We start from the raw sequence: 56,466 nt of genomic DNA on the forward strand, positions 1-56,466 counted from the left end.
CAGGCGCAGGACCAATTCGCCGGCTCTTGCCGGCTGCCGCGATCGGCTGGTGGTTCGGTTTCGGATATTTCGTCTTTGGGCTCTGGTGGATCGGCAACGCGCTGCTGGTCGATGCGGAAAATTTTGCTTGGGCCATACCCTTTGCCATCTTCGGCCTGCCCGCATTCCTTGCTTTTTTCTACGCTCTGGCGACAGCGCTCGCACGCCTGTTCTGGAGTGACGGGATTGGCCGTGTCCTGGCTCTTGCCTTCGGTTTTGGCATTGCCGAATGGCTGCGTTCCTTTGTCCTGACCGGGTTCCCCTGGAACGCCATCGGGTATGCCGCCATGCCTGTACCCGTATTGATGCAGTCGTCTGTGATAACCGGACTGTTGGCCATGAACGTACTTGCCGTGATCGTGTTTGCCATGCCGGCGCTGCTGGTGGATCGTCGGGATATAAAGACAGGTCTTGCCCTGGTCATCCTCTTGGTTTCTGCCCATGTTGGCTACGGTGTCTACCGGCTCAGTACGGCACCCATCGAAGCCAAGGGGCCGCAAGTGCGCATCGTACAGCCGTCGATCGCGCAGGATCTCAAGTGGGAGGCTACGGCACGCAAGGATATCTTCGCCAAGTATCTTGCAATGACCAGCGAGGCACCGAAGGACGGCAAGCCGAGGCCCCAGGTGATCATCTGGCCGGAGACCTCGGTCCCGTACATTCTGACCAAGGCGCCGGAAGCGCTGAAGGGCATTGCCGACACCTTGCAGGACGGGCAGGTCCTGCTTGCCGGCGCTATTCGTGTTGAAGAGCCAGGCGGTGGAGAGGAACCTCTCTACTACAATTCAATATTCGCAATCGATAGCAACGGCGAGATCACTGGTGCAGCGGACAAGGTTCATCTGGTGCCATTCGGTGAATATCTGCCGTTTGAAAAGATGCTGCGTCGGTTCGGGGTCAACGAGGTAGTCGAGATGCCTGGCGGATTTACCGCTGCCGCGTCACGGCGTTCCCTTCCGGTCACCGATGCATTCAACGTACTTCCGCTGATCTGCTATGAGGCAATCTTCCCGGCGGAAATGAGTTATCAGGGTCCGCCGGCAGCCGCGATAGTCAACGTCACCAACGACGCCTGGTATGGAGACACGCCCGGTCCGTACCAGCATTTCCGTCAAGCGCAGTTACGGGCGGTCGAGCAGGGTCTTCCTCTGGTGCGCGCCGCCAATAATGGCCTTTCCGGCGTGGTCGATCCCTATGGTCGAATCATCGATGCGCTCGCCTTGAATGCCGTTGGGGTGGTCGATGCGGCGGTTCCAGCGAAGGCGCAGCTACCCTTGGGTGAGGCTGCCCGTCGATATCAATTCTGGGTTGTAATTTGCCTCGTTCTGATTGCATCACTGGCGTATTTTTTGCGCCGAAGGACAAGGGTTGGTTGACATTTCAGGTGCCGACCTATCGAATAATGCTATATTTGGCCGCTAAATATATTAGTGATAAAATTCATTTTCAGCCCCATTTCATACGAATGAGATTTTCATGTCTGATAATAAAAAGAGACCTAATCCAGTAGACGTGCACGTCGGAGCACGCATAAGACTGCGACGCAACATGATCGGTTTGAGCCAGGAGAAACTTGGTGAAAGCCTGGGAATTACTTTTCAGCAAATACAGAAATATGAAAAAGGCATGAATCGCGTCGGTGCCAGCCGGCTGCAGGCCATTGGCAACATCCTCAATGTGCCGGTTACATTTTTCTTTGACGATATGCCCGGTCAATCCGACAAGCCGAAGGGCTTCGACGAAGAGAGTGAAACCACCTATGTCGTGGGCTTCCTGAACAGCTCGGAGGGAATTCAGCTCGCCCGTGCGTTCGCCAAGATCACCGATGCGAAAGTCAGGCGGAAAATTCTCGACCTGGTCCGGACATTGGGGGACGAGGAAGAATAATCGTTTGAGACGACCGGCGCCGTCCAGGTGGTTCCCCGGTTTTGGAAAAAAATTCTCAAACTGTCGATTGTTTGAAAATGAAAGCAATTGACTGATCCCTTCGTCCTTGGCAAACACTACGCAGCCCCGCCCGGGCTTTCTCGGGCGGGAGTTCTTTCGCTTTCAAGAGGGGTTCCCCGTGACACGCAGTTCATATCTTTTTACCAGTGAGTCCGTATCGGAAGGTCATCCAGACAAGGTCTGCGACCGTATTTCCGATGAAATCGTCGACATGATCTACAAAGAGGCAAAGAAGACGGGCGTTGATCCGTGGACTGTGCGTATTGCATGCGAAACGCTGGCAACCACCAACCGCGTCGTTATCGCGGGTGAAGTGCGCGTGCCGGACACTCTATTGAAGAAAGACAAGAACGGCGTGGTGGTCAAGGATGCCAAGGGTCATCCTGTCATCAATCCATCGAGGTTCCGGGCGGCCGCCCGCCGCGCTATCCGCGACATCGGATACGAGCAGGACGGCTTCAACTGGAGGACAGCAAAGATCGACGTGCTGCTGCATCCGCAGTCAGCTGACATCGCCCAGGGTGTGGACAATGCAGCCGACCGCCAGGGCGAGGAAGGTGCCGGAGACCAGGGCATCATGTTCGGATATGCTTGCCGGGAGACGCCGGATCTCATGCCCGCTCCGATCTATTACTCCCACAAAATTCTCGAGCTCCTGGCCGGTGCCCGCCACAAGGGCGAGGGTGATGCCGGGAAGCTTGGGCCTGACGCCAAGAGCCAGGTGACCGTGCGTTATGTGGACGGTGTAGCGGCGGAAGCGACACAGATCGTGCTTTCGACGCAGCATCTCGATTCGAGCTGGGATTCCAAGAAGGTTCGCAAGGTTGTCGAACCCTATATCCGCGAAGCACTCGGCGATCTGAAGATTGCCGATGATTGCGTATGGTACATCAACCCGACCGGCAAGTTCGTCATTGGCGGGCCAGATGGCGATGCCGGACTGACCGGCCGCAAGATCATCGTTGATACTTACGGCGGCGCTGCTCCCCATGGCGGCGGTGCATTCTCGGGCAAGGACACCACCAAGGTCGACCGTTCAGCCGCCTATGCAGCTCGGTATCTGGCGAAGAACGTGGTTGCCGCGGGCTTTGCAGATCGCTGCACCATCCAGCTTTCCTATGCGATTGGCGTTGCGCAGCCGCTTTCGGTTTACGTCGACCTGCATGGAACTGGCAGTGTGAAGGAAGATGCTGTGGAAGCGGCGCTGCGCAAGGTGATGGACCTTTCACCTTCCGGCATTCGCAAGCATCTCGACCTCAACAAGCCGATCTACGCGAAGACCTCAGCCTATGGCCATTTTGGCCGCAAGCCGGGCCGCGACGGTTCCTTCTCGTGGGAGAAGACTGATCTGGCAAAGCAGCTGAAGACAGCCCTGGCCGCCTGAGCGGCCGTGGCGGAACATGCCGATGGATGAGCCAAGGCGCGAGCGTTCGACGGAAGCATTCTTCGGCAGACGAAGCGGAAAGGCGTTGCGCCCTTTGCAGCGCTCGATTCGCGATGAGTTGCTGCCGCTGCTCAAACTCGATCTGACAAGCCCACCGCCAGCCGACCTTCGCAGTCTGTTTTCTGCGGAGGTGGGCACGGTGAGAATGGAGATCGGCTTTGGCGGCGGCGAACACTTGCTGCACGAAGCTGCGCGCTGCCCGACGGCAGGGTTCATTGGCATCGAACCATTCGTCAACAGCATGGCGAAACTGGTTGTCGACCTCCATGACAACCCGCTTCAGAACATCCGGCTCTATGACGACGATGCGACCCAGGTCCTCGATTGGTTGCCAGAGGCCTCGCTGAACGGCATCGATCTGTTCTATCCCGATCCGTGGCCGAAAAAGAAGCACTGGAAACGTCGTTTCGTCAGTCAGAAGAATCTTGACCGTTTTGCGCGGGTGCTGAAGCACGGCAGCCTGTTCCGGTTTGCCTCTGACATTGACACCTATGTGAACTGGACGCTGCAGCATTGCCGCGACCACGACGATTTCGATTGGCAAGCGACAACCTCTGCCGACTGGCATACGCCTTACGAAGCGTGGCCCGGCACGCGTTATGAACAGAAGGCGCATCGCGAAGGCCGGACGGGCGCCTACCTGACCTTCCTGCGGCGGTAGATGCGCTGAACCCTTGCACGCATTTCACGTGACAGCTTCCTGACAGTTTTCTAGTATCATTCTAATGGTGAGGAGACTGCTGGGAGGCTGTCAGTTTTTTGTCGTTGATCCCATGAATTTGTTCCGTCGCGAATTCATGATTCCTGCGTCGGCATCTTTCCCGCTTTTTCCCTAAGCTATTTAAAATCAATGGCCGATGGCCAGCATGGGAGGATTTCCACAATGCGTAAGATGTTGCTTGCTTTCGTTGCCGCCGGGGCAATGGTACTGTCTGGACAGGCTTTTGCCGCGGACTACAAGATCATGGCTCCAGCCGCTCCTGGTGGTGGTTGGGATCAGACCGCACGTACGCTCCAGACAGCCCTCCAGGATGAGAAGATCTCAGGCAGCGTTCAGGTTGTGAACGTTCCTGGTGCCGGTGGCACGATTGGCCTCGCGCAGTTTGCAAATTCCGCCAAAGGTGATCCCTCTCAGCTGATCGTTGGCGGTTATGTCATGGTCGGTGCCATCCTGACCAATGCATCTCCGGTAACTCTGGATCAGGTCACGCCAATTGCCCGTCTGACCGGCGAATACGAAGCGCTGGTCGTCCCCGCAGATTCCCCCATCAAGACGATGGCTGATCTTGTTGAAAAACTGAAGGCAGATCCCGGCGCTGTGTCGTGGGGTGGTGGTTCGGCAGGCGGTACGGACCACATTACTGCTGGTCTGATTGCAAAAGCAGCAGGTGTTGATCCGACAAAGGTCAACTACATTGCGTTCTCCGGTGGTGGTGAAGCGCTGGCAGCCATTCTTGGCGGTCAGGTTACCGTCGGGATTTCCGGATATGGAGAGTTCGAATCGCAGATCAAGGCGGGTGCGCTGCGCATCATCGGCATTTCCAGCGACGCCAAGGTAGCAGGTATCGATGCACCGACCTTCAAGGAAGGCGGCGTGGATGTTTCGATCCAGAATTGGCGCATGGTTGCCGCGGCTCCAGGCATTTCCGCCGAACAGGAAGCTGCAATCGGTGCTGATGTTGAAAAGCTGGTGAAGTCGAAGAGCTGGCAGGACCAGCTCAAGGCCAAGGGCTGGGCCGACACCTATCTTGCTGGCGACGCGTTCAAGGCACAGCTGGCAAAGGATACTGAAGCAACGTCTGCAATCCTGAAAGACATTGGCCTCGTAAAATGACGCAAGAGTCGCCGAGTTCCGAAACGCGCCGCCCTGATTGGGCGGCGCTGGTTATCGCAGCAGCCATCGCGATTCTGGCTGCTGTCATCGTTTATAGTACGGCGACGGCCAAGGGCGGCAGCGCGACGAGGATCGGACCATCGGCATTTCCCTACGCCATCGCGGGGTGCCTGTTCCTGCTGTCGATCTGGACCGTATTCGAAGCGATGCGCGGAGACTTTCCGGAGCGGGAAAAACAGGAAATTCAGCCTGTCATCTGGATTGTCGGCGGATTGGCGGCGCAGATGCTGCTCTTGCACATAACCGGCTTTGCAATAGCGACAGGATTGCTGTTTGCAGCCACTGCGCGGGCATTCGGCAAGGGGCCGTTGTGGATGACAATCCCGATCGGCATCGTTCTATCATTCATCGTCTGGGTCATCTTTGCCAAGGGATTGCAGTTGACGCTCCCGGCAGGACCGCTCGAACGTCTTATTTAGGTCAGAGCCATTATGGATAGTTTCACACTGTTGGCGCATGGGTTTGCGGTTGCGATGCAGCCGCTCAATCTGCTCTATGCCCTGATTGGCGTAACCTTGGGCACCGCCGTGGGCGTGTTGCCGGGCATAGGACCGGCGCTGACGGTCGCGTTGCTTCTCCCGGTCACCTATAAGCTGGACCCGGCCGGATCGTTGATCATGTTTGCCGGCATTTATTATGGCGGCATGTATGGCGGTTCGACGACGTCAATCCTCTTGAATACGCCGGGTGAGAGCTCCTCCATTGTTACCGCCCTGGAAGGCAACAAGATGGCGCGGGCCGGGCGGGGCGGCCCCGCGCTTGCAACCGCTGCCATAGGGTCTTTTGTTGCCGGCCTGATTGCAACGATGGCACTTGCCCTGATTGCGCCGACGATCGTAAAATTTGCCCTTTCGTTCGGCCCTGCGGAATATTTCGCGTTGATGGTTCTCGCCTTCATGACCGTTTCCGCGGCCTTTGGCGACTCAACGCTCCGTGGATTGACGGCGCTGTTTCTTGGGCTCGCGCTCGGTCTGATCGGCATCGATCTGCAAACCGGACAGGCGAGGCTGGCTTTCGGTATTCCCGATCTGCTCGACGGTGTGGAGGTAACGACACTCGCGGTCGCACTCTTCGCGGTCGGCGAAAGTCTGAGCGTCGCTGCCGCCCATCGCTATGGCGAAGAAAAGATCGAAGCGATCAAGGGCTCCGTCTGGATGAACCGGGAAGACTGGTCGAGATCGTGGAAGCCCTGGCTGCGCGGCACGTTCATCGGTTTCCCGATCGGCGCCATGCCAGCCGGCGGCGCAGAAATCGGCACATTCCTGTCCTATTCGGTAGAGAAGCAGCTTTCAAAGAAACCGGAAGAGTTCGGTAAAGGCGCCATTGAGGGGGTTGCCGGCCCTGAGGCGGCGAACAATGCATCGGCTGCCGGTACGCTTGTCCCGCTGCTGACGCTTGGACTGCCGACAAGTGCGACAGCTGCCATCATGCTTGCTGGATTCCAGCAGTTCGGCCTTCAGCCCGGCCCATTGCTGTTTGCCAACAATCCGCAAATCGTCTGGGGTTTGATCGCCAGCCTGCTCGTCGCCAATTTCATGCTGCTGGTTCTGAATTTGCCGCTGGTGGGCCTGTGGGTACGGCTGTTGTCGATCCCCAGACATTGGCTCTATGCCGGCATTCTGGTGTTTGCCACGCTTGGCACCATCGGAGCCAATCCGTCGACGTTCGAGCTTGGCATGCTGCTGGCGTTCGGCGTGCTTGGATACATACTGCGCCGCTTCGGGTACCCGATCGCACCCGTTGTGGTTGGTTTGATTCTCGGCCCCATGGCAGAGCAGCAGTTGCGCCGCGCGCTGGCAATTAGCCAGGGTGACCCCACAGTGCTCGTTCATTCACCCATTGCGGTGATTCTGCTGATACTGGCAGTCTGCGCCGTGGTGGTGCCATTGATCATGCGCGCGCGCGGCAAAGGCAAAGTGCTCTCATCACTGGCAGCGAGCGAAGACTGACCACTAGCCAGCCTGGAATCCACCGGAAGAGTTTAGTTCCGGTGGATGGTGCGGAACTGAACCGGGTCGATGCCGAGAGCACGCAGATCAGAAGCTGCCGGCTGTTCGCCGAGCCGCGTTGCCGATGCTACTGCGACCGCACTGCCGAGCATGGTGAAAAACTGGCCTATCCTGGAATGGATGTGTCTCTTGGTCATTGTTCTATCCTTTTTCGCATGATGTTGCGATGCAGCATAGATAGGAGAGATGGCTGGGGATGATTAGCCCTCAGAGTGCAGAGCAGCTATGCGAAAATGCATGCCAGAATCGTCAATTCGGAGGGAGTTGCGAGAAATTCTTCTCCAAGCTTGAAAACAGCAAGCCGTTTCGGTATATAGAAGTCATATTCTTGGTCGATAGAACAGGAGTGGGTCCAGACCGGTCCCGCTCTTTTTTGTTTCTTAAGGCCGAAACAGGGAAAAAATTTGCGTGACAGACAGCGCTGAATCAGAACACGGAACGGTCTCCGCCAAGGAGCGTGAAGAACGCATCATCACTGAAACAGGTGTCGATGCGCGCGTTGCCGGTATCATTGAGCCGGTACTGGAGTCCATAGGCTTCCGCCTGGTTCGAGTACGTCTTTCCGGCCTCAATGGACTGACATTGCAGATCATGACAGAGCGCAACGATGGCACGATGACCGTCGAAGATTGCGAGCTGGTCAGCCGCACACTATCGCCGGTTCTGGATGTCGAGGATCCGATCGATCGGCACTACCATCTGGAGGTCTCGTCGCCTGGCATCGATCGTCCGTTGGTTCGCAAGTCGGACTTCGCCACCTGGTCCGGTCACATCGTCAAGGTCGACACGTCAGCCGTTCTTGAAGGCCGCAAGAAGTTTCGTGGCCGCATCGCTGCTGTATCGGCCGATGCCGTAACAGTCGAAAGCGACCAGGCGAGTTATGGCGACAAGCCCGTTATTGAGGTGCCCTTCGAGATGATCTCGGATGCACGGTTGGTTTTGACGGATGACCTCATCCGCGATGCATTGCGCCGCGACAAGGACTTGCGCGAAGGCCGGATACCCGAAGAGGGCGCGGTCTCCCCGGACGACGCAGAAGCTGCGTCGACACAAACAGATCAGGATTGATATTTCATACGCCCGCGGGAGAAGCGGTGCGGTGAACCCAAGGAGAAGAACATGGCAGTCAGTGCAAACAGGCTAGAACTTCTGCAGATCGCCGATGCGGTCGCACGCGAGAAGTCGATTGACCGCGAGATCGTTATTGCGGCGATGGCCGATGCCATTCAGAAGGCCGCACGCTCGCGTTATGGGCAGGAGACCAACATCCGCGCCGATATCAATGCCAAGACCGGTGAGATCAAGCTTCAGCGCCTGCTCGAGGTAGTAGATGACGTGGAGGATCCGGTCACCCAGATCGGTATGGATGCGGCGCGTGACCGTAATCCTGATGCGCAGCCTGGCGATTTTCTGGCCGACCAGCTGCCTCCGATGGATTTCGGGCGCATTGCTGCCCAGTCCGCCAAGCAGGTCATCGTGCAGAAGGTCCGTGAAGCCGAGCGTGATCGCCAGTATGACGAATACAAGGATCGTGTTGGTGAAATCATCAACGGCAGCGTCAAACGCGTCGAATATGGCAATGTGATCGTCGACCTCGGCCGCGGTGAAGCCATTGTCCGCCGCGACGAACTGATCCCGCGTGAAACCTTCCGCTATGGTGATCGCGTCCGCGCCTATGTCTACGACGTCCGCCGGGAACAGCGCGGTCCGCAGATATTCCTGAGCCGCACGCATCCGCAGTTCATGGCAAAGCTCTTCACAATGGAAGTGCCGGAAATCTATGACGGGATCATCGAGATCAAGTCGGTAGCTCGTGATCCGGGCTCGCGCGCCAAGATCGCCGTCATTTCGCGCGACTCCTCGATTGATCCGGTCGGCGCCTGCGTTGGTATGCGCGGTTCGCGCGTGCAGGCAGTTGTCGGTGAACTCCAGGGCGAAAAAATCGACATTATTCCGTGGTCACCGGAACCGGCCTCCTTCATCGTCAATGCGCTTCAGCCAGCTGAAGTTGCCAAGGTTGTTCTCGATGAAGACGCCGAACGTATTGAAGTTGTGGTCCCGGATGACCAATTGTCACTAGCGATCGGCCGTCGCGGTCAGAATGTCCGCCTGGCTTCGCAGTTGACCGGCTGGGACATTGACATCCTCACCGAGCAGGAAGAGTCCGAGCGCAGGCAGAAGGAATTCGTCGAACGCTCGAACCTGTTCATGGAAGCGCTCGATGTTGATGAGATGGTTGGACAGGTGCTTGCGTCGGAAGGCTTTGCGAGCGTAGAGGAAATCGCCTACGTCGATAGCGATGACATTTCCTCCATCGATGGTTTCGATGAGGAGACCGCGACCGAAATCCAGCAGCGTGCTCAGGAATATTTGAGCCGTATCGAGGAAGAGCGGGATGTCCGCCGCAAGGAATTGGGTGTTTCCGATGAACTGCGCGATCTGCCCGGCATGACCAATGCAATTCTCGTTGCGGTCGGCGAAGATGGCGTCAAGACCGTTGAAGATTTCGCCGGCTATGCCGTTGATGAATTGACGGGCTGGCGTGAACGCAAGGATGGTGAGACAATCAACTATCCGGGTATCCTGTCGCAGTTTGATATCAGCCGCGCTGATGCAGAGCAGATGGTTCTTGCCGCTCGCCTCAAGGCCGGTTGGATCACGGAAGACGATCTTGCCAACGCCGAGCCTGAAGCAGAAGCCGATCAGGAGGTCGCTGGCTAACAGCGGACGTGAGCGTGGAACCGGAAATGAACGACAGGACGTGCATTGTCACGCGGACAAGCGGTTCTGTCGATGACATGATCCGGTTCGTGGCTGGGCCGGATGGAATGGTTGTCGCAGACTTCAAGCGCAATCTCCCCGGTCGCGGCTGTTGGGTGAAAGCCCAGCGGCGCTATGTGGATGAAGCGGTCAGGCGAAAGCTCTTTCCGCGTGCCCTGAAGACCAATGCCACTGTTCCGGATGATTTCGGACTGACAGTGGACCAGATGCTGGCAAAATCGGCATTGGGCAGTTTTGGGTTGGCGCGCAAGGCCGGTGTTGTGGTAACAGGGGCCGCAAAAGTGGACTCGGCCATCCGCAACGGTACTGCCGCCCTGGTGCTTCATGCGTTTGAAGCGGCCGAAGACGGTGTCCGGAAACTTGACCAGGCCCGCCGTTCGGTTGTTTATGCGGGCGGACCGGAAATACCTGCCCTTTCATTGTTTGAAAGCAGTGAAATGGATTTGGCATTGGGTGGGGTAAATGTGATACATGCTGCCGTACTCAAGGGGAAGGCAGCTGCCGGGTTCGTCAGGCGAGCTTGGCTGCTACAGCATTTTCGCGATGGCCGTGACGATCAGGCCGACGCTAAAGCGGCAGCTGCCGCGAAGGAAACGGAAACGGAATGAGCGATACAAAATCGACAGACGACAAGACGCTTGGCGTCAACAAGAAAACCCTGACCCTGAAGCGGCCCGGTGTTGAGCAGAGCACGGTGCGCCAGAATTTCAGCCACGGGCGTACGAAGTCTGTTGTCGTTGAAACCAAGAAGCGCAAATTTAGCCTTCCGGATCATAAGCCGGAAGTCGCGCCGCCTGCTGCGCCCGCCCCTGCGCCTGCTCAAGTGGCCGCCCCTGCGCCTGCTGCTCCAGTTCGTCCGGCGCCGCAGCCCGCTGTAACGCAGGCCAGCCCCGCTGTAGCACCGCGTCCGGCAGCGCCCGCTGCACCTGCGCCCTCGGCGCCATCTGGCGCCCGCCCCGCAGCACCCGTGCAGCAGCAGCGTCCTGCGCAGCAGTCCTATCGGCCAGCAGGCCAGCGTTCGAATGACAGATCCGGCATGGTATTGAACACGCTGTCGAGCGCCGAACTCGAGGCACGTCGCAAGGCACTGGAAGGTTCAAAGGCCCGTGACGCCGAGGATCGTGCCAAGGCTGCAATCGAAGCCGCGCGCCGTGCAGAGGAAGAAGCGCTGCGCGTTAAGGAGCGAGAGGAATCCGCACGCCGTCAGGCCGAGGAAGAAGAACGCATTCGCAAGGAAGCCGAAGCGAAGCAGCGTGCAGAAGAAGAATCCCGCAAGCGTCAGCCCGAACTGAAGGCAGCAGACGACGCTGCCGCTTTGAAGGCGCCTGTCCGCAAGCCGAATTTGGCGGAAGAGGACGATGATCGCCGCGGTCCCGCTGGAGCGCGGCGCGGTGCTGCTACGCCGGTCAAGCCGGAGGTGCGCGCGCCCAAGGTCGTCAAGGGCGAGGATGAGCGCCGTCGTGGCAAGTTGACATTGGGCTCGGCGCTCGATGACGAAGGCCGTAGCCGTTCCCTTTCGGCGATGCGCCGCCGGCAGGAGAAGTTCAAGCGTGGCATGCAGCAGGAGACACGCGAGAAGATTGCTCGCGAAGTGGTCTTGCCGGAAACCATCACAATTCAGGAACTCGCCCAGCGTATGGCCGAGCGTTCTGTCGACGTCATCAAGTTCCTAATGAAGGAAGGCCAGATGATGAAGCCGGGCGATTTGATCGATGCCGATACGGCCCAACTGATCGCCGAAGAATTCGGTCACACGGTGCGCCGTGTTGCTGAGTCCGACGTTGAAGAGGGAATCTTCAACGTGCAGGACGACGAAGCTGCCTTCGAGCCGCGTCCGCCGGTCGTGACCATCATGGGCCACGTCGATCACGGCAAGACCTCTCTGCTCGATGCCATCCGCAAGGCCAACGTCGTTTCTGGCGAAGCCGGCGGTATCACGCAGCATATCGGTGCTTACCAGGTCGAGCAGAACGGCCAGAAGATCACCTTCATCGACACGCCGGGCCATGCTGCGTTTACGGCCATGCGTGCTCGTGGCGCACAGGCTACCGACATCGCGATCCTTGTTGTGGCTGCTGACGACAGCGTCATGCCGCAGACCATTGAATCGATCAACCATGCCAAGGCGGCAGGGGTTCCGATCATCGTTGCCATCAACAAGATCGACAAGCCATCGGCTGATGCGCAGAAGGTCCGCAACGGTCTTCTGCAGCATGAAGTCTTCGTTGAATCGATGGGCGGTGAAACGCTCGATGTTGAAGTTTCGGCAAAAACCGGTGTCGGCCTCGACAAGCTGCTGGAAGCCATCCTGCTGCAGGCCGAAATACTCGACCTGAAGGCTGATCCGACACGGACGGCTGAAGGTGTCGTAATCGAAGCCAAGCTGGAACGCGGCCGCGGTTCTGTCGCCACTGTGCTGGTCCAGAAGGGCACGTTGCACCCAGGTGATATCATTGTTGCTGGCAGTGAATGGGGCCGTGTTCGTGCCTTGGTCAATGACCGTGGTGAGAACATGAAGGAAGCCGGACCGGCGACTCCAGTCGAGGTTCTCGGCCTCCAGGGACCGCCGCAGGCTGGTGATCGCTTTGCCGTCGTCGAAAACGAAGCAAAGGCGCGCGAGATTTCCGAATATCGCACGCGCCTTGCCCGTGAAAAGGCCGTGGCCAAGCAGGCCGGTTCGCGTGGTTCACTCGAACAGATGATGAGCCAGTTGCAGGTGACGGGCTTGAAAGAGTTCCCGCTGCTCATCAAGGGTGACGTGCAGGGATCGATCGAAGCCATTGCCGGCGCACTGGACAAGCTCGGAACCGACGAGGTGCGGGCGCGGATCATCCATTCGGGCGCTGGCGGCATCACCGAGAGCGATATCGCCCTTGCCGAAGCTTCCAACGCTGCGATCATCGGGTTCAATGTTCGTGCCAACAAGCAGGCGCGTGATCTTGCCGAGCGCGAAGGCATCGAAATCCGCTACTACAACATCATCTACGATCTCGTGGATGATGTGAAAGCAGCGATGTCGGGTCTCCTGTCACCGGAACGCCGCGAAACCTTCCTTGGCAATGCGGAGATTCTCGAAGTCTTCAACATCACCAAGGTTGGCAAGGTCGCTGGCTGCCGCGTTACGGAAGGCAAGGTCGAACGTGGTGCCGGCGTACGCCTTATCCGCGACAACGTTGTTATCCATGAGGGCAAGCTCAAGACGCTCAAGCGCTTCAAGGATGAAGTTTCTGAAGTGCCGGCTGGCCAGGAGTGCGGTATGGCGTTCGAAAACTACGACGATATTCGCGCTGGCGATACCATCGAAGCTTTCCGCGTCGAACATGTGACCCGAACGCTCTAATCAGCAGCGTCTCAATCATGAATGGCAGGTCGCCGGGTAAAACCGGCGATCTCTCATCTATTTGGATACGACAGAATGGCTCGTTTTGCTTCCACCGGCCCCTCGCAACGCCAGTTACGCGTCAGCGAGCAGGTGCGTCACGCAGTTTCCCAGGTGCTTCAGCGCGGCGATGTTCGCGACAGCACATTGGAAAATGCCGTCATTGCCATTTCCGAAGTGCGCATGTCGCCCGATCTGAAGATCGCCACCTGCTTCGTGTCACCGATTGGGGCAATCGACAGCGAGGGCGTCATCGGGGCTCTGAACAAGAACTCGAAGTTTATTCGAGGGCGAGCCGCAACATATCTCAAGCAGATGAAATATATGCCAGAATTCCGTTTCCGTATCGATACCAGCTTCGACAATTATGCCAAGATCGATGCACTCCTGCGCAAGCCGGAAGTCACACGCGATCTTGAAGGTGAGGACGAAGATGATGGGGGCGACCCGAATCCGGGGGATGTTCCCGGCCATGACGGTAATGACTGATGACGAGGCAGCGCAAGAAAAAAGGCCGTCCGGTTTCGGGCTGGCTTATCTTTGACAAGCCGAAAGGCATGGGGTCGACCGAAGCCGTCTCCAAGATCAAGTGGTTGTTCAAGGCGGAGAAGGCAGGTCATGCGGGTACGCTTGACCCCCTGGCGTCGGGCATGTTGCCGATTGCACTCGGCGAAGCGACCAAGACTGTTCCCTACGTGATGGACGGAACCAAGGTCTACCGTTTCACGGTAAGCTGGGGTGCTGAGCGCACGACGGACGATCTGGAGGGCGGGGTGACCGTGACCTCCGATAACCGCCCAGACGAGACCGCCATCAAGGCGTTGTTGCCAAAGTATACCGGCGTCATTGCACAGGTTCCGCCGAAATTCTCGGCCATCAAGATCGCTGGTGAGCGCGCCTATGATCTGGCACGTGGCGGCGAGGAAGTCGACATACCCGCCCGCGAAGTGGAGATCGACCGCCTGGACCTCGTCGAATGCCCTGACGCCTCGACGGCGATTTTCGAAGTCGAATGCGGCAAGGGGACCTATGTGCGGTCACTGGCTCGTGACATGGGACGCGATCTTGGCTGTTACGGCCACATTTCCGATCTGCGCCGCGTCGAAGTCGCACCGTTTGACGAAGCCGATTTCGTGACACTCGCTGAGCTTGAAGCGGTACACCCGCCAGTGCCGACTGAGGAGGAAGGCGAGGATCGCTCCTACGAGGGGCTGGCAGAGCGCTTCTCGGTCATGGACGCTTTCCTGATCGACACGGGCGCTGCGCTCGAAAGCCTTCCGCAGGTGGCGATCTCTGAGGATCAGGCTCATCGCATCCGCATGGGCAATCCGGTGATCCTGCGCGGGCGCGACGCACCGGTCGAGGCCGATGAGGCCTGTGTAACGAGCAAGGGCAAGCTTCTGGCAATCGGTTTTATCGAGCAGGGCCAGTTCAAGCCAAAGCGCGTGTTTACTGTGTAGAACCACCGGAATCATTTGCGGCTGGTAATTTGTCACATTTTGGACTATACGGCCCGCAGCGATTAGCTTTTGCCATCGCTTTAACCGGCCCCCGCTGGACGACATCCCGGCCGTGGGCATCCTGTTTTCCTCTTCAAAAGAAAGGATATACGATGTCGATAACCGCTGAACGCAAGCAGGCAGTGATCTCTGAATATGCAACAAAGCCCGGCGATACCGGTTCTCCGGAAGTCCAGGTTGCCGTTCTGACAGAGCGCATTGTCAACTTGACCGAGCACTTCAAGGACCACAAGAAGGACAATCATTCCCGTCGTGGTCTTCTCAAGCTCGTCTCGACGCGCCGCAGCCTTCTTGATTATCTCAAGAAAGTTGACCAGGGCCGCTACCAGACGCTGATCGAAAAGCTCGGCCTGCGCCGCTAACAGATTGGACCGGCGGATGCGTTTTCCACGCTCCGCCGGTTTATTTCATCTCGATATGAGATGAGTACTACCATGAGGCAGATCATGGGGCAGGATTGCAGGCAACTCGGTACCACGAGTTGCACGTTGTCTTGCCCGTGATTGGTCTAAACGAAACGGGAGAAATGCTGTCATCCAAAGGGATGCGCGTTTTTTCCCACTGAAGGACAAGACATGTTTAATCAACACAAAGTTGAAATCGAATGGGGCGGACGTCCGCTTATTCTCGAGACCGGCAAGATCGCACGTCAGGCTGACGGCGCCGTTGTTGCCACCTATGGTGAGACTGTCGTGCTTGCCACCGTCGTTTCCGCCAAGGAGCCGAAGCCTGGTCAGGATTTCTTCCCGCTGACTGTCAACTATCAGGAAAAGACCTATGCGGCCGGCAAGATTCCCGGTGGCTATTTCAAGCGTGAAGGCCGTCCGAGCGAAAACGAAACGCTGGTTTCGCGCCTGATCGACCGCCCGATCCGCCCGCTCTTTGCCGATGGCTACAAGAACGACACCCAGGTTGTCATCACGGTCATCCAGCACGATCTCGAAAACAATCCCGATATCGTTTCGATGATCGGCGCATCGGCTGCCCTGACGCTCTCCGGTGTTCCTTTCATGGGACCAATCGGCGGCGCCCGCGTTGGTTATATCGGCGGTGAGTACAAACTGAACCCGACCGTGGATGAGATGGTCGAGTCGAGCCTTGATCTCGTTGTCGCCGGTACAGGCGATGCCGTTCTCATGGTTGAATCGGAAGCCAAGGAATTGGCCGAAGATGTCATGCTCGGCGCCGTAATGTTCGGCCACAAGAACTTCCAGCCGGTCATCGAAGCGATCATCAAGCTCGCTGAGGTCGCCGCCAAGGAGCCTCGCGATTTCGCAGCCGACGATCTTTCAGCGGTTGAAGCAGCAGTTCTGAAGGTCGCAGAAGCCGACCTGCGCGACGCCTACAAGATCACCGACAAGCAGCAGCGTTACGCTGCTGTGGATGCGGCCAAGGCCAAGGTCAAGGCGCATTTCTTCCCGGAAGGTGTCGAAGAGCCGGAGTTTTCCGCTGAAGAGATCGCTACCGTATTCAAGTCGGTGCAGGCAAAGATCGTTCGCTGGAACATTCTCGATACCGGCAGCCGTATCGATGGCCGCGACCTGAAGACAGTGCGTCCGATCGTTTCGGAAGTTGGTCTGTTGCCGCGTACCCATGGTTCGGCCCTGTTTACCCGCGGTGAAACACAGGCCATCGTGGTCGCCACCCTCGGTACGGGCGAAGACGAACAGTATGTCGACTCGCTGACCGGCATGTACAAAGAAACCTTCATGCTCCACTACAACTTCCCGCCCTATTCGGTCGGTGAAACCGGACGCATGGGTTCTCCGGGCCGCCGCGAAATCGGTCACGGCAAGCTCGCCTGGCGCGCTATCCACCCGGTTCTGCCTGCCAAGGAACAGTTCCCCTACACGCTGCGTACCGTCTCCGAGATCACCGAATCCAATGGTTCGTCATCGATGGCCACCGTTTGCGGTACATCGCTGGCGCTGATGGATGCCGGTGTTCCACTGCTCCGTCCGGTTGCCGGTATCGCCATGGGCCTGATCCTCGAAGGCGAGAAGTTCGCAGTTCTCTCCGACATTCTCGGTGACGAAGATCATCTCGGCGACATGGACTTCAAGGTGGCCGGTACGGATGGCGGTATCACCGCGCTGCAGATGGACATCAAGATCGATGGCATCACTGAAGAGATCATGAAGGTTGCTTTGGCTCAGGCCAAGGACGGACGCCTGCACATCCTCGGCGAAATGGCGAAGGCCATCACCGAAGGCCGTTCGGAACTCGGTGAATTTGCACCACGAATCGAGGTCATGAACATTCCGACCGACAAGATCCGTGATGTTATCGGCTCCGGCGGCAAGGTCATTCGCGAAATCGTTGAAAAGACCGGCGCGAAGATCAACATCGAGGACGATGGCACGGTGAAGATCGCGTCTTCCTCTGCGAAAGAAATCGAAGCGGCGCGCAAGTGGATTCATTCCATTGTTGCCGAGCCGGAAGTTGGCGAGATCTATGAAGGCACGGTCGTCAAGACCGCTGACTTCGGCGCTTTCGTCAATTTCTTTGGTCCGCGCGATGGTCTCGTCCATATCTCGCAGCTCGCCTCCGAACGCGTTGCCAAGACATCCGACGTGGTCAAGGAAGGCCAGAAGGTCTGGGTCAAGCTCATGGGCTTTGATGAACGCGGCAAGGTTCGCCTGTCGATGAAGGTTGTCGATCAGGAAACTGGCAAGGAAATCGTTCAGGAAAAGAAGCCTGCCGAAGAAGACGCAGAGTAAGCTTCTGAGTTTTCCAATAATTAAGGCGCGCCCCGGATTTATCCCGGGCGCGCTTTTTCTTATCCAAGTTTATTGAAAGACGGACATCATCATGACCAGCGGCGCGCTGAAGACGCTTTTCCTGCCCTTCGACCAAGAGATACTGGCGCTGCCCGGCGCAAGCGAGAAGTGGCTGTTTCTTGGTGCGGAAGCAGACCGCGATATCTCGGGCGACTGGCGGGGCGTCCTGACCTGTCTCCAGCCCTTCAAGCCGGACTACCTCGAATTGCAGAAGGCAGGGTTCAAAGCGATGCCAAGGTTGCAGGGTGATGAGCGTTTTGACGGGGCGCTGATCCTGATCGGCAAGCATCGCGGCCGCAACGAGTCCTGGCTGGCCCAGGCTTTGCAACAGGTGAAGCCGGGCGGGAGAATTGTGGTTTCCGGAGACAAGAAGCTTGGCGTCGACAGCTTTCGCAAAACCGTAGCAGGGTTGGCGACGGTCATCGACAGGCTGTCGAAACACCACGCCGTTGCGTTTTGGTTAGGTCGCCCGGAACAACTGAATAGCATTGAAATTCAATCACTTATAGCGGAACCGACAAGGCTCGAGAATCGATTTACGACCGGGGCAGGCATGTTCTCGCACACGGCCATCGACAAGGGTTCGGCGATGCTGGCCAGGCATTTCGATGGACGCATCAGCGGCCACGTTGCGGATTTCGGGGCCGGCTGGGGCTACCTCGCCAGCGAGGTCTTGAAACATGCTGAAAAGCTGAAGTCGCTGGCGCTTTATGAGGCGGATTTTGAAGCCCTTGAAGCTGCAAGACTGAATATTGGCAGCGGTACGCAAATTCCGGTGTCATTCCATTGGCACGACGTGAATAGTGAAGCTATTTCAGAGGTTTATGACACGATCGTCATGAATCCGCCATTCCACGCGGGTCGCAGCGCTGACCCTGCAATGGGGCAGGGCTTCATCGCGGCTGCAGCAAGGCGTATGAAGCCGGGCGGCCGCCTGTTGCTCGTTGCCAACAGGCAGATGCCGTATGAAGCTGGCCTGAAGGCGCTCTTCAAATCCGTGCAGCCGCTCGAAGACGATGCCGGCTACAAGATCATCGAAGCGAAGAAATAACCTCAACCCGCAACAGCGAATTTTCCACCCCAAGTGGAAAATTCTCGTTCGATTTCGCCATATCAGACTCGAGATTCCCTGATCTTTGTTTGATTCGGAACAAAACCCGACGAAATTTCGCTCCGAGAGGGGCAGGCGTTCGAATTATTCCTTGCCGTCGTCTGACTTTTTGAGCTCTTCGAGGGTTGGCATCGACACGATGTTGTACCCTGAGTCCACATAGTGAATCTCACCGGTGACGCCGCTCGAAAGGTCCGACAAAAGGTATAGCGCCGACCGGCCGACGTCTTCTATGTCAACGGTCCGACGCAGCGGCGCATTGCGCTTCTGGTAGGAGAACATGGCACGGGCATCGCCAATTCCGGCACCCGCCAAAGTCCGCACCGGACCCGCTGAGATTGCATTGACGCGAATGCCTTCGGGACCATAGTCGGCGGCCAGATAACGGACCATGGCTTCCAACGCTGCCTTGGCAACACCCATGACGTTATAATTGGGCATGACCCGCGTGGAGCCGCCATAGGTCAGTGTCAGGATCGAACCGCCCGCCGGCATCAACTTCGAGGCGCGCTGTGCAATCTCGGTGAAGGAATAGGCGGAGATAACCATTGTCCTCGAGAAATTGTCGCGTGTCGTCACGTCGGCATAGCGACCCTTGAGTTGCGATTTGTCCGAGAAGCCGATGGCGTGGACCACGAAGTCGATGGTTCCCCATTCCTTTTCCAGCGTTTCGAACACGGCGTCGACAGTCGCAATATCTTCGACATCGCAAGGCAGCAGCAATTTCGAACCCAGCTGTTCGGCCAGTGGTGCCACACGCTTGCCAAAGGCGTCGCCCTGATAGGTAAAGGCGAGTTCAGCCCCGTTGTCGGCCAGTTCCTTGGCGATGCCCCAGGCAATGGAATGGCTGTTCGCGACCCCCATGATGAGACCGCGCTTGCCCTTCATCAATTCACCCATGTTTAGAGCCTTTCTTGACCATATTGGCCGTATTCTGTTTCTCGACTGACGAGACGATCCGCGCGGAAGGTGGCGATGCCGATGTGGTGCATCGGACGAAGCCGCCTGACAAAGCGGGTGTCCGTCAGCCGGAAACCCGAAGGGACGGGGCATGTTGCGCCAATTCCGGCGCAAATCCACTCGCCCGCACGCAAAGTGCGGGTCTTCGTGTCTTTGCTTGATCTTGTCACAACATGCCTCCGTCGGAATAGGTCAATATGGTCAAGGAAGGCTCTACCCCTCATAGCGCTGGTAGACCAGCGATGCATTCGTGCCGCCAAATCCGAAGGAATTGGTCAGAACTGTGTTAAGTCTGACGTTGTCGATACGCTTGCGTGCAATGGGCATGTCGCTGAATGCCGGATCGATCTCTTCGATATTGGCGCTTTCTGCGATGAAGTTATTGTTCATCATCAGGAGCGAATAGATCGATTCATGCACGCCGGTTGCTCCCTGCGAATGGCCCGTCAGCGACTTGGTTGCCGAGATCGGCGGGCACTCGTTGCCAGAGCCAAAAACTTCACGGATGGCTTCGATCTCCTTGAGATCGCCCACCGGCGTCGAGGTAGCGTGCGGATTGATGTAGTCGACCGGTCCCTTGACGTTGGCGATCGCCATGCGCATACAGCGCGCGGCGCCTTCGCCGCTCGGCGCAACCATGTCGGCGCCGTCGGACGTGACACCGTAGCCGACAAGTTCACCGTAAATTTTGGCGCCGCGCGCCTTGGCGTGCTCCAGTTCTTCAAGAACCAGGACACCGGCACCGCCGGATATGACGAAGCCATCACGGTTCTTGTCGTAGGCGCGCGATGCAACGGATGGGCGGTCATTGAACTTGGACGACATTGCGCCCATGCCATCGAACAGGACAGACAGGGTCCAGTCGAGATCCTCGCACCCGCCCGCGAACATCATGTCCTGCTTGCCGTACTGAATCATCTCATAGGCATTGCCGACGCAATGGTTCGACGTGGCGCAGGCCGAAGAGATCGAATAGTTCACACCCTTGATCTTGAACCAGGTGGCAAGGGTAGCAGACGCCGTCGAGGACATGGCCTTCGGCACGGCAAAAGGCCCAACCTTCTTGCTCGATCCGGTTTCGATGGTCTTTTCGGCCGATTCGAAGATGGTGCGGGTGGATGAGCCACCCGATCCCATGATAATGCCGGTGCGCTCGTTGGAAATCAGATCCGCCTCGAGGCCGGCATCGGCGATGGCCTGATCCATGGCGACATGGTTCCAGGCGGTGCCGCCACCATGGAAGCGCATGGCGCGACGATCGACGACAGTCGAGGGATCCAGTGTCGGGGCGCCGTGGACCTGGCTACGAAAGCCATGCTTGGCATAGTCTTCGGCAAAGACAATTCCCGATTTCGCCGTGCGCAGGGACTCAAGCACCTCTTGCACGTTATTGCCGATAGAGGACACGATACCCATGCCCGTCACAACCACTCGCCGCATCGCGATCTCCTTGAAGGTATTGTGCTGGCTGATTTCTCAGGCAGCACTTTCCTTGAACAGGCCGACCCGCAGGTCAGTTGCCTTATAGATAGTTTCGCCATCGGCCTTTAACCAGCCGTCCGCTATGCCAAGGACCAACCTGCCGCGCATGACGCGCTTGAAGTCGATGCCGTACTCGACGAGCTTGGTCTTGGGCGTGACCATGCCGGTGAACTTCACTTCGCCGGTAGAAAGGGCACGGCCTTTTCCAGGTTCGCCCAGCCAGCCGAGATAGAAGCCGGTCAGTTGCCACATGGCGTCGAGGCCAAGGCAGCCCGGCATGACAGGGTCGCCGATGAAATGGCACGGGAAAAACCACAGGTCGGGCTTGATGTCGAATTCGGCACGGATGTAGCCCTTGCCGTTTTCGCCGCCCGTTTCAGAAATCTCGGTGATGCGGTCAAACATCAGCATGGGTGGTGCTGGCAACTGCGCATTGCCCTGACCGAACATCTCTCCGCGGGCGCAGGCAAGCAGCTCTTCATACCCGTAGCTTGATTTCTGTTCTGGCATTCTTTCTCCCATCGGTTACTTCCAAGACTGCGCTCGAGACCAGATGGCCGGCGCGAGCGGACCTGTCAGAGCGTGTTTCCGCCTGAGAACGCTGTCTAGAGCAAACCACGTCCAAATGGAACCCTCGGCTTCACCGTGCCTCCTGCGATTTTAACATCAGATGCGATTTCCAAACATGCTGTACCGTTCGCGGATTATCGACCTAGACCAATGGCGTATTTTCTGCCTATTGATCGATTCCGCAAGTCGGCATATATCAATCATGTAACATGATGGACAACTTGTCTCTCGTGTGATTTTTGATATCAGTTAACGGAGTGGCAGACGGGCCATGCATATTTCGTATGAGATAGATGCGGATGTATCCTTGCAGGAGCGCTTGCGCTTTGCCGGACTGCGGCCGACCCGTCAACGCGTCGCCCTCGCCAGCCTGATCTTTTCCAAGGGTGACAGGCATCTTTCTGCGGAAGAATTGCATGAAGAGGCGCAGGGCGCCAATGTGCCGGTCTCCCTGGCTACCGTGTACAATACCCTGCATCAATTTACCCAGGCCGGGATGCTGCGCATTCTCGCGGTCGAAGGGGCCAAGACCTATTTCGATACCAATGTTTCCGACCATCATCACTTTTTCGTGGAAGGTGCCAACGAAGTGATCGATATCCCCGATGGTTCGGCCATGGTCGGCCACCTGCCGCCGGTTCCGGAAGGCATGGAAATCGTCAACGTCGACATCATTATCCGGTTGCGCAAAAAGCGCGGCTGAGCTGCGGATGAGCAGTTCAACGTTCGGTTCGCCCCCTGGCCAAGCTTGAGTTTGCAAACTGGATGAACTGAGTAAACTAAACTTGGTTCATGTTAGGAATGCACGTTGCGAACCATCAACATTCGCGAGGTGAAGACCCATCTGTCCCGTTTGGTAGAACAGGTTGCCAACGGCGAGCCCTTCGTGATTGCCAAGGCGGGCAAGTCGATTGCGAAAGTCGTACCGCTGGACAAGCCTGCGGCAAATCCGCAGCGGTTTGGATTTATGGCTGGGCAGATCAAGGTGCCAGCTGATTTTGACAGCATGGGCCGTATAGAGATTGAGCGCATTTGTGGCGGCCGCGAATGAAGCTGCTGCTTGATACACATCTGATCTTGTGGGCGGCAGGATCATTCGAACTTCTCCTGAAAAGCCCGCGACCTCATGGCCGATCCATTCAACGAACTCGTGTTCAGTCCTGCCAGCCTGTGGGAGGTAGCGGTCAAATGAGGATTGGGTCGGGCAGATTTCCAGGTTGATTCACGCGTACTGCGTCGAGGGCTGTTGGACAGCGGCTACCAGGAGCTACCCATCACCAGTGAACACGCAGTCTTTGTCGCGTCCCTTCCACCAATTCATAAAGATCCGTTTGACTGAATATTGGTGGCGCAGGCGGCTGTTGAAGGTATCACCCTGCTGGCGACCGACGCCATCGTCGCCCAATACCCTGGCCCCGTAATGATCGTATAAAGTTGTATACCGATCTGCATTCTTCCACGTCGGTCCGATTCGCCCCGTATGTCCGTTCGCGCGGTCAATGGCAAGATATTGCGATTATGACGCCTTCGCAGATCTGGTAGCTTTGCCTTGCTAGCTATCTATTTGTTATTTTTTATTTATTTCAGGAGTTTTTCATGAAGGTGTTTCCCGCGCTCCTAGCGTTCATGCTTGCCTCGTCCTCGGCTCTTGCGAGCGATCCGGCTCCCGCCAGCTCAACACCCCCCGCCTTCGATTGGACGGCTTGTATGTCGGTGCCGATATCGGTGGCGTGGCGGCCAAAGTGTGGACCAGTGGACCGCACAGCAATTTTGACGACAGCGGCCTTCTTGGCGGTATTCATGCCGGTTACAATGTAGGATTCTCCAATGGGGTCGTTGCAGGTGTCGAAGCCGATTTGGCCAATACCGGCATCGACAGGACGGATGGTCCCGCCACCTTCAAAAGTCGTTGGCAAGGTTCATTGCGGGCAAGGGCGGGATATGCGGTAGACCGCCTCCTTCCGTTCGTCACTGTAGGCGCGGCCATCTCCAATCCACTGTTGAGGGGCTGGGAGGGCTCGCGCCCGACGCTCGTCGGCTGGACTGCCGGCGGCGGCATCGAATATGCTCTGGACCAGCATTGGTTGCTGCGCGGCGACATGCGCTATAGCGATTTCGGCAAGCAGGATTTCCCCTTTGCCGACGGTATGGTCGCCAAGGTGCGTCTCAGCGAAGTTTCAGGCACGATCGGGCTCAGCTACAAGTTCTGATCCCGAAGGACATGAGCATCGCATCCCTCCGCCGAATCTCTCTCGGCTGCGGAATGCGATGCTCGAACAGCCCATATGGCGGGCTAGAGCCCTTCTTGCTTAAACAGAATCGTTGGGGATTGTCTCGCCACCCGAGAAACAGAACTGTTTCTATTCAAACAAGAAAGGCTCTAGTCGTCGAATTGTTCGTCCGGGTAGGCGCCCCAGATTTCCGGCTGGCTTATCCAGCCACTGGCACCGCTGAACGATATCCGGCAGAACTGGCCATTGCAGGCCTTCAGCGTTCCGAGCACGCCGGGCTCAACCTTGGCCACGACGCCGGATTTATCGTCGGCGCTGCGATAGACATTCAGCAATGTGCCAGCCTTGTCGCGCTGCCATGGAGCAGTCATCGCAGTGCGTTTGCCCGAGAGCAGCGACTGGTAGACCCAGCCCTCCGTACCCTCAGAATCTCGGATTCGACGCCAGTTGTCATACTCCTGTATGATCTCGACCGGCAGGCCGGATTTCAGGAACAGCCAGGTGACGGCATAGTCGCGGCCGGGTCCGACGCGCAGGTTGACACGACCCGGCTTGAGGCTGACGAAGCGCGGCAATGGCAGGCCGCTCGGGCCGACCTGCGCCGCCGCCTGGGCTTGTCCCGGCACAGTCATGCCAAGCGGGATTGTCAGGGCAAGGGCTGCCGCAACACTGCCAGCAGTCAAGAGAGAGCGAAGATTTCCAAGGTTCACCAAGATCAGTCCTTCATCGTTCCGGGCCTGCATCAGCCGAATTTGCGGCAGAATGGCGAACGATCCCTATTTTTCTTTGTCTTTGATGCGCCGCCTTGATAGACAGGTGGAGGAGCGCAAAGAGCAATTGCAGTTTGCAATGACTTGGTTAAAGAGGTCTCAATGCGTCGCGAATTGGGAGGGGAATATTGGTGAGCAAGAAGCCTCTGGTCGTCATTACCCGCAAACTGCCGGACCCCATCGAGACGCGTATGCGCGAGCTCTTTCAAGCACGGCTCAATGTCGATGACCGACGGCTGTCCAAGGCGGAATTGATCGAGGCCGTCAGCGAGGCCAATGTTCTCGTGCCCACGATCACCGATCACGTCAGCGAGGAGGTTATCAATGCCGCCGGGCCGAACCTCAAGCTGATCGCCAATTTCGGCAATGGTACCGACAATATCGACGTGGCGGCCGCTGCCAAGCGCGGCATCACCGTGACGAACACCCCGAACGTCCTGACTGAAGATACGGCCGACATGACCATGGCCCTGATGCTGGCCGCGCCGCGTCGTCTGGTGGAGGGCGCATCGATCCTGCTTGATGACGGCAAATGGGAGGGCTGGGGCCCGACCTGGATGCTCGGCCGCCGTATCTGGGGCAAGCGCCTCGGCATTGTCGGCATGGGCCGCATCGGCACCGCCGTTGCACGCAGGGCCAAGGCCTTCGGCCTTTCGATTCATTATCACAACCGCAAGCCGGTGAACCCGAAGACCGAAGAGGAACTGGAGGCGACCTACTGGGAAAGCCTCGACCAGATGCTGGCGCGCATGGACATTATCTCGGTGAACTGCCCCTCGACGCCGGCAACCTTCCATCTGCTGTCGGCCCGGCGCCTCGCCTTGATGCAGCCGACCGCCTTCATCGTCAACACGGCACGCGGGCAGATCATCGACGAGCATGCACTGATCGAGCAGCTGGAACATGGAAAACTGTCCGGGGCGGCCCTCGACGTGTTCGAGCATGAGCCGGCGGTCAACTCCAAGCTTCGCAAGCTAGCCAAGCAGGGCAAGGTCGTCATCCTGCCCCATATGGGTTCGGCGACGCTCGAGGGGCGTATCGACATGGGGGAGAAGGTAATCATCAATATTCGCACCTTCATAGATGGTCATCGCCCGCCGGATCGCGTCTTGCCAGACAAGGTCTAGGACCTGTCTCCGAGGCTGATCGTCGCTCCCCTTGTGGGAGAGCAAGCGATTTCAGCGATCACATGGGTACTCCCCTGGAAGCTTCTTTTTCCCACGCGGCCACGAGTTTTCGTGGATAGAAATGAATGCCGGAATCTCAAATGCAACACGCTGGAACTCTATTCGAACCGCTGCAGCTGCCTTGCGGCTTGGTCCTGAAGAATCGAATTGCGAAGTCAGCCATGTCGGATTCGCTAGGCGACGGAACCGGCCATCCGACAGCCGAACAGATCAGGCTTTATCAGCGTTGGGCAGCAGGCGGGCTGGCCATATCCATAATCGGCGAGGTGCAGCTCTCCTCAGGTTACGCCGAGAACCCGGGCAATCTGGTCCTCAGCGAAGCCTCCGACCTTGATCGGTTCCGGGAACTGGCCCGACGTGGTGGTGAAAACGGCACCGGCCTCTGGCTGCAACTTGGTCATGCCGGAGCGCTTGCCTATGCGCCGACCAGTAACCCGAAGGGCCCGAGTGCACTCGACCTGCAGGGCCTGCGCTGCACTGAAATTACATTGGAAGAAATGCGTCGATTACCCTCGGCGTTTGCGACAACGGCCCGGTTGGCACAGCAGGCCGGCTTTGGCGGTGTGCAAATCCACGCAGCGCACGGATTTTTGCTCAGCCAGTTCCTTTCGCCGCTGTTCAACCGGCGGAGCGATGAGTATGGAGGTGCAATCGCCAACCGTATGCGACCTCTGCTGGAGGCGATCGAAGCAACGCGTGCCGCTGTCGGACCTGATTTCCCCATTGCTGTGAAACTCAATTCCTCAGACCAGCTTGAGGGCGGGTTCGACGCGCAGGACGCGCTCAAGGTGGTGGCTGCGCTGGACCAATCGTCGGTCGACCTGATCGACATCAGCGGCGGGACGTACTTCCCGGGGGCAAAGGCAGCCTCGGACGGAACGGGACGCGGACCCTACTTCCTCGAGTTTGCAAGGCGGGCCCGCACCGCGACGACCAAGCCCCTTATGCTGACAGGCGGTTTCAAGACGCGCGCTCTGGCCGACGAGGCCGTGGCAAGCGGTGCCGTCGATATTGTCGGACTGGCGCGTGCGCTCGTCCTGGAGCCTTCGCTCGCCGACCTCTGGAAAGCAGATAGGAAACCGGAGCCGGTCTTTCCCAGATTTGCCGATGCACCGGAGGGCGGGATCACCGCGTGGTACACAATGCGACTGGCCGAGATCGGTGGTGACAAGGAAACGCCGGTTTTCGGCGACCTCGGGCAAGCAATTGAAAGCTATTACGCGCGCGACAAATCCCGAACGGAAGTCTGGTTGCGTCACTTTGCCGATGACGTCGTGGAAAAAGCTGGCACAGCACATCAGCGTGGTTCGACAGGCTCACCATGAGGGAGTCTTGTGGGCCGCAATGACAGCCGTCAACGCTCTTGGAGATCGCTGGCATCCCTCTTGGTGAGCCTGTCGAACCACGCACAGCGCCGAAGCAACCGCTTTTACAGCACAGCAATCGACCCATCCGCCTCGATCTGCAGCAGGCGACCAGTGAACGCCGCAAACTCCCTGCGATCCAGCTGCAGCGCCATGGGTACCTTGTGGCCCATTTCCTGCGCAACGATCAGCCCGAGCAACAGGATTGCGTCGGGCTCGTGCAGGATGAGCGCGGCGGGCGCAAGACCGGAACTGACCAGCTCGAGGAGCACCGCGGCAGCCGACGATGAACCGATTGTGCCGGGCAGGCACAGCACCTTGCCGTCAATTGACAGGCCGTGCTCGGGGTGGCGCACGTCAGCGATTAGTCCGGTCTTGGGATTGACCCCGCCCCAGAAGCTGATCGGTGCGGTGAGGACCAGCGCGGGCGCCGCTGCCGGCTGGCCGGTGACAAGAATTTCCGCCCTCATGGTGCCGCCTCGAACGCCGGCCGGCCGAGGACTGCACTTTCCACGCATTCCGCCATGGAACCATAGATGACGCCGTAGCCGGTATTGCCCGGGGCGTAATGGGCAAATTTGCCGGAATTGGTCATGAGGACAGCACCGGCGATATCCGGAAGGATTGGCGTAACCACGACGCAGGTATCGGCGACGACGGTGACGCCGCTTGCCTCGAGGCGCTGTCGGCGGCCGTGCTCGTCCAGTACGGCCAGCGCATGACGGCCGGTGCAGGCGTAGAACGGAACTTTGAGCCGGCGACCGCCGATCAACGTTTCGAGCCGTTCGAACTCGGCAATCGAAAGGTGCGGGCTGCCGATGGCAACGGCATCGATCCTGCCGGAATCGCGGGCGGTGGAGAGGCGGCGCTGCGAATCCGCAACCATCTGCGCGGTAACCTTGATCACCGATTGCGGCGGCTGATGCGCCAGGGCGGTTGCAAGGTCAGGCGCTTCCGGGGTGACGCCCGCCACGTGGAACAGCCCGACGGCACCTGCCGAGGCGGATGCGGCGCCAAAGGCCTTCAGCGCATCCTCGCCGGGGCCGGCAGCAATGCCCGCAACCACGCCAACCGCATCGCCAAGCTCGCGGCCGTAAAGGCTGCCGAGAATGGGCCAGGCGACCTCGGACGCGAGGAACGTCGCATCGAGGCCGGAAACATCGAAAACGACGGTCGCGCGGCGGTTTTCCGGGCGATGGTAGCCGTAATAGGGTGCGAAACCGGCAATGGCACAGGCAATATCGAGAAAATCACCGTAGCGGTTGGTACGCGCGCCGAGCACCGAATTGCAGAACACGACCGCATTGCTCTCGCCCCAGGCGACATCGCTGCCAAGTGCCGGGCGATGGCCGGCCTGATAGGGCGCGCAGGTCCAGCTCGGTTCGCAACCGAGCGTGCGGTAGGCGTCCATCATCCGCCGCGCCATTGCCCGTTCGTGTGGCGGCAGGCGGTTCTTGGAGCACCCTGTCAGATCGAGCGAGCCGACATTGAGCGTTGCGCGCACAGCAACCTTCGCGCCGCCCTCGACCAGTTTTTCGGCAAAGAGCGTGCCGGAATCGCCATGATAGAGCGCGCCGTCTATATGCGCCGAAGCGATGGGTATGAGATTTTTCGCGCCCATCAACCGCGCGGTGGCGGCGACGATGCGCATGGCCATGGCGGCACCAGCTCCGCGGGCGCCATTGGCAATCGCCTGCTGTTGCGCGGAAAGCTCGAGCAACATGGCAATCAGGCCTTGCGGGCTTTGTACTTGATCGTTTCGAAGCGCGAGGTCAGCGCATCATAAAGCAGGAGCCGGCCGATCAGGGGTTCGCCTATGCCGGTGACGAGCTTGATGACCTCCGTCGCCTGCAGGGTGCCGATGACGCCAGGCAGCACGCCCAGGACGCCGGCTTCGGCGCAGGCTGGCAAGAGGCCGGGCGGCGGCGGATTGGGGAAAAGGTCGCGGTAGGACGGATTGGGTTCCCCGGCGGCATTCGCCGCATAGGGCATCAGTGTCGTCACCGAGCCGTCGAAGCGCCCAAGCGCCGCCGAGACCAGCGGTCGCCTTGCTTCAAGGCACGTATCCGCCAGCAGATAGCGTGTGTCGAAATTGTCGGACCCATCGACGATAATGTCATAGCGTCGCGCGAGATCGGCGGCATTCTCCGGCCCGATGCGCGTTTCGTGCGCCTCGACGGTTACATGCGGGTTGATCGCCGCGATGGCGCGCGCCGCGCTCTCCACCTTGGCGGAGCCGACAAGCTCGCTCGAATGGATCACCTGACGCTGCAGGTTCGACAGGGATACCCGGTCGTCATCGATGATGCCGAGCGTGCCGACGCCGGAAGCCGCCAGATATTGTAGCACCGGCGCGCCGAGCCCGCCGGCGCCCACGACGAGCACGCGGGCGCGCTTCAGCTTCTGCTGGCCGGGACCGCCAATCTCGCCAAGAATGATATGGCGGGCATAACGCTCGATTTCGGTAGGGGTGAGGGCAGTGTCTTGCAGATCAGTCATGACAGTACACTAGGATATGATGAGCCAATGCGAAACGGGCGTTTGCGTCTTCTAGACTTTCAAAAAGCGTAGTGCGTGGTTCGACGGGGCTCAACATGAGGGAGTTGCATTGAGCAGCAACCAAAGCCTCCGAGGCTGATGCGACCGTGCAGCCTTCAACCTCCCTCATGGCGAGCTTGTCGAACCACGTACTGCGGTCTTGCACGATACATTTCACGTCAAGAACTTCAGCCCGCCAATGCCCGAGACGATTAGTCCGATGCATACGAGCCGGATCACGGTTGCGGGTTCGGCAAAGAGATACATGCCGAGCAGGGCAGTGCCGACCGTGCCGATGCCGGTCCATACCGCGTAGGCGCTGCCGACGGGCAGCTCGCGCAGTGCAAGGCCGAGCAGCACGACGCTGATCACCATGCTGACAGCGGTGAGTATGGAGGGGGTGAGCCTCGTGAAGCCATCGGTATATTTGAGCCCGATGGCCCAGCCGATTTCAAAGAGACCCGCGAGAATGAGTATTGCCCAGGCCATGACGACCATCCTTCATATCTGATCGGGCCGTCCCGGATTTGCTGGTAACGCTTGGGAAGCGTGGAGGTCGTCCTCCGGGACTTTATTTAGGGTCGCACGGCGAAATTGGCAAGACAACCAAGGGATGAGTAATTTTGGTGTTTAAGATCAAGGGGAGTGAAGGAGCTTATATCGAACGGAGATCCCGTGCGACTTCACTCAAATCGTCATTGAGTTGGTGATCCCTGCCTTCCAAGATACGGACCACAGCATGCGGAACGGCTTTCGCATAAAGGTGAACATGGGCAGTAGGCACTTCGGCGTCACCGGTGCCATGATAAAGATACACGGGAACGCCAGGTGTCAGGCGTTCCGAGAGGACCCCGAGATCATCCATGGCATCGCCCGGCCATCCGCCTTCGCCCATGAAAGGCGCGGCCATGACAAATATCCCGCCAAGCCTCAGTTTCGGCGGCTGTTCGGCGAGCACATGCATCAGAACGCTGCCACCGAAGGAGTGGGCCACGAGAATTGCCCCGTCCCTCAGGGAGTCGAATTCCTCCAACAGCGCAGCCTTCCAGGCGACGTAACTGGGATCGTCCTCGCCTGGCATCTGGGGGTAGCGAACAACGTAGCTTTCGCCGAGTTCGCGCTCGAGGCTTGCAACGAGCTTGTTGTCCCAGTGATCGTGGGTGCCTTCGCCGGCTCCCTGAACGAAGAGAATCTGATTGGTCATAGTGCTGTTTTATTCAATAGGAACAGGCGTATGCAAGCCGCGTCCCTGCCATGTCCGCTATAAAGGTACGCGACCCACAAAATATGGCTGTATCCGGAAGTGGTGCTCCTAACGATGTGAGGAAGGTTCACTGTAAAATATGATACAGATGCGTAACCCAGAGTACCTACCAATTCGGAACCCAATCCATGACACAATTCCACAAGGGCGCGAGAGTTGAATGGGTGTGGGCCAAGGACGTCGGCACTGGCAAGATCGTCGAGCAGTTTACCAAGTCCGTGACCCGGACGATCAGGGGTGTCGAAGTGACACGCAAGGCTTCGAAAGATGAACCCGCCTATATGATCGAGCAGGACGATGGCGGCAGGGTCTTGAAAAGCGCTTCGGAGCTCAAGGCGGCGAAATAGCCGACGCAGCTTTGATTCAAACATTTGCTCCCCCATCAACCACTTGGTAACCAAGTTTCTCCATGCTCGGTTTAGGCCAGAAAGCCACTGCGGGTCGAGAATCCCGCGCCGTGGCCTCAGTTTTGCCACGACGATAGTGGCTTTGCGCTGGCTGGCGTGTGGGTTACCAGGTGGGTACGGGTTTTCATGGCGTTTCAAGTCAAGACGGGCGTCGAGCCATTGGACAAATTTGGCCGTCGTCCGGGCCGCCGGGTCATTCCCGCAGCATTGCTTGCCGGGCTCGGCATAGCCGCATCGCTCGGCGTCATCGCCACGGTAATGACCATGCACGGCGCCTTCCTGTCCCGCACCGCGGACGGCATTCCCGCTGGCCATCGGCCGATGCAGACGGCCTCCTCCGGGAGCCTGATCGCACTTGCGCCGGCGCCCGAGTTCGCGCAGCGCCATCCGAAATATCCGCGCATGCCAGACATGAAGCCGACCCCCTGGCAAGCTGCCGACATGGCGGAAGGCGCGGTGATCGGTCCGTCGGGCGACATCAGCTTCATCTCCTCGCCAAGGCCCAGGATCGTTGCGCAGGCGCCGCTGGCCACCGAGGCCTTTGGAGCGCGTGCCTCTGGCATCGAGCTTCTGGCCGAAGATGACTTCAGCGCCCGCATGTCCGGGCTCGATACGATGCAGGTCGCGTCGATTCAGACCTACAGTACATTCGACACGGAATCCGTGGTTACAGGGCCTTCGGTCGCAGCCGCCGTCGCCGCGCTGGAAAATGCCCCACCGCCCGCTGGCGCACTGCCGCAGGGACCGTTCAGCCTCGTTCTGGCCGAGACCGATTCCTCGCTTGACGACGAAGAGTCGCCCGAAATTCCGCTGCCGGGCATGCGGCCGAAGCGCGCCCCGCAGGTGTTGGCCTACGCACCGCCGGACAACGACCTGCGCGATATCGCGCCAACCTATGAGCCGCCGGCACCGCGCCTTAGCGCCCGCAACCGCACGGCCTATTACAGCATCGAAGCCAAAATGGTCTATCTGCCGAATGGCGAGAAGCTGGAAGCGCATTCGGGCCTCGGGCCGATGCGCGACAATGTCCGCTACGTGCACAAGAAGATGCGAGGCGCTACGCCGCCGCATACCTACCGGCTAACCATGCGCGAGAAGCTCTTCCACGGCGTCGAGGCGATCCGGCTCAATCCGGTCGAACCGGGCAAGATCTTCGGTCGTGACGGGTTGCTCGCTCATACCTACATGCTTGGACCGCGTGGCGATTCCAATGGCTGCGTATCGATCAAGGATTACCGCCGCTTCCTCGCCGCCTTCAAGCGGGGCGAGATAACCCAGCTCGTGGTAGTGGCGCGCATGCCGTCATCGACGCTTTTCGCCTCCAGATAGAACAAGGGTTCACGGCTTGGGCAGGGCCTTGTCGGCGCGGCATTTGGCCAGCGGCAGGGCCTTGCCGGAAATCACCTTGGTGATGCGCTGGTCCCTGGCGTTGGTCTCGACAGTTAGGCAAGCGCAGCCATAGCCATGGCCGGCACCGTGGCTCGTATCGACGAATTGCTTCGGATCCCCATCCGGTATGTTGTCGATGCCGTCCGCATCCGGTCCCTCGGCCTCAGCCTGCGAGGTAATTGTCCAGGTCGCATCCTTGTCCATGAGCCACAGATTGCCGGGTGTCGGGTTGGTGAGCCAGCCGCAGCGCATCTCGTGCGAGGGCGCCGGCGCGCTGATGTCGGCGGTAGACTGGATCGTTGCAACCTTTACATCGACGTTCTTGCACGTGCTGTCGTTGCAGATGCCGTTTATCCAGATCTGGCCGTTGCCAAACATGACGCCTTTCCAGTTTACGAAAAGGTCATCCAGTTTCTGGTTGATCACAGCGTCGGCAATCTCGCTGGTCATGATTGCATCGTAGTTCCTGGTGAAATCGCTGGCGGACTTGATCGTCGTTGCCTTGCCGTTGATCTTGACCCCGATCGGATAGCGGACTGCCGCAGCAACCGCTGCCGTATCATGGGCCTTCACGGCAGCCTGGAAACTGTTGATGACCGCCAGATAGTTGTCATGGCTGCCGAACGCATTGTCGAGTGCATCGTTCAATGGCTGGCTCTGGGCAAATGACGGACCGGCAGAAACGACGATTGCCATGCCGGCAGCGAAAACAAGGGCGACCGTCCTGGCGAACATGGGCTTCCTCTCCGGCTGTTGGATGGTCCGTTTTCCTGGCGCGGAGCGACCACATTTCGCCACATTAAGGGAAGCGGTCGGGGGCATCAAGCCTGCGCCAGAGCGGGTACGGTAACGCGTTGGCGGGTACAATCGCAGGGCACTGTGGCACAGGCGGAAAAGCGAGGAGGGGCGGTTCTGCCGTGACCGCCCCTCCTCCATTGCAAGGCTCAGAAGATGGCGTTGACCGAGTGGCCGAGCGCCATGGCCCCGGCATATCGCGCCTGCGGACCCTGTTGCAGCGGATGAAAGCGCGCGCCCTGGATGTCACGGAAGCGCTGTTCAAGCCCGTTGCTGCGATAGAAGCCTGATCCACCGGCAAGCTCCAGCGCAAGCTCCACCGTCTTGATCGCATGTTCGGCGACCAGCGACCGGCCGATCATGATCTCGTTGACCGACTCGGCCGATGGCGCGTTGCGCTCGGTGATCTTGACCATCCACTGGTGCGCAAGTTGCGCGGCGCGCAACGACGTATCCATGCGGCCGGCGAGATTGAAGCTGCTTTCGTTGGGCTGCTTCTTCTTGGCAAGATGAACGGCAATGTCGCGTGCGCTTTCGGCGACACCGAGATAGGCCGCATAGATCAGCGGGAACGCCGTCGTCGCGATGATCTGGAACACCGGATGCCATTCACCGGCCTTGCGCGAGAAGGCAACGCCCGCATCCGGAACGAAGTATTCCTCGAGCACGACATCGTTCGATCCTGTACCGCGCATGCCGAGCGCCTTCCAGGTATCGACGATCTTGACGCCATCGGCCTTCATGGAAGCGCCGAAGTGGATAACGTTCTGCGAGCCGTCATCACCGGCGCAGATGGCACCGGTCATCAGCAGATCGCCGGCATTGGCGCCGGACGTGAAGGCCTTGCGTGCGCTGATGCGGTAACCGCCATCGACCTTTTCAGCAATGCCCGAGCCGCCGATCCAGTCGGAGCCGCCGCTTGAAAGCAGGATCAGCTTTTCAGCGGCGACACGCTTGAGGAGTGGTTCGACCGCGGCCACCTTCTGGTGGCGCCAGCGCCATGCCGGGATCGCGACCTGATGGGTGTGCATTGAAAAGGCAAGTGCCGTCGACGAACAGGCATGCGCCATGACGCGCAGCATCTCGGCAAGCTCGGCAACTTCCGCGCCACCGCCGCCAAGCTCGCGCGGAACGCCGGCCTCCACAAGGCCCGCTTCCTTGAGCAGCTTGTAGTTCTCGGCAACGAAAGTGTCGTTCGCGTCGAACTCGGCGGCGCGTGCGGCAAAAGTTGGTGTCAGTGTCTGGGCAATCTCGACCGCATTGCCGGGCGGAGCGTCATCTGCATCGATTGGGGATTTATGTGCCAGAGTATTCATATTCACCTCCTGTTGGGCCATTGCTGACCGTGGAAGAGAATCCCTCTATCCTCGACTTTCGTCCAGTACTCTATCTGTACTACCCCCGTAGGCTTTGCCGCGCTTTTGCGGTATTCTCCTTATTTGGCATCTGTGAGGGGACATGGAAGCACGTGGAGGATATGGCCAGTTCTGCCCGGTGGCGATGGCTTCAGAAATATTATGCTCACGATGGACGACACTGGTGGTGCGCGAACTTTTGCTTGGCACCACCCGCTTCAACGATTTGCGCCGCGGCGTGCCGCGCATGTCGCCCGCATTGCTCTCCAAGCGCCTGAAAGAACTGGAGCGGGCAGGGGTCCTTGTCGCAGTGCCCAATGCCAACGGCATCACCGAATATCATCTGACGCCCGCCGGAGAGGATTTACGCCCCATCGTTCTCGGGATCGGCTCGTGGGGCCAGCGCTGGGTTGAATCGCAGTTGACGCTGCGCAACCTCGATCCTTCGCTCCTGATGTGGGATATGCGGCGCAATCTCAACCCGAAACCGTTGCCGACACGGCGCTGCACGATACAGTTTCTGTACCCCGAATTGCCGGAGGCAAAACAGAACTGGTGGCTGGTGGTCGACGGGGCCACGGTGGACCTGTGCGGTTTCGACCCGGGATACGATATCGACCTGCTTGTCACGAGTTCGTTGAAGAGCATGACGGCAATATGGATGGGCCATACACTGGTTCGCCGCGAGGTCGAAGCTGGCAATCTCGAATTCGATGGTGACCCGAACATTGCGAGCGCCATGCAACAATGGCTCGGCCTGAGCACTTTCGCAGCCGAAAAGCGCATGGTGTCGTAGGGAGGCCCGCAATGGAGCCCAACCGGGACGCATCGCTCAAGGACCTTGAGCAACAGGGCTGGATCGCCAAGACGTCCGGCTATGCGGCCTGGCTGGGCGAGCTCACCAGAGGCGGATGCCGAACCGCTGCTCGATGCAACCCATGTAGGCCGTGGAACACGCGTGCTCGATGTCGCCAGCGGCCCGCGGAGCGGTTCGCGATGGCGGATATGCCATGGATTTCCGGCAGTACTCGTCGCACAAGTCGTGAACGTTTGATAAGTCCGCGATGTCAGCCGAGCGAGTTGATGATCTCGCGATAGGCGGCCTCAGGAAACGCCTTGAGCGTGCGGGTGCGCACATTGCCTTTCATGGCAAGGTTGAGTGCGAACCGCGCCATGACTGCGTCGTCTGACGCTTCGCCGATGACGACCATGTCGTATTCCCCCATGGTCAGATAGAATTCCTTGAAGGAACCACCCATTTCGGCCAAAAGCTTTCTTGCTGCATCGAGCCGTGATGGTGACTCGCGCACGGCCTTAACGCCTTGATCGGTCCAGTTGATAAGCATCACGTAAGTGGTCATGGCACACCTCCCGCGCGGCACGGCCCGCGCCGGTGGCCGCGAATGTCCCCCGCTCCCCGTTGACCGAAATCATACGCCTGTTGTGCAAGGCGGACAATGCGGACGGCATAGACCAATGGTTGTAGTTGATAGAAGTCACTCTACTTTCCCACGAATGGACGAAGCGATGACAGGGATATCGTCACGCGGTTTTTCAGATCGGTTAAATTGACTCATTTACTCCAGATATGTATTGGCTAACCATTCCTGCGCGTTTGTGATTTTTCATTAAGTGGTCGGACATTTCCATGGTTCCATTTTTTGTCGAACGCCTTGCTGCTGGCGGCACCCGGCCCGCCCTGCTCATCCCTGACAGGGCCACTGTCACCTATGATCAGCTGGCAGAACGCGTTGCACGGCAGGCGTTGGTATTCGGCCCGGAAAAGCGCCTGATTGCCATCGATGCAGATCTCTCCGAACACGCAATCATCGCCTACCTCGCAGCTCTCGCTTGCGGGCATACGATTGCACTGCTGGCGCCCGGCGACGTGACTGTTTCGGCTCGTTTCAAGGAACGGTTCGAGCCGGACATCCATTTCCGTCAACATGCGGACCGCTGGCGCGCCGACGAAACTGCACAATCGTCATCGGGCGTGCTGCATCCCGACCTCGCATTGCTCCTGTCGACATCCGGCAGCACCGGCGAGGGAAAATATGTGCGGCTTTCCGCTGCGAACCTTGCGGCCAATGCAGCGTCGATCGCGCAATATCTGCGTCTCGACAGCAACGATCGCGGAACGCTGGTCCTGCCGCTGCACTATTCCTATGGACTCTCGGTTCTCAACTCGCATCTGGCCGTGCACGGGGGTCTCTATCTGCCTGGCAAATCGATCCTCGACGCCGGCTTTCTCGATGACCTGCGCGAAAATCGCTGCACAAGCCTGCCAGGCGTTCCTTTCTCCTTCGAACTGTTCGAAAAGATCGGCTTCCGCGACCATCGCCTGCCGAGCCTCAGAATGATGACGGTCGCCGGCGGGCGGCTGCCGGCCGAGCTCGCCCGCCTCTACCGTGATCACCTGGCGCGGCGCGGCGGCGAACTCTTTGTCATGTACGGGCAGACCGAGGCCACGGCCCGGATCGCCTTCGTACCGCCGCACCTGCTCGACGGCAACCCGGACAGCATCGGTATAGCCATTCCCGATGGCGAACTCGCCCTGGTCGACGATGATGGCGGGGTGATCCGGGATGCGGAAACACCGGGCGAACTGGTCTATCGCGGCCCCAACGTCATGATGGGTTATGCTGCCAGCCGCGCCGACCTAAATCGCGGGTCCGAGCTTGCGGAACTGAGGACGGGAGACCTTGCCGTTCGCAACAGGGATGGCCTATATCGCATTGCCGGCCGTCTCAGCAGAATGTCGAAGATTGCAGGCTTGCGCATCGGCCATGATGCACTCGAGCAGGCTCTGGCATCGGCCGGTATCAAAGCGGCCGTGTTCGGTGACGACCAAGGCATTGCTGCGGCGTACACCACTGCGCTCCCCGAAGATGTGGTGCGCAAGAAGATTATTGAAGTGAGCGGATTGACTGCCATGCACGTTGCGGTGACGAGGCGGGACACCCTGCCGCGCCTCGTATCGGGAAAAATCGACTACCGCCGGCTCAAGTCCGACCATGACGACGGCCAGTTCAGAAGAACCGAGAATGTCAGGGAAGCGTTCAGGGAGGCGTTCTTTCCGCAGAGAACCGAGGACCAGGATACGTTCGTATCGCTGGGCGGTGACTCGTTGCGTTATGTGCGGCTGTCCTTGAACCTTGAACGCATCTTGAATGACCTTCCCGAGGGCTGGGAGAATCTGCCAATCGCCGAACTGGCCACCATGCAGCAGGCAAAAACGCGGACGCAAAGCCTGGGCACCGATCTGGTGATCCGGGCGCTAGCGATCCTGCTCGTCGTCATCCAGCACGCCACTATTTGGCCAGTGCCGGGCGGAGCGGCCGCCATGGTCATGCTGATCGGCTACAGCCTCGCCCGCTTCCAGAGCGGCAATTTGTTCGCTGGCCACACCGCCAGGGTTTTCCGGCCGGTGTTGTCGGTGCTTGTGCCCTACTATCTGATCATCGCGCTCTACGCACTTGTCTGGGGTAAAGTGCCGTGGGTATCGGTCTTTCTCCTTGGCAATTTCGGCCTCGCAGACCCGGCAGAACGGACCATGTTGCCGTTCCTGTACTGGTTTGTCGAAGCCTACGTCCAGATGGTGGCGATCTGGGCCGTTCTGTTCGCAATGCCCGCCATGCGCAAGGCCGGCGCAAAAAAACCTTATCTGGTTGGTCTGGCAATGCTGGCGTTGGCAATGGTGCTTCGTTTTGCCGGACCGCTGCTCTGGCCGCTCGGCGACCGGGAGGTTTTCACGGTACCGTGGATTTTCTATCTGACCGTCTTCGGCTGGCTTGCCTATTTTGCCGACAACGCCTCCAGGAAGATCGTGCTCTTCGCCGTTGGAGCGGTCACCTTTCCGCTGGTTGCCTATTATGGCGGAAACTGGATCGGGTCATGGGTGAAATACATGATGCAGTTGGGTTTCCTTGCGGCCCTGCTGTTCGCTCCGCGCATGCCGATGCCGCGTTGGGTCGCAGGCCTCGTGCTCCCGATTTCCGCCGCGAGCTATTACATCTACCTCTTCCACCGATTCGTTCCGGAACTGGTATTGGCGCCGCTTGAAGCGGAATTGCCCTGGTCCGTGTTCTGCATTGCCTCGATCGCCGGCGGCATCGCCGTCGGCCTGCTTGCACGTGAATTGTTGAAAAACCTCCCGCATTGGAGCACGCTCGTTCGCCTCCCCCTCATCGTCTGGAGGAAGGCCGCAGCCCTCCCGGGACAGACAGCATGAACGGGCGCCTGATGGTTGCGATTATTGCATTGTGAGGTCACCCCCACCCGCAGCTTCGCTGCGACCCATCGAAAGGGGAGGTGGGGATGCCGCTGCTGACTTCACCCTCCCCTCAGATGGGGAGAGTCAGATCGTAGGTCCGGGTGGGGTGGGGTCACTTCGCAACGCTCGACAGCGCATTCGCCAAGGCAAGATACGTTCGAGGATCGCCTGCCGCAGCCAGCTTGGAAGAACTGGTCTGGAACTCGATATACTCAATAATCCATGCCCGGGCCGGGCATGGCGGGGGCGGCGCTCTTCTTCGGGATTTCCGCCACCATGGCTTCGGTCGTCACCAGCAGCCCTGCAATCGAGGCGGCGCCCTGAAGTGCGCTGCGAACAACCTTGGCGGGGTCGATGACTCCCATGTCGTAGAGATTGCCGTATTCGCCCGTCTGGGCATTCCAGCCGGTCGAGAAGGTGTCGCTCTCGCGCAGCTTGCCCACGATCAGCGAGCCTTCTGCTCCCGCATTCTCGGCGATCTGTCGGATGGGCGCCTCGCTGGCACGCCTGACGATCTCGATACCGACGCGCTGATCGCTATTGCGCCCCTCCAGCCCGGCGAGCACCTTCGCTGCTCGCAGCAGCGCTACGCCGCCGCCCGGCAGGATACCCTCCTCGACCGCCGCCCGCGTCGCGTGCAATGCATCGTCGACGCGATCCTTGCGTTCGCGAACCTCGACTTCCGTGGAACCGCCGACCCGGATAACGGCAACGCCGCCGGCCAGCTTGGCCAGCCGCTCCTGCAGTTTTTCGCGGTCGTAGTCGGACGTCGTCTCCTCTATCTGCGCCTTGATCTGCACGACGCGTCCGTCGATCTCCTGCTTGGGACCAGCGCCGTCGACAATCGTGGTGCTTTCCTTGTCGATCAGTACTTTCTTCGCCCGGCCGAGCATGTCGAGCGTTACATTCTCAAGCTTGATCCCCAGGTCCTCGCTGATCGCGGTGCCACCGGTAAGGATGGCGATGTCCTCGAGCATGGCCTTGCGGCGGTCGCCAAACCCCGGAGCCTTGACGGCAGCGACTTTGAGCCCGCCGCGGAGCTTGTTGACGACCAGCGTGGCCAATGCCTCGCCCTCGACGTCCTCGGCAATGATGAGGAGGGGTTTGCCTGACTGGATGCTTGCTTCAAGGATGGGGAGCAACGCCTGCAGGTTCGAAAGTTTCTTCTCATGGATGAGGATGAACGGGTCCTCAAAATCAACCAGCATCTTCTCCTGATTGGTGACGAAATAGGGCGAGAGATAACCCCTGTCGAATTGCATGCCCTCCACGATTTCAAGTTCTGTCTCGGCCGTCTTGGCTTCTTCGACCGTAATTACGCCTTCATGCCCGACCTTGCCCATGGCATCCGCCAGGTACTGGCCGATCTCCGTATCGCCATTGGCGGAAATGGTCGCGACCTGGGCAATCTCGGAATTGTTGGAAATCTTGCGGGCGTTGCGCTTCAATTCCTCGACGATGGCTTCAACCGCCAGGTCTATGCCACGCTTCAAATCCATCGGGTTCATGCCGGCCGCTTCGGCCTTGGCGCCTTCGCGAACGATCGCCTGGGCAAGGACCGTCGCAGTCGTCGTGCCGTCACCTGCCGTGTCGCTGGTCCTGGACGCGACTTCACGCAGCATCTGCGCGCCCATGTTTTCGAACTTGTTCGACAGTTCGATCTCCTTTGCCACCGTAACACCGTCCTTGGTGATGCGGGGCGCACCGAAGGATTTGTCGATGACGACGTTGCGGCCCTTGGGTCCAAGGGTCACTTTGACGGCGTCTGCCAGAATATCGACGCCCTGCAACATGAGATCGCGCGCATCTGCGCTGAATTTTACGTCTTTCGCAGCCATTGTCCTTAACTCCTCTTTTCAGGAAGAATCATATTTTCCCCTTGAAAACACAATAGAATCTGGCAAGATTCGGTGTGACACATGAGTTGATCCATAGGATGATATTCATGACCAGCAGAGCGTTCGAGCTTCAATTGAAGGGATACGGGCTGACGACAGCGGAAATACATTATCGTCTTCCCGATCATCCAAGTTTTCTCCAGCTATACATATGGCAGGAGTACGATCTTGCTCCGACTTTTCCGCAATTGAAAGGGTTTCTTGACTTCTGGTGCAAGGACATCGAGGGGCCGCTGCACTCGGTCCGTATTGTCCACCAACGCCTGATCGAACCGCGCGAGTGGCGGGCGGTGGACGGCATCATTTCCATACATTGAGAAAGCCGCTCCCGGCTGTATGGCAAGGGCGGAGCGTAGCGACGCAAAGAGGTGCACCTTAATCCTTGTATAGCCGTATAGGGCTTGTTTTCTCCCGCCGGACCAGCCCCTTTGCCTCCAGATCAAGCTGGACCGTCTTGGCCCACCAACCAGCCTTTGCACCGCGAGGATAGAGCGCTTGAGGCAATTTACGAACCAGCCGCGCGCTGACTTCAGTCAGCGTCAGGCCAGGCACGCTGTCCGGAAGAATCTCAAGGTAGGCCTGCTTCATGGCGTCGTACATGGCCCTGTCGACGGCTCTGGATTTGCCGGGATGGTTGATGTTCTCGACGGTGATCTTGTCCTGCTGTTGCATTGCCGCTGCTCCTTCCTCAGACCCTTCCAGTCTCGTGTTCCAAGGACGAAGGAGCAGCGTTCGATCCTACAATGCCGTAACCGGAGACTGCCGGTCCTTCAAGGACGCGGCGGAATGTTAAGGCCCCGTTGCACGGCTGGGCGCGCGAGACCCCGCTCCAGCCATTCTGGAACGCGCTTCAGGCGGTCGAACTCTACCAGTTCACCCGCGCCGTAGAACCCGACCAGATTGCGCACCCAGCCCAACATTGAAATGTCGGCTATGGTGTATTCGTCGCCCATGATCCATTGCCGGCCCTCGAGCCGCGCCTCGATAACGCCGAGCAGGCGCTTGGATTCGTTCTGGTAGCGTTCGCGCGGGCGTTTGTCTTCGATTTCGCGGCCGGCAAACTTATGGAAGAAGCCGAGCTGGCCAAACATGGGGCCGATCCCTGCCATCTGGAAAAATACCCATTGGATGGTTTCGTAGCGTCCCGCCGCGTCGGCAGGAATAAGCTTCCCGGTTTTCTCCGCAAGGTACAACAGGATGGCACCGGACTCGAACAGGCCGAGCGGCTTGCCTCCCGGACCGTCGGGGTCAATGATAGCGGGAATCTTCCCATTGGGATTGAGTGACAGAAATTCTGGCGTCCAGCTTTCGTTCTTGCCGATGTCGACAGCATGCGGTTCATATGGAAGTCCAAGCTCTTCCAGAGCGATCGAGACCTTCACGCCGTTGGGCGTCGGAAAGGAATAAAGCTGCAGGCGATCGGGATGCTTTGCCGGCCATCGGGTGGCGATGGCGAAGGCTGACAAATCTGACATGGGGGACTCCTACTCACGTAACGTGATTCTGGGGTGCACGTTAGCACGCTGGCATGGGGGCTTCCACATTCGAGCGATTGTACGATTTATCCGAAAGGCAGGTCCGGCTTCTTCGGTCTAATCCGTACAGTGCGGTGACACCATTCTAATGGCAACGATATCGACCGGGTCAAGTTCCGGTCCCCAACAGGAGAAACCACATGAACCGTTTGTCTGGAAAAGTAGCATTGGTGACGGGTGCCAGTGCTGGTATTGGCCGCGCCACGGCAAAGCTCTTCGCAAGGGAGGGTGCATCTCTCGTCGTCGGCGCGCGGCGCAAGGAAGAGCTGGATGCGCTTGTATCTGAGATCGAAGCAGAGGGCGGAAAGGCCGTCGCGCTGGCCGGAGATGTGCGGTCGGAAGACTATGCCATTGCACTCGTTGCGCTTGCCGCCGAGCGCTATGGCCGGCTCGACATAGCCTTCAACAATGCCGGGGTCATCGGTGAGGCCGGGCCAAGCACCGGTGTTTCAGTATCCGGCTGGAACGATGCCATTGCCATCAACCTGACCGGTTCGTTCCTTGGGGCAAAGCACCAGATCGCCGAGATGCTCAAGCGCGGCGGCGGTTCCATCATCTTCACGTCGACATTTGTCGGCTACAGCTTTGGCTTTCCCGGCGTTGCCGCCTATGCGGCGAGCAAGTCCGGCCTTGTCGGTCTGACACAGGCGCTTGCCGCCGAGTATGGTCCGCAGAACATCAGGGTGAATGCCATCCTTCCGGGGGCCGTGGATACCGACATGTACCGGGAAATGAACAATACGGCAGAGTCGCAGGCGTTCATCACCAATCTTCATGCGTTGAAGCGCGTAGCGACGGCGGAGGAACTGGCACGTTCGGTTCTCTATCTGGCGTCAGACGATGCGGCCTTCGTTACCGGGACAGCTTCGCTGGTTGACGGGGGCGTGTCGATCACCCGGACCTGACCGGACGGAAGCATGGGAGCGGGCCCGCTTCCATGCTTCAATCAAGGCTTGCGGGCCGTGACGATCAGGGCCGGCATTGCAAACGCAATGGTGCCGTCCGCCTTGGTAAACCCCTGAAGCGACCGTTCGGATTCCTGCAACAGTTGCTTAAACTGCTGCTGGTCAAGCAGGCCTCCAAGCGTCCATGCGCAGGCTCTTTCGGTGGAAACCAGCGATGCGATTGACGCAAATCGGATCACGCCCGCATGGGCCTGAACCCTGGCGCCTGCAATGCCGGCTTCGCCGCAGATGGATAACAGCAGCTGGGGATCGCCAAGCACGAATGGTGCGCTGAAGGCTTCCGCCACTGAATCCCCGAAAAGCCGCTTGAGCAATGTGGCGAACGCCGCATATCCCGGCGAATGCCCGAGCGAGTCGCAGACGGCGACGGCCAGGCGCCCGCCGGATCGAAGGACACGGAACATTTCGCGCATTGCAGCGGGCCTGTCGCTGAAGAACATCATGCCGAACTGGCTGACAACCGCATCGAAGCTGTCATTGGCAAAAGGGAGCGCCTCCGCCATGCCATGGCACCAGTCGACCCTGTCACTCTTGCGCCGGGCCACGGCAAGCATCTCGGGTGTCGCGTCAAGGGCGGCAATAGAACCACCCGGTCCGACCCTTTCGGCTGCGGCGAGCGCCAGGACGCCGGTACCGCAGGCTACGTCCAGCACGGCATCGCCCGGCTTGACGCCTGCAGCGTCGAGCACGACCGGTGCCCATTGCCGGAACAGTGCGGGTACGAAGAGTTCGTCATAAATGTCCGCGGGGGTGCGTTTGTCGTCGGACATGGCAGGGCCTCCTTGGTTGCCTGGCCTCAATGAGGAAGGCGCCCGCACAGCCGGAAAAACATATGCGAGGTCACCATTGTATCGGGCCGGGACAGGTAAAGATCGAGGGCGGCAAGGTCCTGTTCCAGGTCGCGGCGCCCGATGAAATCGCCGTCGACCAGCCGGTCACGAACGTTGTTTATGAAGTCGAGCAGGATCGTTCGCCTGTCGTGGCCAGGCGGATAGACATGGACAACGGCGTCGGTGCGGATGTCGATGACGCCGGCCTCACGGAAGAGCCGATGCGTGCGCCTTCCGATGAAAAGATCGATGCCCTGCGCAGCCGAGTAGGCAGTATAGGCCTCGAGTAGGCGGGACCATGCCGGTAATGGTGGGTCACAGATATGGGCGAGGAAATCCGCTTCGAAACTTGCGATCCAGCCTCCCGGCCGCACCAGCGATACCATTTCCCGCACGATAAGCTCGGGCTTTGGTACGTTGACGAGGACGAGGCGCATATGTGCGCCGTCAAAAGATGCGCGTGGCAACCGGGTCTCGTAGGCATCGCCCTCGCGCACCTCAACTTGCTGCAATCCATGATCGGCGGCAAAACGGCGTGCCTGCTCGACGAAATGTGGGCTTCGCTCAATCCCTAGCACCGATCCGGTCGGACCGACACGCTTGCCGAGGAGGTGCAGTACACCGCCCGGGCCACAGCCGAGATCAATGACATGTTCGCCCTGGCTGATCCCGATCTTGTCGAGTTGCGCGTCTGAATCCGGGGCGAGGTTTGCGATCTGCCGTTTGAGCCGCAATTCCTCGGCCTCGGCACGTCCAAGCAGATAGACATCGGGCTGTGTCATGGCTGGTTCCCTCAGCGTCAACACAATGCATGACAATGCGCCTGCCCATCTGCCTGGTCAACATATCCTGGAGTACTAGTTGCTACCGGCTGAAAGGAATCAATGCGCGGATGCGCGGGTCGCGCAGGTACAGCCCGCCCCAGATCATCAGGCCAAGGTAGACACCGAACAGAGTGTGGCTGAACAGCGGGTTTCCGATACGTACATGCGTGGCGATCGCGCCACCGAGATAGCCGGTCAAAAGAATAGCACCGAGCACTGCTGTGGGTGGATAGGCATAAAGCAGAGTGCAAACCAGGGTGAGAATGCCGAGAAAGCGAGCGAAGTTAACAGTGCCGGGATAGCCGAGCTGGGCTGTCGTTTCCGTGACAATATCCAGTGGCACCAATTTTATACCGCCGTCGAAGATCAGGAACAGGATGACAAGGCCGCTGAGAATGCGGCCCGTCCAAACCGCCTTGCCGGAAGATGCCGTAATGCTCTGGGTAAGTTCCATAACGATGTCCTTTCAATGCTGCGACAGGGTTTCCGAAGAGACTGCCAAAAGGACGATTCGACAATGTCGGTGCCGACAGCGTCGCGAGATTTTTTTCGTGACGGAGGACCAACCTGACAAAAGGAGGATGGCAGGCCCAGCACACCGGGCCGCAGTGTTACTGTAACGTACTTCCCGCCATGCTCACGGCGAACCATGATCGGCACGATTATTTCGCTGATTTCAGCGCATCCTCCAGGCTGTTGAAAGCCGCCCAAGTGATCGCGCGTGCCAGAAGTCAGACCCATCACGGTGCAAGCTGTCTCACTCTACGGAAATCACAAAAGGAACGACCTTTTCCAACAATGGGGGAACGCATCATGAAAGCGAGACTGGTCGCATGGATAACCTGCATGCTCTTATTCATCTCGTTGCCATTACAGGCAAGCGTGGCGGCCGAGGCCATTACTGAAGATGAAGCGCATTCCATAGGTATCGACGCCTATGTCTATTTTTATCCATTGGTGACCATGGATGTCACCCGCAAACAGGCCACCAATATCGAGGCCGGCAAGGTAATCGGGCGTGGACCCGCCAATGCGTTCACCAACGTGCCGGAATTCCCGACAGCCGATATGCGCGACGTGGTTCGCGTCAATTTCGATACGCTTTATTCGGTCGCATGGCTGGACATGACCAAGGAGCCGATGATCGTTTCGGTTCCGGATACCAATGGCCGCTTCTACCTGTTGCCGATGCTTGACATGTGGTCGGACGTGTTCGCCTCGCCCGGTTGGCGGACAACGGGCACTGCGAAAGCCGATTTTGCCCTCGTTCCACCAAACTGGGGGGATGGCAAACTGCCGGAGGGAACTCAGCGTATCGATGCGCCAACACCCTATGTGTGGATCATCGGCCGTACCAAGACCGATGGCCCGCCTGATTACGATGCAGTCCACCAGATACAGGCTGGCTACAAGGTAACGCCGCTGTCGCAGTGGGGTAAAACGCCAGAGCCGGTCAAGGTAACGATCGATCCGGCTGTCGACATGAAGACGCCGCCGAAGATAACCGTGGATTCCATGACGGCGGGAGATTTTTTTGCCCGGGCCGCTGAAATATTGAAGGCCAATCCGCCCCACCTTACCGATCAACCCATTATTGCCCAGATGCAGCGGATCGGGATCACCCCCGGCCAAAGCTTCGACATAAGCAAGGTCGACCCTGTCGTGGCCAAGGCGCTTGAAACAACCCCTGCCGAGGCGCGCAAGCTCATGGAATGGAAGGTCGCAACCCTGGCCCGTGTCGCGAACAATTGGTCGATGAATACCGACACAATGGGTGTCTACGGAAACTACTATCTGAAACGCGCCATTGTCTCCCAGGTGGGACTTGGCGCGAACCTGCCCGACGATGCCATCTATCCGCTCAATCTGGGGGACGATAAGGGCAACCCGCTGGATGGTACGAACAACTACCACATCCATTTCGACAAGGAATCGCTCCCGCCCGTCAAGGCATTCTGGTCGATCACGCTCTATGATCCGGAGGGATTCCAGGTTGGCAACAGCCTTAACCGCTTCGCTGTCAGCAGCTGGATGCCATTCGAGTACAATGCCGATGGTTCACTGGACATCTACTTCCAGAACAAGAGCCCCGGCAAGGACAAGGAAGCGAACTGGCTGCCTGCACCGGCGGGGCCATTCAACCTGACAATGCGGCTCTATGGGCCAGAAACGCAGGCGTTGACCGGGAAGTGGAACCCACCGCCTGTGACCATGGTGCCGGCGCTGCAACAGCTCATTGCCCAATAGCATCCCCGTCGATGCCTGAGCCTGTCGGGGCCTGGGCATCGACGCATGCGGAAAGGGCTTTACCCCTCCCGTATCTCGCCATGCGACACGTCCAGGAACTGGGCGCGTCCCTCGAGACTGCGGAAGAGCGCCTTGTCTGTGCCGGTCATGAAAGCCTGGCCGCCGAGTGCTTCGATGATATCGAAGAGCGCGGCGCGGCGGCCCTCGTCAAGATGTGCCGCAATCTCGTCCAGGAGCAGGATGGGTGCCATGCCGGACAATTCGCCGGTCAGCCGCGCATGGGCAAGGATGAGGCCAATCAGCAGCGCCTTCTGTTCGCCAGTCGAGCAAAGTTCCGCCGGCATTGCCTTTGGCCTGTGGCGGACGAGCAGGTCGGACCGGTGCGGACCATCCAGCGTCCGTCCGGCAGCCCTGTCGCGGCTGCGCCCATCATGCAGGGCACGGCGGAAGGTTTCCTCCACGTCCGTTGCAGCTTCGATCCCGATGCGCTGTTCCAGTTCGCCGTCCAGCAGGCAGTCGGCCTTGGGGAAGGGGCTGTCATCCGGCAACCGTTCGATCATGCCATTGATCAGCCGCAACAGTTCAGCACGGGCCGCGGCGATCGCAATGCCGAGTTCCGCCATCGGAGTTTCAATGGCGTCAAGCCAGGCGTCGTTGCCGCGATCTTCCGTGAGCAGACGATTGCGGCTTCGCATGGCTTTCTCGTAGTCGAGAACCCGTTTGCCATGGGCTGGATCAATGGCGAGCACCATGCGGTCGAGGAAGCGGCGCCGATCCGCAGCCGGACCGGTAAACAGCCCGTCCATGGCCGGAACGAGCCAGAGGATGCGGGAATAGTCGAGCAGTTCATCGGCGCTCGCCGCAGTCATGCCATTGATACGGACGCGGCGCGCCGTATCACCCGGTGCATTGCCCGCAAGGCCCGTCCCGACTTCAACTGAGCCTTCGGCGGTTTCGACCGCCGCATGGATGGCGAAGCCGTCCGGCGCATCATTGCGGGTCACGTCGGTATAGGTCGCCCGCCGAAGCCCGCGGCCGGGCGACAGAAACGATACGGCTTCAAGGAGATTTGTCTTGCCGGAACCGTTTTCGCCGGTCAGCACGACATGCGAGGGTGCGAGCCTAAGCGACAGGCTTTCATAATTGCGAAAATTGGCAAGCTTTAACCGGCTGATCGCAACCCGGGCTGGTGAGTTATCATTTTCCATGGGGGATATCCCACCCCCCTCTGTCCTGCCGCCGATCTCCCCCGCGAGGGGGGAGATCGAACTGGCATGTGTGCCTGTACTTTGCTGATGACGCTGGCAATGACCCGCAACGCTTTTGTGGGCTGATCTCCCCCCTTGCGGGGGAGATGGGCGGCAGCCCAGAGGGGGGTAATAAAGGCATCACATCGGATTTTGGGATGACACTAAACCCGCATCGGCATGAGCACGTAGAGCGCATTTTCATCGCCCGTATCGCGCACCAGCGTCGGGGAACCAGCATCGGCAAGCATGAAGACCGCTTCTGACCCGGTCAGCTGTCCGGTGATATCGAGCAAATACTTGGCATTGAAACCGATCTCGATGGGATCCGAATCGTAGTCGGCCGCAAGTTCGTCGGTGGCGCTGCCTGAATCCGGATTGTTGACAGTCAGCGTCAGTTGTCCGTCGGCGATGGTCAGCTTGACCGCACGGCCGCGCTCGCTGGATATCGTCGAAACACGATCGACGGCCGCAGCAAAGCTCTGCCGGTCGATTGCCAGCTTCTTGTCATTGCCGGAAGGAATGACGCGCTGATAATCAGGGAATGTGCCATCGATGAGCTTGGAGGTCAGTACCACCGAGCCAATGGTGAAGCGGATCTTCGTTTCGGACAATTCGACCGTGACGGTGATATCCGGATCGTCGACGAGCTTCTGAAGTTCCGCGACAGTCTTGCGCGGAATAATGATGCCAGGCATGCCTTCGGCACCGGAGGGAGCTTCCAGCTCGGCACGGGCGAGGCGATGGCCGTCAGTGGCGACGGCGCGCAGCTTGAGGGCGCCGTCGCTCTCGATGGCATGGAAATAGATGCCGTTGAGATAATAACGGGTTTCTTCGGTGGAAATGGCAAACTGCGTGCGCTCGATCAGGCTTTTCAGCGCGCTCGAAGCCATGCGGAATGTGTGCGAGAAGGAGCCGGCGGTCAGTTCAGGGAAGTCCGACTGCGGAAGGCACTGCAGGCGAAAACTCGACCGGCCCGACGTTACTGCCATGGAATTGCCATCGGTATTGGTGGCCAGCATGACTTCGGCGCCATCGGGCAGCTTGCGGACGATGTCGTAGAGCAGATGAGCCGGAACGGTTGTCGCGCCGGACTGTTCGATCTGCGCGGCGGTCGCTTCCGTCACTTCGAGATCCAGGTCGGTCGCTTTGAGCGCGAGACTGCCGCCATCCGCATTCAGGAGAACATTCGACAGGATCGGAATGGTATTGCGCCGTTCGACCACGCGATGGACATGATTGAGTGACTTCAGAAGGTTGGAACGTTCAAGAGTTACACGCATGATATACCGGTCTCGCTGACTTCTATCCCAACACGTTCACCGCGGGGTTGCGGCTACCGGCTGGCGAGGAATGTAGTTTCCCCAGGGTCAAGCAAATTGGCAGAAAACAGACGCAAAAAGCAAGCCTGTGGCGGGTAGCAGCGTACCATACCACAGGCTTTCTGTTGATAAACCTCGGAGCGTCAGGGATCGAACCTAGGCCTGATCATTGATCAGGCGCTTCAGGAGCTCGAGCTCCTGCGACAGTTTCTGATCCTTGCCGACGATATCCTCGATCTTGCGCACGGCATGAAGAACCGTGGTGTGATCGCGCCCGCCAAAACGGCGGCCGATTTCCGGCAGCGAGCGCGGCGTAAGCGTCTTGGCCAGGTACATGGCGATCTGGCGCGGCTTGACGATCGTGCGTGTTCGGCGGTTGGACAACAGGTCTTGCTTCGACACGTTGTAGTGCCGGGCGACGATGCGCTGGATTTCTTCGATACGGATGCGCTTGGCTTCACCGCCACGCATCAGATGGCTCAAGAGTTCGTCGACCCGATCAACGGAAAGGTTGGGCTCGAAGGTCTGCCGGAACAGGAGCTGGTTGAACGCGCCCTCAAGCTCACGGCCACTGCCGGTTACCGATTGTGCAACATGGTCCAGGATTTCCGGAGAAATATCGAGCGAATGGTCTTCCGCCTGCGCTGCAACAAGGCGACGCTTCAGGATTTCGAGGCGCATTGCATAGTCAGGCGCGATCATTTCGAGGGCGACCCCGCCTTGCAGGCGCGAGCGGACCCGGGCGTCCAGCGATTCCAGTTCTGACGGTGGGCGGTCGGCAGCGACGACGACCTGCTTGGCGCTGTCGAGCAGGGTGTTGATCAGGTGGCAGAATTCATGCTGGATCGACTTGCCCTGCAGGAACTGCATGTCGTCGATGATCAGAAGATCGATGTCGCGCAGCTGCTCCTTGAACGACAATGCGTTGTTGTCGCGAATGGCCGTCGCAAAGCGCCACATGAAGTATTCGGCGGTCAGATAGACGACACGGGCGCGTTCGGGGCGCTTGAGCGCCTCTGCGGCGATCGCCTGCAGGAGATGCGTCTTGCCCAGCCCAACCGAGGCGTGGATGAACAGCGGATTGAAGCGCACGGCGCTTGCACCGGCATCGGCGATGGTGCGAGCAGCGGCAAGTGCGACGCGATTGGGTGTGCCGTCGACAAAAGTGTCGAACGTATAGCGCGGATCAAGCGGCGAGCCGAAAACCGAATTCTGGGCGGAGCGGTCGGCAAAATGCGCCGGTGCCTTCTTGTCCTGCACCGTATTGCCCACGGGAAACACGGGCTTGTCGCGGGCGAGGGCCCGGGTTTCGGCGCGGGGCGTTGCCTCGGCGTCGCAAGCCGGCCGTGCAGCGCGGCTGGCGCTGCGGAATACGATCTCCACCTTCAGCACCTGCTCGTCTTCTTCGCGCCACAAAGCCGCAATCATGTCGGCGTAGTGGTTGTTGATCCAGGAACGCAGGAACGCTGTCGGTACGGACAGGCGGATAACACTCTTGGAGGTCTCGTCCAGCTTCAGGCGGCCGAACCAGCTCGAATAGACCTCACTCCCCAGTTTGGCCTTGAGCTTGCTCTTGACGCGCTCGAAGATCATCTCGCTCTGACTGCCGGCCACATCCATATCGTCCCCTTCCATATGGAGCGGGACTATGGCTTTTGTGCCGTTTTCCATTATTCCGCTGGTCATTGTCATTGCCTCATCCTGATATTTTATGATCGGGTCTGTTGTATGCCCGTGTTTTTATGAATGCAGCCGATCGCTCGTCTGCAACTAATCCGGCCAACCGCCCCAGTGGTCGGCCCGATAATCCTGAAACTAGTGAGTGGAGGTCGTAGCGATCACGCGGTGTTGGACTAAATACATATCGTCCAGAATGTTATTAACTACCACGTTCGCATCCCTCACATTTTAGGCGCAGAAAGACTTCCGCCCGGCTCCCGCCAGCGTCGTCAACTCGCTCGTTTTATGAAACAACTCAAATCCGTTAGACTTGAGTACCGACCAAACCTACTCGTTACGCAAACACGGAATTTGCGCCCGAAACCACAATTTTATAAGTCTGTTAAATGGGTTTATGCCCACCCCTTCGATGTCTGGACCTTACAAAAACCTTGGCAGGAAGAGCAAGGGCAGCCCAAGGGTTTTTTAATGAATTAAAGGTTAAGGGATTCCAGTTTTTTTTAACCGTTTCCGGTTCGGCATGGAAAAAGCCTTCGGATTCAAAGCCTTTTTTGGAATGCCAATTTTGCACCAGTGCCGACTCTCGTGACCAAAAAAAAATATTAAATTTCCGCTTGACACTGGCTGGGGCTGCAGATTCTCCATGCCCGAGGCGGCCTATAATCATTACCTTCTATAAGTCATTGAAATTAAATGCAAAATGATGATTGACGCTTTTTGTCCTAAACCGTTTGTAACGGTCTTATGTCATGGTTTTGATAAGCCACAATCTTTTCCTCGGGAAACGAATTTATTCCCAGAATCGGGGCCAAAACAAAAAACCCGGCTAAAGAGTAGCCGGGTTTTCATATATAAAAATGACGGGTCAGTTTATGCGGACATGCCCTTCAGGCGTGCCGACAGACGCGAGACCTTGCGTGATGCCGTGTTCTTATGCATGACGCCCTTGGATGCTGCGCGCATCACTTCCGGCTCGACCGCCTTGAAGGCGAGGGAAGCGGCTGCCTGGTCACCGCTGGCCACCGCATCTTCGAACTTGCGAAGGAAGGTGCGCACGCGGGAGCGGCGGGACTTGTTTACTTCGGTGCGGGCTTCGATCTTACGTGCCGCCTTCTTGGCCGAAGGAGTGTTGGCCATGATGCCTCTCTTTTCTGTCAGCTAATCGGCAGCCTGAAAGCAGCCGTCACAAAATAATAGGGTGGCCGAGGGGCCACCGAACGTTGTCGGGCTTATAGAGGACGATTCCTTTTGCGTCAACTTGGAATCTTTGCGAACCCGACTGATAATTCCACCTTACCGGTTCTTGAACTTTGGCGTGCGTTTTTCGGCAAAGGCCGCCATGCCCTCTCTCTGATCCTCCAGGGCGAACATCGAGTGGAACACGCGTCGTTCAAACCTGAGGCCCTCTGAAAGCGTCGTCTCATAGGCCCGGTTGACCGTCTCCTTCGTCATCATCGCAACCGGCAGTGAGAAGGAGGCAATCTTGCCCGCAGCCTTCAGGGCTTCCTCGAGGAGTTCCCCGGTCGGAACGACACGGGAGACCAGTCCGCAGCGTTCCGCCTCGGCCGCGTCCATCATGCGCCCCGTCAGGCACAGATCCATGGCCTTCGACTTGCCGATTGAGCGAGTGAGACGCTGGGATCCGCCCATGCCAGGCATGACGCCGAGGGTGATTTCGGGTTGACCGAACTTCGCGTTCTCGGCTGCGATGATGAAGTCGCACATCATGGCAAGTTCACACCCTCCGCCGAGCGCATAGCCCGCCACGGCCGCAATCAGCGGTTTACGGACACGTGTCACCCTTTCCCATTCGCTGAAGAAATCGGCGAGATAGGCGTCGGCAAACGTCAGCGTTTGCATCTCCTTGATGTCAGCCCCCGCAGCGAAGGCTTTTTCCGAGCCGGCGATGACGACGGCGCCGATATTGTCGTCCTTGTCAAAGGCTTCAAGGGCAACATTGAGCTCAGCAAGCAGGGAGGAGTTCAGTGCATTCAGCGCCTGCGGGCGGTTGAGCTGGACGAAACCGACTTTTTCCCGCGTTTCGACAATGATGTTTTCGTAGGTCATCCGTTTTCCTCCACATGAAATGTTACTGCTGACAGACGGGGCAGTAGAACGTCGAGCGCCCGCTTTGAACAACGCGCGAAATGGTGCCATTGCAACCGTGGCGCGGGCAAGCGGAACCTTCGCGATCATAGACCGAAAAGGAATGCTGGAAATAGCCGAGCTCACCATCCGCCTGGCGATAGTCCTTGAGGCTCGATCCGCCCGCCTTGATGGCGTCGGCGATGACAGAGCGGATCGCAGCGGCGAGGCGGTTAGACTCCACTGTCTCTTGGCCATCCTTGCCCGCGATGCTGCCGGCGCTGCGCAGCGGGGAAAGCTCGGCACGCCACATGGCCTCGCAGACATAAATATTGCCAAGGCCGGCTATCAACCTCTGGTCGAGTAGCGCCGCCTTCAACGGGGCCGCCTTGTTCTTGAAGAGTTGGGCGAGCAAAGTCCCGTCCAGGCGGTTGCCCGTTGGCTCAGTGCCCAGGTCCCGGATCAATGGATGGGAATTGAGGCTGCCCGGTTCGGCGAACAACATGAAGCCGAAGCGGCGCGGGTCATTGTAGATGATACGGTTCCGTGTTCCGTCCTTCGCCGCAAGATGCATTACCACATGGTCGTGCAGGCCGTTTTTCGACCGGTCGTGATGGAAGGCACCCGGCGCGTTGCCCTCACCATCCCCTTCGATCCGGTACGAGCCAGACATGCCAAGATGACTGATCAGACCAAGACCGTCATCGAGATGCATGATCAGATATTTGGCGCGGCGTTCCAGCGCATCGATCTTTCGCCCGGCCAGACGCTCGGTGAAGTGCTCGGGGAACGGAAAGCGCAGGTCGGCGCGCCGCTGTTCGACGGCAAGAATGGTGGCACCTTCCATGAAGGGCTGTAGCCCGCGCCTGACCGTTTCAACTTCAGGTAGTTCAGGCATCGGGCGTGCGGACCCCGGTGCCCTTCAGGAAACTCTTGCCATGCGGTCCCGGCTCCAGTCCCAGATGCGCGGCGATCGTCTCGCCTATGTCGGCAAAGGTCGGTCGGATGCCGAACGAACCGTGCGGCAGGTCCGGGCCAAAGCACAGGACCGGGACGCGCTCGCGCGTGTGATCAGTGCCCCTGTAGGTCGGGTCACAGCCGTGATCGGCGGTCAGCACCATCAGATCGCCCTGTCGCAGCTTGGCTATGGCTTCGGGCAGACGGCGGTCAAACGCTTCCAGCGCCGCCGCATAGCCCGGCACATCCCGGCGGTGGCCATAGAGCATGTCGAAATCGACGAAATTGGTGAACACCAAATCGCCCTCCCGGGCATCATCCATGGCAATCAGGGTCTCATCGAACAGGGCCATGTTGCCATTGGCCTTGCGCACCTGGCTGATGCCCCGATGGGCGTAGATGTCACCGATCTTGCCAATGGCGATGACCGAGCCCCCGGCCTGCGTGAGCCGGTCCAGCAGGGTAGGCTCCGGTGGCGGCACGGAATAGTCGCGACGATTGCCGGTGCGGGTAAAGGTCTCGGGAGTCTCGCCGACAAAGGGCCTGGCGATTACGCGCCCTATGTTGAGGGGGTCGACCAACTCGCGGACATTGCTGCAAAGCTCGTAAAGACGGTCCAGGCCAAAATGCGTTTCATGTGCCGCAATCTGAATGACCGAATCGGTGGACGTATAGAATATCGGCTTCCCGGTCCGGATATGCTCTTCGCCATATTCCTCGATGACATCGGTACCGGAGGCATGCTTGTTGCCGAGAATGCCGGGCAGCTTGGCGCGGCGGATGGCGTCGTCGACCAGACTTTTGGGGAATGTCGGCACAGTTTGCGGAAAGTAGCCCCAATTGAATGTGACCGGAACCCCGGCAATCTCCCAGTGACCGGACGGTGTGTCCTTGCCGTTCGACACTTCCTCGGCAGCACCCCACAGCCCAACCGGTTCCGGCGTTCCCTTCTGGAGCGGTACGCTGGAAGCAAGGTTGGCCGCATGCGAGAGGCCGAGCGCATTCATGTTCGGCACGTAGAGCGGACCGGAACGGAGCCCGGACTTGTCGCCACGGCCCGCCTTGCAGGTCTCGGCAATGTGACCAAACGTGTTCGACCCCTCATCGCCGAAAGATTTGGCATCGGGTGCGCCGCCGATTCCAAAAGAATCGAGGACGAAAAGGAAAGCGCGTGACATGCATCACTCCGTAGGCCGATCGTTATGACGTGTTGCGATCTCGAACCGATATCACAGATAGGTCAAACAGTGCGCCATGACAAATCAATGGCGCAGATGATCGCATGTCAGGAGAATATGTGTCAGCAGTTGGAGCAGGCGACCGCCGCACCTTGACGCACGCGACCGAAACCTGTCCGGCCCATGGGTATTCCCACGGCCGACACGCC

General features: G+C 58.8%; 56 protein-coding genes (2 of these 56 only partly in view). 29 read left to right on the top strand and 27 right to left on the bottom strand.

All coding sequences use genetic code 11. From position 1 onward, the window contains the following. From lnt to K9U38_RS18020, 7 genes are all read left to right on the top strand, one after another. On the top strand, positions 1-1,415 hold the 3' portion of the coding sequence (lnt, locus tag K9U38_RS17990) for an apolipoprotein N-acyltransferase (RefSeq protein ID WP_370631988.1). It extends 175 nt beyond the left edge of the window; only the last 1,415 of its 1,590 coding nucleotides appear in the window; its start codon lies off the left edge, out of view; it ends in the stop codon at positions 1,413-1,415. 100 nt (positions 1,416-1,515) lie between these two features. Then, on the top strand, positions 1,516-1,926 hold the full coding sequence (locus tag K9U38_RS17995; RefSeq protein WP_224495726.1) for a helix-turn-helix domain-containing protein: 411 nt from the start codon (positions 1,516-1,518) through the stop codon (positions 1,924-1,926). A 178-nt stretch (positions 1,927-2,104) separates the two neighbouring features. Continuing rightward, positions 2,105-3,370, top strand: a complete 1,266-nt coding sequence (metK, locus tag K9U38_RS18000) for a methionine adenosyltransferase (RefSeq protein WP_224495727.1) — start codon at positions 2,105-2,107, stop codon at positions 3,368-3,370. 22 nt (positions 3,371-3,392) lie between these two features. Then, positions 3,393-4,091 (top strand): tRNA (guanine(46)-N(7))-methyltransferase TrmB, encoded by a 699-nt coding sequence (gene trmB / locus K9U38_RS18005; protein ID WP_224495728.1) that lies wholly within the window; start codon positions 3,393-3,395, stop codon positions 4,089-4,091. 222 nt (positions 4,092-4,313) lie between these two features. Then, entirely contained in the window at positions 4,314-5,264 is a 951-nt protein-coding gene (locus tag K9U38_RS18010; protein ID WP_224495729.1) for a Bug family tripartite tricarboxylate transporter substrate binding protein, read from the top strand. After that, positions 5,261-5,743, top strand: a complete 483-nt coding sequence (locus tag K9U38_RS18015; RefSeq protein WP_224495730.1) for a tripartite tricarboxylate transporter TctB family protein — start codon at positions 5,261-5,263, stop codon at positions 5,741-5,743. The genes K9U38_RS18010 and K9U38_RS18015 overlap by 4 nt, the downstream gene beginning before the upstream one ends. 12 nt (positions 5,744-5,755) lie before the next feature. Continuing rightward, positions 5,756-7,273 (top strand): tripartite tricarboxylate transporter permease, encoded by a 1,518-nt coding sequence (locus K9U38_RS18020; RefSeq protein WP_224495731.1) that lies wholly within the window; start codon positions 5,756-5,758, stop codon positions 7,271-7,273. Between the two features lie 32 nt (positions 7,274-7,305). On the opposite strand, the gene K9U38_RS18025 is transcribed toward K9U38_RS18020, so the two are convergent. Next, positions 7,306-7,470: a hypothetical protein gene (locus tag K9U38_RS18025; RefSeq protein WP_224495732.1), complete on the bottom strand. Its 165-nt coding sequence runs from the start codon at positions 7,468-7,470 to the stop codon at positions 7,306-7,308. Positions 7,471-7,741: 271 nt separating this feature from the next. Here K9U38_RS18025 and rimP point away from each other — a divergent pair, with 271 nt between their 5' ends. The 9 genes from rimP (at position 7,742) to K9U38_RS18070 (ending at position 18,844) form a co-directional block, all read left to right on the top strand. Next, positions 7,742-8,401, top strand: a complete 660-nt coding sequence (gene rimP, locus K9U38_RS18030) for a ribosome maturation factor RimP (RefSeq protein ID WP_224495733.1) — start codon at positions 7,742-7,744, stop codon at positions 8,399-8,401. 51 nt (positions 8,402-8,452) lie between these two features. After that, a complete protein-coding gene (gene nusA, locus K9U38_RS18035) occupies positions 8,453-10,054 on the top strand; it encodes a transcription termination factor NusA (protein ID WP_224495734.1) in 1,602 nt (533 codons plus the stop codon). A gap of 26 nt (positions 10,055-10,080) precedes the next feature. Then, entirely contained in the window at positions 10,081-10,722 is a 642-nt protein-coding gene (locus K9U38_RS18040) for an RNA-binding protein (protein WP_224495735.1), read from the top strand. Next, the gene (gene infB / locus K9U38_RS18045; protein WP_224495736.1) at positions 10,719-13,454 is read left to right on the top strand and encodes a translation initiation factor IF-2; all 2,736 of its coding nucleotides are present in this window, start codon (positions 10,719-10,721) and stop codon (positions 13,452-13,454) included. Before K9U38_RS18040 ends, infB begins: the two co-directional genes overlap by 4 nt. A 75-nt stretch (positions 13,455-13,529) precedes the next feature. After that, positions 13,530-13,982, top strand: coding sequence for a 30S ribosome-binding factor RbfA (gene rbfA / locus K9U38_RS18050; protein ID WP_224495737.1), 453 nt, complete (start codon positions 13,530-13,532; stop codon positions 13,980-13,982). After that, on the top strand, positions 13,982-14,953 hold the full coding sequence (truB, locus tag K9U38_RS18055; protein WP_224495738.1) for a tRNA pseudouridine(55) synthase TruB: 972 nt from the start codon (positions 13,982-13,984) through the stop codon (positions 14,951-14,953). The genes rbfA and truB overlap by 1 nt, the downstream gene beginning before the upstream one ends. A 74-nt stretch (positions 14,954-15,027) precedes the next feature. Beyond that, positions 15,028-15,375 carry a 30S ribosomal protein S15 gene (gene rpsO, locus K9U38_RS18060; RefSeq protein WP_106667512.1) on the top strand — a complete coding sequence of 116 codons (348 nt, stop codon included), beginning with the start codon at positions 15,028-15,030 and terminating at the stop codon, positions 15,373-15,375. Between the two features lie 213 nt (positions 15,376-15,588). Continuing rightward, the gene (gene pnp / locus K9U38_RS18065; RefSeq protein ID WP_224495739.1) at positions 15,589-17,733 is read left to right on the top strand and encodes a polyribonucleotide nucleotidyltransferase; all 2,145 of its coding nucleotides are present in this window, start codon (positions 15,589-15,591) and stop codon (positions 17,731-17,733) included. A gap of 91 nt (positions 17,734-17,824) precedes the next feature. Further along, a complete protein-coding gene (locus K9U38_RS18070; RefSeq protein WP_224495740.1) occupies positions 17,825-18,844 on the top strand; it encodes a class I SAM-dependent methyltransferase in 1,020 nt (339 codons plus the stop codon). Positions 18,845-18,988: 144 nt separating this feature from the next. Here K9U38_RS18070 and fabI read toward each other — a convergent pair whose 3' ends face one another. After that, positions 18,989-19,804 (bottom strand): enoyl-ACP reductase FabI, encoded by an 816-nt coding sequence (gene fabI / locus K9U38_RS18075; protein WP_224495741.1) that lies wholly within the window; start codon positions 19,802-19,804, stop codon positions 18,989-18,991. Between the two features lie 14 nt (positions 19,805-19,818). On the opposite strand from fabI, the gene K9U38_RS18080 reads away from it, so the two are divergent. Beyond that, the gene (locus K9U38_RS18080; protein WP_224495742.1) at positions 19,819-20,025 is read left to right on the top strand and encodes a hypothetical protein; all 207 of its coding nucleotides are present in this window, start codon (positions 19,819-19,821) and stop codon (positions 20,023-20,025) included. A 52-nt stretch (positions 20,026-20,077) separates the two neighbouring features. Here K9U38_RS18080 and fabB read toward each other — a convergent pair whose 3' ends face one another. Both fabB and fabA read right to left on the bottom strand, forming a co-directional pair. Then, positions 20,078-21,304, bottom strand: coding sequence for a beta-ketoacyl-ACP synthase I (gene fabB, locus K9U38_RS18085; RefSeq protein ID WP_224495743.1), 1,227 nt, complete (start codon positions 21,302-21,304; stop codon positions 20,078-20,080). A gap of 36 nt (positions 21,305-21,340) precedes the next feature. Then, positions 21,341-21,856, bottom strand: coding sequence for a 3-hydroxyacyl-[acyl-carrier-protein] dehydratase FabA (gene fabA, locus K9U38_RS18090; RefSeq protein ID WP_027230465.1), 516 nt, complete (start codon positions 21,854-21,856; stop codon positions 21,341-21,343). Between the two features lie 331 nt (positions 21,857-22,187). Between fabA and irrA the strand changes: the two genes are divergently transcribed. The 3 genes from irrA (at position 22,188) to K9U38_RS18110 (ending at position 24,126) form a co-directional block, all read left to right on the top strand. After that, positions 22,188-22,619, top strand: a complete 432-nt coding sequence (gene irrA, locus K9U38_RS18095) for an iron response transcriptional regulator IrrA (protein ID WP_106667492.1) — start codon at positions 22,188-22,190, stop codon at positions 22,617-22,619. 105 nt (positions 22,620-22,724) lie between these two features. After that, positions 22,725-22,967: a type II toxin-antitoxin system Phd/YefM family antitoxin gene (locus tag K9U38_RS18100; protein WP_224495744.1), complete on the top strand. Its 243-nt coding sequence runs from the start codon at positions 22,725-22,727 to the stop codon at positions 22,965-22,967. A 643-nt stretch (positions 22,968-23,610) separates the two neighbouring features. Continuing rightward, on the top strand, positions 23,611-24,126 hold the full coding sequence (locus K9U38_RS18110; protein WP_224495745.1) for an outer membrane protein: 516 nt from the start codon (positions 23,611-23,613) through the stop codon (positions 24,124-24,126). 170 nt (positions 24,127-24,296) lie between these two features. Here K9U38_RS18110 and K9U38_RS18115 read toward each other — a convergent pair whose 3' ends face one another. Then, on the bottom strand, positions 24,297-24,779 hold the full coding sequence (locus K9U38_RS18115; protein WP_224495793.1) for an SH3 domain-containing protein: 483 nt from the start codon (positions 24,777-24,779) through the stop codon (positions 24,297-24,299). Between the two features lie 263 nt (positions 24,780-25,042). Between K9U38_RS18115 and K9U38_RS18120 the strand changes: the two genes are divergently transcribed. Both K9U38_RS18120 and K9U38_RS18125 read left to right on the top strand, forming a co-directional pair. Then, positions 25,043-26,044 (top strand): 2-hydroxyacid dehydrogenase, encoded by a 1,002-nt coding sequence (locus K9U38_RS18120; RefSeq protein ID WP_224495794.1) that lies wholly within the window; start codon positions 25,043-25,045, stop codon positions 26,042-26,044. 140 nt (positions 26,045-26,184) lie between these two features. Then, positions 26,185-27,429: an NADH:flavin oxidoreductase/NADH oxidase family protein gene (locus K9U38_RS18125; protein ID WP_224495746.1), complete on the top strand. Its 1,245-nt coding sequence runs from the start codon at positions 26,185-26,187 to the stop codon at positions 27,427-27,429. Positions 27,430-27,533: 104 nt separating this feature from the next. Here K9U38_RS18125 and K9U38_RS18130 read toward each other — a convergent pair whose 3' ends face one another. The 5 genes from K9U38_RS18130 to K9U38_RS18150 form a co-directional block, all read right to left on the bottom strand. Then, a complete protein-coding gene (locus tag K9U38_RS18130; RefSeq protein ID WP_224495747.1) occupies positions 27,534-27,938 on the bottom strand; it encodes an aconitase X swivel domain-containing protein in 405 nt (134 codons plus the stop codon). Further along, positions 27,935-29,191, bottom strand: coding sequence for an aconitase X (locus K9U38_RS18135; RefSeq protein WP_224495748.1), 1,257 nt, complete (start codon positions 29,189-29,191; stop codon positions 27,935-27,937). Before K9U38_RS18135 ends, K9U38_RS18130 begins: the two co-directional genes overlap by 4 nt. Before the next feature lie 5 nt (positions 29,192-29,196). Beyond that, positions 29,197-29,967 carry a molybdopterin-synthase adenylyltransferase MoeB gene (gene moeB / locus K9U38_RS18140; protein WP_224495749.1) on the bottom strand — a complete coding sequence of 257 codons (771 nt, stop codon included), beginning with the start codon at positions 29,965-29,967 and terminating at the stop codon, positions 29,197-29,199. A 213-nt stretch (positions 29,968-30,180) separates the two neighbouring features. Beyond that, positions 30,181-30,495 (bottom strand): quaternary ammonium compound efflux SMR transporter SugE, encoded by a 315-nt coding sequence (gene sugE, locus K9U38_RS18145; protein ID WP_224495750.1) that lies wholly within the window; start codon positions 30,493-30,495, stop codon positions 30,181-30,183. 166 nt (positions 30,496-30,661) lie between these two features. After that, a complete protein-coding gene (locus K9U38_RS18150) occupies positions 30,662-31,210 on the bottom strand; it encodes an alpha/beta fold hydrolase (protein ID WP_224495751.1) in 549 nt (182 codons plus the stop codon). A 188-nt stretch (positions 31,211-31,398) separates the two neighbouring features. On the opposite strand from K9U38_RS18150, the gene K9U38_RS18155 reads away from it, so the two are divergent. Beyond that, positions 31,399-31,617 (top strand): hypervirulence associated TUDOR domain-containing protein, encoded by a 219-nt coding sequence (locus tag K9U38_RS18155; RefSeq protein WP_224495752.1) that lies wholly within the window; start codon positions 31,399-31,401, stop codon positions 31,615-31,617. A gap of 186 nt (positions 31,618-31,803) precedes the next feature. Beyond that, a complete protein-coding gene (locus tag K9U38_RS18160; RefSeq protein WP_224495753.1) occupies positions 31,804-33,006 on the top strand; it encodes a DUF2778 domain-containing protein in 1,203 nt (400 codons plus the stop codon). Between the two features lie 9 nt (positions 33,007-33,015). Here the strand turns inward: K9U38_RS18160 and K9U38_RS18165 are convergent, their stop codons facing one another. Continuing rightward, positions 33,016-33,801: a DUF4087 domain-containing protein gene (locus K9U38_RS18165; RefSeq protein WP_224495754.1), complete on the bottom strand. Its 786-nt coding sequence runs from the start codon at positions 33,799-33,801 to the stop codon at positions 33,016-33,018. A 209-nt stretch (positions 33,802-34,010) separates the two neighbouring features. Continuing rightward, complete coding sequence (locus K9U38_RS18170; RefSeq protein WP_224495755.1) at positions 34,011-35,177, bottom strand: acyl-CoA dehydrogenase family protein; 1,167 nt, start codon at positions 35,175-35,177, stop codon at positions 34,011-34,013. A gap of 142 nt (positions 35,178-35,319) precedes the next feature. On the opposite strand from K9U38_RS18170, the gene K9U38_RS18175 reads away from it, so the two are divergent. Beyond that, a complete protein-coding gene (locus K9U38_RS18175) occupies positions 35,320-36,012 on the top strand; it encodes a winged helix-turn-helix transcriptional regulator (protein WP_224495756.1) in 693 nt (230 codons plus the stop codon). Between the two features lie 271 nt (positions 36,013-36,283). Here K9U38_RS18175 and K9U38_RS18180 read toward each other — a convergent pair whose 3' ends face one another. Continuing rightward, positions 36,284-36,577 (bottom strand): GYD domain-containing protein, encoded by a 294-nt coding sequence (locus tag K9U38_RS18180; protein ID WP_224495757.1) that lies wholly within the window; start codon positions 36,575-36,577, stop codon positions 36,284-36,286. A 287-nt stretch (positions 36,578-36,864) separates the two neighbouring features. On the opposite strand from K9U38_RS18180, the gene K9U38_RS18185 reads away from it, so the two are divergent. After that, positions 36,865-39,447, top strand: coding sequence for an AMP-binding protein (locus K9U38_RS18185; protein WP_224495758.1), 2,583 nt, complete (start codon positions 36,865-36,867; stop codon positions 39,445-39,447). Between the two features lie 254 nt (positions 39,448-39,701). Here the strand turns inward: K9U38_RS18185 and groL are convergent, their stop codons facing one another. Then, on the bottom strand, positions 39,702-41,327 hold the full coding sequence (gene groL, locus K9U38_RS18190; protein WP_224495759.1) for a chaperonin GroEL: 1,626 nt from the start codon (positions 41,325-41,327) through the stop codon (positions 39,702-39,704). Positions 41,328-41,434: 107 nt separating this feature from the next. On the opposite strand from groL, the gene K9U38_RS18195 reads away from it, so the two are divergent. Further along, positions 41,435-41,704, top strand: coding sequence for an usg protein (locus K9U38_RS18195; RefSeq protein ID WP_224495760.1), 270 nt, complete (start codon positions 41,435-41,437; stop codon positions 41,702-41,704). Between the two features lie 58 nt (positions 41,705-41,762). Here K9U38_RS18195 and K9U38_RS18200 read toward each other — a convergent pair whose 3' ends face one another. Further along, on the bottom strand, positions 41,763-42,059 hold the full coding sequence (locus tag K9U38_RS18200) for a DUF6958 family protein (protein ID WP_224495761.1): 297 nt from the start codon (positions 42,057-42,059) through the stop codon (positions 41,763-41,765). 98 nt (positions 42,060-42,157) lie between these two features. Then, positions 42,158-42,862 (bottom strand): glutathione S-transferase family protein, encoded by a 705-nt coding sequence (locus K9U38_RS18205; RefSeq protein ID WP_224495762.1) that lies wholly within the window; start codon positions 42,860-42,862, stop codon positions 42,158-42,160. Between the two features lie 200 nt (positions 42,863-43,062). On the opposite strand from K9U38_RS18205, the gene K9U38_RS18210 reads away from it, so the two are divergent. After that, on the top strand, positions 43,063-43,827 hold the full coding sequence (locus tag K9U38_RS18210) for an SDR family oxidoreductase (protein ID WP_224495763.1): 765 nt from the start codon (positions 43,063-43,065) through the stop codon (positions 43,825-43,827). A 41-nt stretch (positions 43,828-43,868) separates the two neighbouring features. Here K9U38_RS18210 and K9U38_RS18215 read toward each other — a convergent pair whose 3' ends face one another. The 3 genes from K9U38_RS18215 to K9U38_RS18225 form a co-directional block, all read right to left on the bottom strand. After that, complete coding sequence (locus tag K9U38_RS18215; protein WP_224495764.1) at positions 43,869-44,657, bottom strand: class I SAM-dependent methyltransferase; 789 nt, start codon at positions 44,655-44,657, stop codon at positions 43,869-43,871. 26 nt (positions 44,658-44,683) lie between these two features. Further along, positions 44,684-45,499, bottom strand: a complete 816-nt coding sequence (locus tag K9U38_RS18220; RefSeq protein ID WP_224495765.1) for a methyltransferase domain-containing protein — start codon at positions 45,497-45,499, stop codon at positions 44,684-44,686. Between the two features lie 82 nt (positions 45,500-45,581). Then, positions 45,582-45,995 (bottom strand): DoxX family protein, encoded by a 414-nt coding sequence (locus tag K9U38_RS18225; RefSeq protein ID WP_224495766.1) that lies wholly within the window; start codon positions 45,993-45,995, stop codon positions 45,582-45,584. A gap of 392 nt (positions 45,996-46,387) precedes the next feature. Between K9U38_RS18225 and K9U38_RS18230 the strand changes: the two genes are divergently transcribed. Next, entirely contained in the window at positions 46,388-47,788 is a 1,401-nt protein-coding gene (locus tag K9U38_RS18230; protein ID WP_224495795.1) for a DUF1254 domain-containing protein, read from the top strand. Positions 47,789-47,847: 59 nt separating this feature from the next. Here the strand turns inward: K9U38_RS18230 and recF are convergent, their stop codons facing one another. The 8 genes from recF to K9U38_RS18270 all read right to left on the bottom strand — a co-directional run. Further along, complete coding sequence (gene recF, locus K9U38_RS18235) at positions 47,848-48,996, bottom strand: DNA replication/repair protein RecF (protein WP_224495767.1); 1,149 nt, start codon at positions 48,994-48,996, stop codon at positions 47,848-47,850. 203 nt (positions 48,997-49,199) lie between these two features. Then, positions 49,200-50,318 (bottom strand): DNA polymerase III subunit beta, encoded by a 1,119-nt coding sequence (gene dnaN, locus K9U38_RS18240; protein ID WP_224495768.1) that lies wholly within the window; start codon positions 50,316-50,318, stop codon positions 49,200-49,202. Between the two features lie 195 nt (positions 50,319-50,513). Further along, positions 50,514-51,992, bottom strand: coding sequence for a chromosomal replication initiator protein DnaA (gene dnaA, locus K9U38_RS18245; RefSeq protein WP_224495796.1), 1,479 nt, complete (start codon positions 51,990-51,992; stop codon positions 50,514-50,516). A 915-nt stretch (positions 51,993-52,907) separates the two neighbouring features. Then, the gene (gene rpsT / locus K9U38_RS18250; protein WP_224495769.1) at positions 52,908-53,174 is read right to left on the bottom strand and encodes a 30S ribosomal protein S20; all 267 of its coding nucleotides are present in this window, start codon (positions 53,172-53,174) and stop codon (positions 52,908-52,910) included. Between the two features lie 156 nt (positions 53,175-53,330). Then, the gene (locus K9U38_RS18255; RefSeq protein ID WP_224495770.1) at positions 53,331-54,104 is read right to left on the bottom strand and encodes an enoyl-CoA hydratase; all 774 of its coding nucleotides are present in this window, start codon (positions 54,102-54,104) and stop codon (positions 53,331-53,333) included. A gap of 22 nt (positions 54,105-54,126) precedes the next feature. After that, positions 54,127-55,020: a bifunctional DNA-formamidopyrimidine glycosylase/DNA-(apurinic or apyrimidinic site) lyase gene (gene mutM / locus K9U38_RS18260; RefSeq protein WP_224495771.1), complete on the bottom strand. Its 894-nt coding sequence runs from the start codon at positions 55,018-55,020 to the stop codon at positions 54,127-54,129. Then, positions 55,013-56,257, bottom strand: coding sequence for a phosphopentomutase (locus K9U38_RS18265; protein ID WP_224495772.1), 1,245 nt, complete (start codon positions 56,255-56,257; stop codon positions 55,013-55,015). Before K9U38_RS18265 ends, mutM begins: the two co-directional genes overlap by 8 nt. A 122-nt stretch (positions 56,258-56,379) precedes the next feature. Beyond that, positions 56,380-56,466: the final stretch of a TadE/TadG family type IV pilus assembly protein gene (locus tag K9U38_RS18270; protein ID WP_224495773.1), read on the bottom strand. The gene runs 531 nt beyond the window's last position; 87 of the gene's 618 nt are visible here — the last part of the coding sequence; its start codon lies off the right edge, out of view; the stop codon is at positions 56,380-56,382.

Origin of the sequence: Phyllobacterium lublinensis (assembly GCF_020164435.1) — a bacterium.
Taxonomy (GTDB): Bacteria; Pseudomonadota; Alphaproteobacteria; order Rhizobiales; family Rhizobiaceae; genus Phyllobacterium; species Phyllobacterium lublinensis.

What these genes read in the sequence shown, in the direction of transcription:
- K9U38_RS18185 (WP_224495758.1), top strand. Translation starts at nt 36,865, where the DNA reads ATGGTTCCATTTTTTGTCGAACGCCTTGCTGCTGGCGGCACCCGGCCC.
- K9U38_RS18125 (WP_224495746.1), top strand. Translation starts at nt 26,185, where the DNA reads ATGCAACACGCTGGAACTCTATTCGAACCGCTGCAGCTGCCTTGCGGC.
- truB (WP_224495738.1), top strand. Translation starts at nt 13,982, where the DNA reads ATGACGAGGCAGCGCAAGAAAAAAGGCCGTCCGGTTTCGGGCTGGCTT.
- K9U38_RS18210 (WP_224495763.1), top strand. Translation starts at nt 43,063, where the DNA reads ATGAACCGTTTGTCTGGAAAAGTAGCATTGGTGACGGGTGCCAGTGCT.
- K9U38_RS18225 (WP_224495766.1), bottom strand. Translation starts at nt 45,995, where the DNA reads ATGGAACTTACCCAGAGCATTACGGCATCTTCCGGCAAGGCGGTTTGG.
- K9U38_RS18170 (WP_224495755.1), bottom strand. Translation starts at nt 35,177, where the DNA reads ATGAATACTCTGGCACATAAATCCCCAATCGATGCAGATGACGCTCCG.
- K9U38_RS18265 (WP_224495772.1), bottom strand. Translation starts at nt 56,257, where the DNA reads ATGTCACGCGCTTTCCTTTTCGTCCTCGATTCTTTTGGAATCGGCGGC.
- K9U38_RS18165 (WP_224495754.1), bottom strand. Translation starts at nt 33,801, where the DNA reads ATGTTCGCCAGGACGGTCGCCCTTGTTTTCGCTGCCGGCATGGCAATC.
- rpsT (WP_224495769.1), bottom strand. Translation starts at nt 53,174, where the DNA reads ATGGCCAACACTCCTTCGGCCAAGAAGGCGGCACGTAAGATCGAAGCC.
- pnp (WP_224495739.1), top strand. Translation starts at nt 15,589, where the DNA reads ATGTTTAATCAACACAAAGTTGAAATCGAATGGGGCGGACGTCCGCTT.
- K9U38_RS18025 (WP_224495732.1), bottom strand. Translation starts at nt 7,470, where the DNA reads ATGACCAAGAGACACATCCATTCCAGGATAGGCCAGTTTTTCACCATG.
- K9U38_RS18150 (WP_224495751.1), bottom strand. Translation starts at nt 31,210, where the DNA reads ATGACCAATCAGATTCTCTTCGTTCAGGGAGCCGGCGAAGGCACCCAC.
- infB (WP_224495736.1), top strand. Translation starts at nt 10,719, where the DNA reads ATGAGCGATACAAAATCGACAGACGACAAGACGCTTGGCGTCAACAAG.
- K9U38_RS18115 (WP_224495793.1), bottom strand. Translation starts at nt 24,779, where the DNA reads ATGACTGTGCCGGGACAAGCCCAGGCGGCGGCGCAGGTCGGCCCGAGC.
- K9U38_RS18175 (WP_224495756.1), top strand. Translation starts at nt 35,320, where the DNA reads ATGGAAGCACGTGGAGGATATGGCCAGTTCTGCCCGGTGGCGATGGCT.
- K9U38_RS18160 (WP_224495753.1), top strand. Translation starts at nt 31,804, where the DNA reads ATGGCGTTTCAAGTCAAGACGGGCGTCGAGCCATTGGACAAATTTGGC.
- K9U38_RS18230 (WP_224495795.1), top strand. Translation starts at nt 46,388, where the DNA reads ATGCTCTTATTCATCTCGTTGCCATTACAGGCAAGCGTGGCGGCCGAG.
- dnaA (WP_224495796.1), bottom strand. Translation starts at nt 51,992, where the DNA reads ATGGAAGGGGACGATATGGATGTGGCCGGCAGTCAGAGCGAGATGATC.
- K9U38_RS18040 (WP_224495735.1), top strand. Translation starts at nt 10,081, where the DNA reads ATGAACGACAGGACGTGCATTGTCACGCGGACAAGCGGTTCTGTCGAT.
- K9U38_RS18155 (WP_224495752.1), top strand. Translation starts at nt 31,399, where the DNA reads ATGACACAATTCCACAAGGGCGCGAGAGTTGAATGGGTGTGGGCCAAG.
- K9U38_RS18255 (WP_224495770.1), bottom strand. Translation starts at nt 54,104, where the DNA reads ATGACCTACGAAAACATCATTGTCGAAACGCGGGAAAAAGTCGGTTTC.
- K9U38_RS18135 (WP_224495748.1), bottom strand. Translation starts at nt 29,191, where the DNA reads ATGTTGCTCGAGCTTTCCGCGCAACAGCAGGCGATTGCCAATGGCGCC.
- sugE (WP_224495750.1), bottom strand. Translation starts at nt 30,495, where the DNA reads ATGGCCTGGGCAATACTCATTCTCGCGGGTCTCTTTGAAATCGGCTGG.
- mutM (WP_224495771.1), bottom strand. Translation starts at nt 55,020, where the DNA reads ATGCCTGAACTACCTGAAGTTGAAACGGTCAGGCGCGGGCTACAGCCC.
- trmB (WP_224495728.1), top strand. Translation starts at nt 3,393, where the DNA reads ATGGATGAGCCAAGGCGCGAGCGTTCGACGGAAGCATTCTTCGGCAGA.
- groL (WP_224495759.1), bottom strand. Translation starts at nt 41,327, where the DNA reads ATGGCTGCGAAAGACGTAAAATTCAGCGCAGATGCGCGCGATCTCATG.
- recF (WP_224495767.1), bottom strand. Translation starts at nt 48,996, where the DNA reads ATGGAAAATGATAACTCACCAGCCCGGGTTGCGATCAGCCGGTTAAAG.
- fabB (WP_224495743.1), bottom strand. Translation starts at nt 21,304, where the DNA reads ATGCGGCGAGTGGTTGTGACGGGCATGGGTATCGTGTCCTCTATCGGC.
- rbfA (WP_224495737.1), top strand. Translation starts at nt 13,530, where the DNA reads ATGGCTCGTTTTGCTTCCACCGGCCCCTCGCAACGCCAGTTACGCGTC.
- K9U38_RS18070 (WP_224495740.1), top strand. Translation starts at nt 17,825, where the DNA reads ATGACCAGCGGCGCGCTGAAGACGCTTTTCCTGCCCTTCGACCAAGAG.
- fabI (WP_224495741.1), bottom strand. Translation starts at nt 19,804, where the DNA reads ATGGGTGAATTGATGAAGGGCAAGCGCGGTCTCATCATGGGGGTCGCG.
- K9U38_RS18130 (WP_224495747.1), bottom strand. Translation starts at nt 27,938, where the DNA reads ATGAGGGCGGAAATTCTTGTCACCGGCCAGCCGGCAGCGGCGCCCGCG.
- fabA (WP_027230465.1), bottom strand. Translation starts at nt 21,856, where the DNA reads ATGCCAGAACAGAAATCAAGCTACGGGTATGAAGAGCTGCTTGCCTGC.
- K9U38_RS18015 (WP_224495730.1), top strand. Translation starts at nt 5,261, where the DNA reads ATGACGCAAGAGTCGCCGAGTTCCGAAACGCGCCGCCCTGATTGGGCG.
- K9U38_RS17995 (WP_224495726.1), top strand. Translation starts at nt 1,516, where the DNA reads ATGTCTGATAATAAAAAGAGACCTAATCCAGTAGACGTGCACGTCGGA.
- K9U38_RS18020 (WP_224495731.1), top strand. Translation starts at nt 5,756, where the DNA reads ATGGATAGTTTCACACTGTTGGCGCATGGGTTTGCGGTTGCGATGCAG.
- K9U38_RS18180 (WP_224495757.1), bottom strand. Translation starts at nt 36,577, where the DNA reads ATGACCACTTACGTGATGCTTATCAACTGGACCGATCAAGGCGTTAAG.
- irrA (WP_106667492.1), top strand. Translation starts at nt 22,188, where the DNA reads ATGCATATTTCGTATGAGATAGATGCGGATGTATCCTTGCAGGAGCGC.
- K9U38_RS18010 (WP_224495729.1), top strand. Translation starts at nt 4,314, where the DNA reads ATGCGTAAGATGTTGCTTGCTTTCGTTGCCGCCGGGGCAATGGTACTG.
- nusA (WP_224495734.1), top strand. Translation starts at nt 8,453, where the DNA reads ATGGCAGTCAGTGCAAACAGGCTAGAACTTCTGCAGATCGCCGATGCG.
- K9U38_RS18200 (WP_224495761.1), bottom strand. Translation starts at nt 42,059, where the DNA reads ATGCAACAGCAGGACAAGATCACCGTCGAGAACATCAACCATCCCGGC.
- K9U38_RS18205 (WP_224495762.1), bottom strand. Translation starts at nt 42,862, where the DNA reads ATGTCAGATTTGTCAGCCTTCGCCATCGCCACCCGATGGCCGGCAAAG.
- dnaN (WP_224495768.1), bottom strand. Translation starts at nt 50,318, where the DNA reads ATGCGTGTAACTCTTGAACGTTCCAACCTTCTGAAGTCACTCAATCAT.
- K9U38_RS18215 (WP_224495764.1), bottom strand. Translation starts at nt 44,657, where the DNA reads ATGTCCGACGACAAACGCACCCCCGCGGACATTTATGACGAACTCTTC.
- K9U38_RS18220 (WP_224495765.1), bottom strand. Translation starts at nt 45,499, where the DNA reads ATGACACAGCCCGATGTCTATCTGCTTGGACGTGCCGAGGCCGAGGAA.
- K9U38_RS18195 (WP_224495760.1), top strand. Translation starts at nt 41,435, where the DNA reads ATGACCAGCAGAGCGTTCGAGCTTCAATTGAAGGGATACGGGCTGACG.
- moeB (WP_224495749.1), bottom strand. Translation starts at nt 29,967, where the DNA reads ATGACTGATCTGCAAGACACTGCCCTCACCCCTACCGAAATCGAGCGT.